This window comes from Marinitoga sp. 1137, assembly GCF_001941525.1.
GTDB classification, from domain to species: Bacteria; Thermotogota; Thermotogae; order Petrotogales; family Petrotogaceae; genus Marinitoga; species Marinitoga piezophila.
The window spans coordinates 1-57671 of sequence record NZ_CP009471.1 but is presented as its reverse complement, the minus strand read 5'-3'; the positions used below and the strand labels follow the sequence as shown (position 1 = coordinate 57671).

At 28.9% G+C, this 57671-nt stretch carries 62 protein-coding genes, 2 tRNA genes and 1 pseudogene (1 of these 65 running past the window's edge); 21 read left to right on the top strand and 44 right to left on the bottom strand.

The window, feature by feature from the left end:
• The 9 genes from LN42_RS00325 to LN42_RS00285 form a co-directional block, all read right to left on the bottom strand.
• On the bottom strand, positions 1-1020 hold the 5' portion of the coding sequence (locus LN42_RS00325) for a CHASE2 domain-containing protein (RefSeq protein ID WP_014295595.1). Its footprint begins 990 nt before the window's first position; only the first 1020 of its 2010 coding nucleotides appear in the window; the start codon lies at positions 1018-1020; its stop codon lies beyond the left edge, outside the window.
• Between the two features lie 147 nt (positions 1021-1167).
• Complete coding sequence (locus LN42_RS00320) at positions 1168-1812, bottom strand: TIGR00153 family protein (RefSeq protein ID WP_014295594.1); 645 nt, start codon at positions 1810-1812, stop codon at positions 1168-1170.
• A gap of 47 nt (positions 1813-1859) precedes the next feature.
• Positions 1860-2798, bottom strand: coding sequence for an inorganic phosphate transporter (locus tag LN42_RS00315; protein WP_014295593.1), 939 nt, complete (start codon positions 2796-2798; stop codon positions 1860-1862).
• 171 nt (positions 2799-2969) lie between these two features.
• Positions 2970-3542 carry a TetR/AcrR family transcriptional regulator gene (locus LN42_RS00310; RefSeq protein ID WP_014295592.1) on the bottom strand — a complete coding sequence of 191 codons (573 nt, stop codon included), beginning with the start codon at positions 3540-3542 and terminating at the stop codon, positions 2970-2972.
• 158 nt (positions 3543-3700) lie between these two features.
• The gene (locus LN42_RS00305) at positions 3701-4996 is read right to left on the bottom strand and encodes an ABC transporter substrate-binding protein (RefSeq protein ID WP_014295591.1); all 1296 of its coding nucleotides are present in this window, start codon (positions 4994-4996) and stop codon (positions 3701-3703) included.
• 75 nt (positions 4997-5071) lie between these two features.
• Positions 5072-5644, bottom strand: coding sequence for a dephospho-CoA kinase (gene coaE, locus LN42_RS00300; RefSeq protein ID WP_014295590.1), 573 nt, complete (start codon positions 5642-5644; stop codon positions 5072-5074).
• Positions 5641-7008, bottom strand: a complete 1368-nt coding sequence (locus tag LN42_RS00295) for a glucose-6-phosphate isomerase (RefSeq protein WP_014295589.1) — start codon at positions 7006-7008, stop codon at positions 5641-5643. The genes coaE and LN42_RS00295 overlap by 4 nt, the downstream gene beginning before the upstream one ends.
• Positions 7009-7041: 33 nt before the next feature.
• A complete protein-coding gene (locus LN42_RS00290; RefSeq protein WP_014295588.1) occupies positions 7042-7554 on the bottom strand; it encodes an adenine phosphoribosyltransferase in 513 nt (170 codons plus the stop codon).
• 116 nt (positions 7555-7670) lie between these two features.
• Positions 7671-7880, bottom strand: a complete 210-nt coding sequence (locus LN42_RS00285) for a hypothetical protein (RefSeq protein WP_014295587.1) — start codon at positions 7878-7880, stop codon at positions 7671-7673.
• Between the two features lie 78 nt (positions 7881-7958).
• Here LN42_RS00285 and LN42_RS00280 point away from each other — a divergent pair.
• Positions 7959-8035, top strand: a tRNA-Ile gene (locus LN42_RS00280).
• A 268-nt stretch (positions 8036-8303) separates the two neighbouring features.
• Positions 8304-10103 carry a PQQ-binding-like beta-propeller repeat protein gene (locus tag LN42_RS00275; protein ID WP_014295586.1) on the top strand — a complete coding sequence of 600 codons (1800 nt, stop codon included), beginning with the start codon at positions 8304-8306 and terminating at the stop codon, positions 10101-10103.
• A gap of 31 nt (positions 10104-10134) precedes the next feature.
• Here the strand turns inward: LN42_RS00275 and LN42_RS00270 are convergent, their stop codons facing one another.
• The 13 genes from LN42_RS00270 to LN42_RS00210 form a co-directional block, all read right to left on the bottom strand.
• Complete coding sequence (locus LN42_RS00270) at positions 10135-12933, bottom strand: AAA family ATPase (protein ID WP_014295585.1); 2799 nt, start codon at positions 12931-12933, stop codon at positions 10135-10137.
• Complete coding sequence (locus LN42_RS00265) at positions 12920-14077, bottom strand: exonuclease SbcCD subunit D (protein WP_014295584.1); 1158 nt, start codon at positions 14075-14077, stop codon at positions 12920-12922. The genes LN42_RS00270 and LN42_RS00265 overlap by 14 nt, the downstream gene beginning before the upstream one ends.
• Positions 14078-14089: 12 nt before the next feature.
• Positions 14090-15358, bottom strand: coding sequence for a 3-phosphoshikimate 1-carboxyvinyltransferase (aroA, locus tag LN42_RS00260; RefSeq protein WP_014295583.1), 1269 nt, complete (start codon positions 15356-15358; stop codon positions 14090-14092).
• Positions 15355-16176, bottom strand: coding sequence for a 3-deoxy-7-phosphoheptulonate synthase (gene aroF / locus LN42_RS00255; RefSeq protein WP_014295582.1), 822 nt, complete (start codon positions 16174-16176; stop codon positions 15355-15357). The genes aroA and aroF overlap by 4 nt, the downstream gene beginning before the upstream one ends.
• A 139-nt stretch (positions 16177-16315) precedes the next feature.
• The gene (locus LN42_RS00250; RefSeq protein ID WP_014295581.1) at positions 16316-17386 is read right to left on the bottom strand and encodes an Rpn family recombination-promoting nuclease/putative transposase; all 1071 of its coding nucleotides are present in this window, start codon (positions 17384-17386) and stop codon (positions 16316-16318) included.
• Between the two features lie 65 nt (positions 17387-17451).
• Complete coding sequence (pcp, locus tag LN42_RS00245; protein ID WP_014295580.1) at positions 17452-18069, bottom strand: pyroglutamyl-peptidase I; 618 nt, start codon at positions 18067-18069, stop codon at positions 17452-17454.
• A gap of 113 nt (positions 18070-18182) precedes the next feature.
• Positions 18183-19073, bottom strand: coding sequence for an ACP S-malonyltransferase (fabD, locus tag LN42_RS00240; RefSeq protein WP_014295579.1), 891 nt, complete (start codon positions 19071-19073; stop codon positions 18183-18185).
• Positions 19070-19999 (bottom strand): nitronate monooxygenase, encoded by a 930-nt coding sequence (locus LN42_RS00235; RefSeq protein ID WP_014295578.1) that lies wholly within the window; start codon positions 19997-19999, stop codon positions 19070-19072. Before LN42_RS00235 ends, fabD begins: the two co-directional genes overlap by 4 nt.
• The gene (locus LN42_RS00230; RefSeq protein ID WP_014295577.1) at positions 19992-20873 is read right to left on the bottom strand and encodes a 3-oxoacyl-ACP synthase III family protein; all 882 of its coding nucleotides are present in this window, start codon (positions 20871-20873) and stop codon (positions 19992-19994) included. Before LN42_RS00230 ends, LN42_RS00235 begins: the two co-directional genes overlap by 8 nt.
• A 1-nt stretch (position 20874) precedes the next feature.
• A complete protein-coding gene (fabZ, locus tag LN42_RS00225; protein WP_041638659.1) occupies positions 20875-21294 on the bottom strand; it encodes a 3-hydroxyacyl-ACP dehydratase FabZ in 420 nt (139 codons plus the stop codon).
• Positions 21294-22139 carry a DegV family protein gene (locus LN42_RS00220; protein ID WP_075780039.1) on the bottom strand — a complete coding sequence of 282 codons (846 nt, stop codon included), beginning with the start codon at positions 22137-22139 and terminating at the stop codon, positions 21294-21296. Before LN42_RS00220 ends, fabZ begins: the two co-directional genes overlap by 1 nt.
• Before the next feature lie 15 nt (positions 22140-22154).
• Positions 22155-23384 carry a beta-ketoacyl-ACP synthase II gene (gene fabF, locus LN42_RS00215; protein WP_014295574.1) on the bottom strand — a complete coding sequence of 410 codons (1230 nt, stop codon included), beginning with the start codon at positions 23382-23384 and terminating at the stop codon, positions 22155-22157.
• 192 nt (positions 23385-23576) lie between these two features.
• Positions 23577-25526, bottom strand: coding sequence for an IGHMBP2 family helicase (locus LN42_RS00210; protein WP_075780038.1), 1950 nt, complete (start codon positions 25524-25526; stop codon positions 23577-23579).
• A 76-nt stretch (positions 25527-25602) separates the two neighbouring features.
• On the opposite strand from LN42_RS00210, the gene LN42_RS00205 reads away from it, so the two are divergent.
• The 10 genes from LN42_RS00205 (at position 25603) to LN42_RS00160 (ending at position 34398) form a co-directional block, all read left to right on the top strand.
• Positions 25603-26541 carry a PD-(D/E)XK nuclease family protein gene (locus LN42_RS00205; protein WP_014295572.1) on the top strand — a complete coding sequence of 313 codons (939 nt, stop codon included), beginning with the start codon at positions 25603-25605 and terminating at the stop codon, positions 26539-26541.
• 51 nt (positions 26542-26592) lie between these two features.
• A tRNA-Ala gene (locus LN42_RS00200) sits at positions 26593-26668 on the top strand.
• Positions 26669-26740: 72 nt separating this feature from the next.
• Complete coding sequence (locus LN42_RS00195) at positions 26741-27568, top strand: Cof-type HAD-IIB family hydrolase (protein ID WP_014295571.1); 828 nt, start codon at positions 26741-26743, stop codon at positions 27566-27568.
• A complete protein-coding gene (locus tag LN42_RS00190; RefSeq protein WP_014295570.1) occupies positions 27525-28343 on the top strand; it encodes a hypothetical protein in 819 nt (272 codons plus the stop codon). Before LN42_RS00195 ends, LN42_RS00190 begins: the two co-directional genes overlap by 44 nt.
• 20 nt (positions 28344-28363) lie before the next feature.
• On the top strand, positions 28364-28954 hold the full coding sequence (locus LN42_RS00185; protein ID WP_014295569.1) for a diguanylate cyclase domain-containing protein: 591 nt from the start codon (positions 28364-28366) through the stop codon (positions 28952-28954).
• 28 nt (positions 28955-28982) lie between these two features.
• Positions 28983-30281, top strand: coding sequence for a UDP-N-acetylglucosamine 1-carboxyvinyltransferase (gene murA, locus LN42_RS00180; protein WP_156865342.1), 1299 nt, complete (start codon positions 28983-28985; stop codon positions 30279-30281).
• A 176-nt stretch (positions 30282-30457) separates the two neighbouring features.
• Positions 30458-31603 carry an aspartate aminotransferase gene (gene aspC / locus LN42_RS00175; RefSeq protein ID WP_014295567.1) on the top strand — a complete coding sequence of 382 codons (1146 nt, stop codon included), beginning with the start codon at positions 30458-30460 and terminating at the stop codon, positions 31601-31603.
• A complete protein-coding gene (locus tag LN42_RS00170; RefSeq protein WP_075780037.1) occupies positions 31603-32970 on the top strand; it encodes a GlmL-related ornithine degradation protein in 1368 nt (455 codons plus the stop codon). Before aspC ends, LN42_RS00170 begins: the two co-directional genes overlap by 1 nt.
• Before the next feature lie 61 nt (positions 32971-33031).
• The gene (locus tag LN42_RS00165) at positions 33032-33787 is read left to right on the top strand and encodes a hypothetical protein (RefSeq protein ID WP_075780036.1); all 756 of its coding nucleotides are present in this window, start codon (positions 33032-33034) and stop codon (positions 33785-33787) included.
• 59 nt (positions 33788-33846) lie between these two features.
• Entirely contained in the window at positions 33847-34398 is a 552-nt protein-coding gene (locus LN42_RS00160; RefSeq protein WP_014295564.1) for an NUDIX domain-containing protein, read from the top strand.
• Between the two features lie 21 nt (positions 34399-34419).
• On the opposite strand, the gene LN42_RS00155 is transcribed toward LN42_RS00160, so the two are convergent.
• Genes LN42_RS00155 through ltaE form a run of 3 tightly spaced genes read right to left on the bottom strand, consistent with a single transcriptional unit; the run spans position 34420 to position 36441 of the window.
• On the bottom strand, positions 34420-34920 hold the full coding sequence (locus tag LN42_RS00155) for a hypothetical protein (RefSeq protein WP_075780035.1): 501 nt from the start codon (positions 34918-34920) through the stop codon (positions 34420-34422).
• Complete coding sequence (locus LN42_RS00150; RefSeq protein ID WP_014295562.1) at positions 34917-35408, bottom strand: permease; 492 nt, start codon at positions 35406-35408, stop codon at positions 34917-34919. The genes LN42_RS00155 and LN42_RS00150 overlap by 4 nt, the downstream gene beginning before the upstream one ends.
• Positions 35409-35412: 4 nt before the next feature.
• Positions 35413-36441, bottom strand: a complete 1029-nt coding sequence (gene ltaE / locus LN42_RS00145; RefSeq protein WP_014295561.1) for a low-specificity L-threonine aldolase — start codon at positions 36439-36441, stop codon at positions 35413-35415.
• 85 nt (positions 36442-36526) lie between these two features.
• On the opposite strand from ltaE, the gene LN42_RS00140 reads away from it, so the two are divergent.
• Complete coding sequence (locus LN42_RS00140) at positions 36527-36970, top strand: SRPBCC domain-containing protein (protein WP_075780034.1); 444 nt, start codon at positions 36527-36529, stop codon at positions 36968-36970.
• A 31-nt stretch (positions 36971-37001) separates the two neighbouring features.
• Here the strand turns inward: LN42_RS00140 and LN42_RS00135 are convergent, their stop codons facing one another.
• Both LN42_RS00135 and sfsA read right to left on the bottom strand, forming a co-directional pair.
• Positions 37002-37577: an HD domain-containing protein gene (locus LN42_RS00135; RefSeq protein ID WP_014295559.1), complete on the bottom strand. Its 576-nt coding sequence runs from the start codon at positions 37575-37577 to the stop codon at positions 37002-37004.
• Entirely contained in the window at positions 37565-38245 is a 681-nt protein-coding gene (gene sfsA / locus LN42_RS00130) for a DNA/RNA nuclease SfsA (protein ID WP_075780033.1), read from the bottom strand. The genes LN42_RS00135 and sfsA overlap by 13 nt, the downstream gene beginning before the upstream one ends.
• 172 nt (positions 38246-38417) lie before the next feature.
• Between sfsA and LN42_RS00125 the strand changes: the two genes are divergently transcribed.
• Positions 38418-38990, top strand: a complete 573-nt coding sequence (locus LN42_RS00125; protein WP_014295557.1) for a sulfurtransferase TusA family protein — start codon at positions 38418-38420, stop codon at positions 38988-38990.
• 43 nt (positions 38991-39033) lie between these two features.
• Here the strand turns inward: LN42_RS00125 and lpdA are convergent, their stop codons facing one another.
• The 7 genes from lpdA to LN42_RS00090 form a co-directional block, all read right to left on the bottom strand.
• Positions 39034-40395 carry a dihydrolipoyl dehydrogenase gene (lpdA, locus tag LN42_RS00120; RefSeq protein WP_014295556.1) on the bottom strand — a complete coding sequence of 454 codons (1362 nt, stop codon included), beginning with the start codon at positions 40393-40395 and terminating at the stop codon, positions 39034-39036.
• A gap of 135 nt (positions 40396-40530) precedes the next feature.
• Positions 40531-40800: a sulfurtransferase complex subunit TusB gene (gene tusB, locus LN42_RS00115; protein WP_014295555.1), complete on the bottom strand. Its 270-nt coding sequence runs from the start codon at positions 40798-40800 to the stop codon at positions 40531-40533.
• Positions 40801-40810: 10 nt separating this feature from the next.
• Positions 40811-41167 carry an intracellular sulfur oxidation protein gene (locus LN42_RS00110; RefSeq protein ID WP_075780032.1) on the bottom strand — a complete coding sequence of 119 codons (357 nt, stop codon included), beginning with the start codon at positions 41165-41167 and terminating at the stop codon, positions 40811-40813.
• A gap of 10 nt (positions 41168-41177) precedes the next feature.
• Complete coding sequence (locus LN42_RS00105) at positions 41178-41531, bottom strand: DsrE/DsrF/TusD sulfur relay family protein (RefSeq protein WP_041638396.1); 354 nt, start codon at positions 41529-41531, stop codon at positions 41178-41180.
• A 31-nt stretch (positions 41532-41562) separates the two neighbouring features.
• Complete coding sequence (locus tag LN42_RS00100) at positions 41563-42033, bottom strand: rhodanese-like domain-containing protein (RefSeq protein ID WP_014295552.1); 471 nt, start codon at positions 42031-42033, stop codon at positions 41563-41565.
• Between the two features lie 40 nt (positions 42034-42073).
• Positions 42074-43093: a YeeE/YedE family protein gene (locus LN42_RS00095; RefSeq protein ID WP_014295551.1), complete on the bottom strand. Its 1020-nt coding sequence runs from the start codon at positions 43091-43093 to the stop codon at positions 42074-42076.
• Between the two features lie 24 nt (positions 43094-43117).
• Positions 43118-43357 (bottom strand): sulfurtransferase TusA family protein, encoded by a 240-nt coding sequence (locus LN42_RS00090; protein WP_014295550.1) that lies wholly within the window; start codon positions 43355-43357, stop codon positions 43118-43120.
• A 281-nt stretch (positions 43358-43638) separates the two neighbouring features.
• Between LN42_RS00090 and LN42_RS00085 the strand changes: the two genes are divergently transcribed.
• Positions 43639-43968, top strand: coding sequence for a helix-turn-helix transcriptional regulator (locus tag LN42_RS00085; RefSeq protein WP_075780031.1), 330 nt, complete (start codon positions 43639-43641; stop codon positions 43966-43968).
• A gap of 20 nt (positions 43969-43988) precedes the next feature.
• A complete protein-coding gene (gene tdt, locus LN42_RS00080; protein ID WP_075780030.1) occupies positions 43989-44993 on the top strand; it encodes a tellurite-resistance/dicarboxylate transporter in 1005 nt (334 codons plus the stop codon).
• 20 nt (positions 44994-45013) lie between these two features.
• Here tdt and LN42_RS00075 read toward each other — a convergent pair whose 3' ends face one another.
• The 8 genes from LN42_RS00075 to LN42_RS00040 all read right to left on the bottom strand — a co-directional run bounded on the left by LN42_RS00075 (position 45014) and on the right by LN42_RS00040 (position 51958).
• Entirely contained in the window at positions 45014-46258 is a 1245-nt protein-coding gene (locus LN42_RS00075) for a DUF1015 domain-containing protein (RefSeq protein ID WP_075780029.1), read from the bottom strand.
• 164 nt (positions 46259-46422) lie between these two features.
• Complete coding sequence (gene ybeY / locus LN42_RS00070; protein ID WP_014295546.1) at positions 46423-46854, bottom strand: rRNA maturation RNase YbeY; 432 nt, start codon at positions 46852-46854, stop codon at positions 46423-46425.
• Positions 46844-48211 carry an HDIG domain-containing metalloprotein gene (locus tag LN42_RS00065; protein ID WP_075780028.1) on the bottom strand — a complete coding sequence of 456 codons (1368 nt, stop codon included), beginning with the start codon at positions 48209-48211 and terminating at the stop codon, positions 46844-46846. The genes ybeY and LN42_RS00065 overlap by 11 nt, the downstream gene beginning before the upstream one ends.
• A complete protein-coding gene (locus LN42_RS00060) occupies positions 48198-49184 on the bottom strand; it encodes a PhoH family protein (protein ID WP_075780027.1) in 987 nt (328 codons plus the stop codon). The genes LN42_RS00065 and LN42_RS00060 overlap by 14 nt, the downstream gene beginning before the upstream one ends.
• Before the next feature lie 22 nt (positions 49185-49206).
• Positions 49207-50187, bottom strand: a complete 981-nt coding sequence (locus tag LN42_RS00055) for a 2-hydroxyacid dehydrogenase (protein WP_075780026.1) — start codon at positions 50185-50187, stop codon at positions 49207-49209.
• A 16-nt stretch (positions 50188-50203) separates the two neighbouring features.
• Positions 50204-50650 carry an LPP20 family lipoprotein gene (locus LN42_RS00050; RefSeq protein WP_014295542.1) on the bottom strand — a complete coding sequence of 149 codons (447 nt, stop codon included), beginning with the start codon at positions 50648-50650 and terminating at the stop codon, positions 50204-50206.
• A gap of 92 nt (positions 50651-50742) precedes the next feature.
• Complete coding sequence (locus LN42_RS00045; RefSeq protein ID WP_014295541.1) at positions 50743-51048, bottom strand: ferritin family protein; 306 nt, start codon at positions 51046-51048, stop codon at positions 50743-50745.
• Positions 51049-51094: 46 nt separating this feature from the next.
• Entirely contained in the window at positions 51095-51958 is an 864-nt protein-coding gene (locus LN42_RS00040) for a glycerophosphodiester phosphodiesterase family protein (RefSeq protein ID WP_083635604.1), read from the bottom strand.
• Between the two features lie 127 nt (positions 51959-52085).
• On the opposite strand from LN42_RS00040, the gene dnaN reads away from it, so the two are divergent.
• The 4 genes from dnaN to LN42_RS00020 are packed head-to-tail and all read left to right on the top strand — an operon-like array spanning position 52086 to position 54771.
• A complete protein-coding gene (gene dnaN, locus LN42_RS00035) occupies positions 52086-53354 on the top strand; it encodes a DNA polymerase III subunit beta (RefSeq protein ID WP_014295539.1) in 1269 nt (422 codons plus the stop codon).
• The gene (gene ispF / locus LN42_RS00030; RefSeq protein ID WP_075780025.1) at positions 53354-53824 is read left to right on the top strand and encodes a 2-C-methyl-D-erythritol 2,4-cyclodiphosphate synthase; all 471 of its coding nucleotides are present in this window, start codon (positions 53354-53356) and stop codon (positions 53822-53824) included. The genes dnaN and ispF overlap by 1 nt, the downstream gene beginning before the upstream one ends.
• 1 nt (position 53825) lies before the next feature.
• Positions 53826-54527, top strand: a complete 702-nt coding sequence (gene nfi / locus LN42_RS00025; protein ID WP_041638394.1) for an endonuclease V — start codon at positions 53826-53828, stop codon at positions 54525-54527.
• Positions 54514-54771 carry a hypothetical protein gene (locus LN42_RS00020; RefSeq protein ID WP_014295536.1) on the top strand — a complete coding sequence of 86 codons (258 nt, stop codon included), beginning with the start codon at positions 54514-54516 and terminating at the stop codon, positions 54769-54771. Before nfi ends, LN42_RS00020 begins: the two co-directional genes overlap by 14 nt.
• Positions 54772-54796: 25 nt before the next feature.
• Here LN42_RS00020 and LN42_RS00015 read toward each other — a convergent pair whose 3' ends face one another.
• Positions 54797-55528, bottom strand: a complete 732-nt coding sequence (locus LN42_RS00015; RefSeq protein ID WP_014295535.1) for a SagB/ThcOx family dehydrogenase — start codon at positions 55526-55528, stop codon at positions 54797-54799.
• Between the two features lie 142 nt (positions 55529-55670).
• Between LN42_RS00015 and msrA the strand changes: the two are divergent.
• A pseudogene (msrA, locus tag LN42_RS00010) lies at positions 55671-56159 on the top strand (peptide-methionine (S)-S-oxide reductase MsrA); the annotation flags it as partial.
• Positions 56160-56193: 34 nt separating this feature from the next.
• On the opposite strand, the gene dnaA reads toward msrA, so the two are convergent.
• Positions 56194-57558, bottom strand: a complete 1365-nt coding sequence (dnaA, locus tag LN42_RS00005) for a chromosomal replication initiator protein DnaA (protein WP_014295533.1) — start codon at positions 57556-57558, stop codon at positions 56194-56196.
• Positions 57559-57671 lie beyond the last annotated feature (113 nt).

Genomic DNA, 57671 nt, shown 5'->3' with positions numbered 1-57671 from the left:
TGGTTCATCGTTGGAAAATGGTGTAACTCGCAAATCATATAATCCTTTTGCAGTGGCTGAATAACCTAAAATGGCAACCTTATCTTTAAAATCATAATTGTCATATTTATTGGTATACACTAAATCATAAAAAGAAATAGTATCAAAAACTTGAGGACCTTTTCCATAAAAACTTAAAAGAAAAAAACCATTTTTATCTGTTTTAATCTTTTCATTTTCAATTTCAATTGTATAATTTTTTGGATCATAAATAAAATTTTGAAGATTATAACCTTTATAATTTGCGTACAACATTAGATCCATATGCGGAAATAATCCTGTATTAAACCCATTATCTGCAGCCCATTCTTCTTTAAATAATAATGGAAGACTTCTTGCAACTCCGTCAGGATCGAGCTGCCCAATTTCATATGTTGAAGCAGGTACCAATGAAGAAAATTCTGGAATAGGAGGTATTATCTTATATGCAGTTAACGGAAAAAACAATGATAAATACTCTGGATTTTTTAATTTAAATGAATATTTTAAATAAAATTTATTTTCTTCTAATTGCTTTTTAAATTCAGGATTATATTCATCAAAATTGCTTTTTTCTACCGTTAAATACGTTCCTAAAACAACTTTATTGTATCTTCTTAAGATTGCTGCAAGCAACATATCGTCCTTAGATTTTCCATTACTCATTATATTACTTTCTGAAGGAGTAGTAAAAGACACATCAAATCCTATAGTTTTTATTCCAAGTTTAAAAAGTTTAGCTATCATTCTTGCATAATGTTCTCTATTCCAGGGCCATTCATCATTAAATCTTGTAGACATATTTACAAGAGAATTTTCATCTATAGCTATTACAACAACCTTTGGAGTTGTTTTTTCAATTCCTCTTATTCTATATCTTAAATCTAATGTTTTTAGTTCAAAAATTTCTATCCAGGGATTGTTTAAACTGTATGTAATAAAATATATCGCCAGAAAAAACAGTACTAATAAAAAGGTAATTCTTATTTTTATTTTTTTCATTGTATTAATCACCTTCATAAAAATAGTTTATTTATAGTTTAATTATAACATATTTTCATCATTTTTTACAACCAAATTAATAATAAACAAACAACTATGTTAATAAAAACTCCCTTCAAGAATTGAAGGGAGTTTTATGTTTGATGACTATACCCGTCTTTTATATATAATTATTTGTATTCTATCGGAAACATCTTCGGATGTATCGGATATATCAGCTATTCTGTGAACTAATTTTTTTAACTGCATTTTATGCGCTAGGCTAATATCAAGATCATAAATCTTCCTTATTGTATCTCTTTCTATTTCATCAGTTTCATGCTCAAAATGCTCTGTTTGAATTATTAAATCATTGGCCTTTTCAAAATTTTCAAACATTTCTTTTGCTGCACCTTTTACAGCAAGATAGGTATTATATGCCTTTTCACATAATCTAACAAGATTTTCTCTTATTTCTTCTGGCACTTCAAGACGCTGCAATTCAATTTCATCAGCTACACTTTCCGCTTTGTTTGCTATTCTATCCATAGCTTCTACCGTTCCCAATAAATCACCTCTAAAATTTGGTAAAAAAGCTCCTGAATACATTTCGGATTCAACATTTCTTCTTATGTTGTCTGCATAAGATTCTGAATTTCTTACATCATCTGCCAATTTTAAAACAATTGATGTATCTTTATCAAGATTTTTTATTAATTCTTTTAGTTTCTGGATAGTTGTATCCACAGCATCCAGATGTTGATTAAATAATTCTATTATTTTCTTTTCTTTTCTTCCAAAAAAAAGACCCATATTTTCACCCCCATTATATTAATTATACTATAAAATTATTATTATTTTTAAAGATTTATTTTAAATATCCCCTTTAAAATAAAATATATTAAAGCTGTTATTATTCCTGAGGAAACAGGGGTGTTTACCCATGCGCCAACTATTTTAAATAAAATTTTTTTATTAGTTAATCTTGAGCCTCTTGCATATCCTGCCCCTATAACCGCTCCAACTATAGCCTGAGATGTAGAAACAGGAATTCCTAATATTGCATAAATCCATACTGTTATAGATTCACCTAAAACAGCAATTGCAGCTGAAAAATAATCTAATTCCATTATTTGAGTACCAACAGTCATCATAACCTTATAACTATATGTTAATACACCAAATGATATGGCCAATCCTCCAACCAATGCCGCTGTATTTACTCCTATTGTACTTGCAAATACTCCTGTAATATTTGCAACATTATTTGCTCCTAATGAATAAGCTCCATAAGCTCCAATTAAAAGCGTTGCAATTTGGACCGTTCTTTCTTTTGCATAAATAGAATTAATTTTATTAAAAGGTATTGCTAACAATTTATAAGATAAAAAGCCAAATATTGCACCGCCAATAGGCGTTCCAACCCATGCTAAAACTAATTTTAAAATTATTGCCCAATTAACTCCCCCTTCTATTAATCCCACAGCCATAATTGAACCAACTATGGCCTGCGAAGAAGATACCGGAACTCCTAAATATGTCATAACAGTCATTGTTAAAGCCGCTGAAAAAACGGAAATAGAACCTGAAATTAAACTTTGCGCAGTTACGCTACTTATAGTCTCAATTCCTTTTGCTCCACCAGTTAAAGCACCTATTAAAATGAAAATAGCTGAAATAATTGTCGCGGTTCTGTATTTTACTATCCTATTTGAAACAGCAGTACCAAAAATATTAGCAGCATCATTTGCACCAAGAGACCACCCAAAGAATATAGCTGGCAACAAGTATATAAACATATAACCCCTCCACTACTATAATATAATAAAAAAGACGTATCATTGATTGTACTACAAAATACGTCTTTTTTAAAATTCAATAATATGTAATCTAAAATAATTAAATTGTAATAGATTTAATTACTTTCTATTATTGCTTTAAATTAAAAAAAAGAGGATTTAAATCCTCTTTTAAAAACCTTTTATATCCGGAAGATCTTCTTTTCTATTGAAAAATTCTTTTAAATTTCTTAATTCGCTGTCTATAACATCGGGATTTGCAGCAACTTTAAAACTTAATCCTATTAAGAATGTTTTCATTAATTCTGCAGTGTTATCAATATTATTCATTCCAATTTCGTGCAATTTAAGAAATTCTTTTATAGTATTGGTAAACTGCATATCCAAAAATCTAGCTTTTTTTGATACCTCTTTTTGTCTATACGGATATGTCAAAATCTGTGAAAAGGCTATCATATATTTTGGAGGTGTAAAAATTTTTCTTATTTTTTCTTCTGCAGTCATTGTTTTCTTTTTAAATATTTCATTTATCCATTCTTCCAATATCCCTTCGCCTGTAGCAACAAGCGCTTCATCTTTAGATCCAAAGTAATAATGCAAAGAAGCAATAGTTAAATTTGACATTTCACATATATGTCTTGTTGTTGCTTCAGAAATAGATTCTTCATTAATTATTTTTATTATAGAATCCATTAAATTTTCTTTTCTTTTTGCTCTTAAGGTTGGATTCGGTCTTCTTGCCATAAAATTTAACCTCCTTTTTATCAACTCATACTTGAATTATATCATCATTTTACCTTATTGTCAAATCATTGATATAATAAAAAGGTTAATTTTTTGTAAAGCACATTTGTGTATAAAAAAGGTGGGCGATTTTAAATCACCCACCCTTAAAATTTTAATTATTTTGAATATTCTTCATTTTCCATTAAGAGATTTTTCATTTCATTAACCATTCTATTATATGCTTCTTCTGCTGTTATTTTATCGTATAAGAAATCAGCTGTTATAGTTCCTAATGCTTTTCTTATATCATACCATGCTGCTGGTTTTGGATCAGGAACAGCTGTTTTTAATGAATCTAATGCAATTGCCGGTTTATCATCATTTGCAACATATGCTTTCCATTGTGCTGTTTCAACTACGTCTTTTCTAACAGGTACATATCCTGTATTTACTGCCCAATATGCCTGATTTACTTTTGTTAATAAGAAGTTCATGAACATCCATGCTGCCTGCTTTTGTGCTGGTGATGCCCAAGCAAACATAATTAAATCAGTACCAGCAATTGGTGAATGTGGAACACCATCTACTGAAGGTAATGGAGCCCATGACCATTCATATTTTCCTTTAATTGATTTTTCTACATATGGTTTTCCTGCAATTGTTCCCATATACATTGCAATTTGTCCATTTCCAAATGGATCATTTAAGTATCCACCCTGAACAAATGCAACTTCATCTGATTTTAATTTATGCATATATTCTAAAGTTTTTATTGTTAAATCTTTGTCGAGAACAATTTTCCATTTTCCATTTCCAGCATAATCAAGAATTTTACCATTCATTGCATATAAGAATACCTGGAAATCATCTACTGTAGTTCTATAACCCAATCCATACTGATCAATCTGACCGTCACCATCAATATCATCTGTTAATTCTTTTGCTACTTCTGATAATTCATCTAATGTTTTTGGTGGTTCTACACCGTATAAATCAAATATATCTACATTGTAATATGTTGTATATACACTTTTGTTGAAAGGAATTGAGTAAATTTTATCTCCCCATGTACATAATTTCTTGAAAACATCATATATTTGATTATCCCAAACATTTTTAAATTCTGGATCACCGTAGATAAATTTGTTTAAAGGTTCAACTATTCCCTCACTCTGTAAGTACTTTGATGTCCAGTTTGAGTATGCCTGTGCTAATACAGGAAGATTATCTCTTGTACCTTCGTTGTATGCAACAACTGTACTCAATAATTTTCTTGATAATGCACCATAATTACCTACATATACAGGAACTACTTCAATTTCGGGATTTTCCCTGTTAAATGCAGCTACTAATTCTTCTAATGCCTTTCCATGGCCCCCACCCATAGCATGCCAGAATTCAACTTTGATCTTTTCACCAAAAGAAAAAACCATAAGTGATAATACCAATAATACTAATAAAAGCTTTTTCACAAAAGACACCTCCCATTAAGATTATTAAAAAACTTCAGCATTACATTATACTATAATTCACTTAGAAAAATCAAATTAAAAAATTTTAAGTATTTGAAATAATTCGTCTTTAATTGCATTTAGTTCCTTTTCTGTGTTGATTTTGTAATGATAATTTAATTTTAAACTTTTTTGAGCATTAATAATATTTTTAGCTTTTTCTGGATCCATTTTTCGAAATTCAGTTAATCTTTTAAAGCGTTCTTTATCAGAAGCTTCTACTAATAAAATTATATCACATATTTCATTTAAACCTATTTGATCAATTAAAGCACCATCTATTATTACATATTCATACTTATCCTTTTTATATTTCTCTATTAATTCTGAAACAAATTCTTTAATTTTTGGATGAACCACAGAATTTAAATAATCTAAATTTTTTTTATTTGTAAAAACTATTTGAGCTAATTTGCTCCTTTGAATTTCATTATTTTCTAAAATTTTATCACCAAATTTTTTTACCAGTTTTTCTTTTATATCTTTTTCAAACAACGCTTTATGACCAAGCTTGTCAAGATCAATTATTGGATATCCCTTTTCCTTTAAAAGACTGGCAATGGTACTTTTACCACTGCCAGCCAATCCTGTAATTCCTATTATTTTCATAATTCGAATTTTTCCTTTTTTGAAACTTTTTCATTTACTTCTTTTGCAAATTCTTCATATCCTTCTCTACCCATTAATGCGTATGTAACCTTCTTACCAAGTTCAACCCCTGGTTGATCATATGCGTTTATTTCAAGTAATTTTGCCATAATTGCTGTTTGGAATTCATAAAGGAAGAAGAATTCACCAACATTAAATGAATTTATTTCAGGGAATATAACCTTCATATTTGGTTTTCCATGTTCTGTTAACGCATATTCAGTTCCAAATAATTCTGTATTCAACAATTCTGATAATGTTTTCCCACCTAAATAGGATAATGCGGAATATTCTTCATGCACTTTTGGTATTTTTATATCTCTTTCAAACTTTTCAAGTTTTAAGAATGTTACTACTTTATCATCTGGGCCTTCATTATATAATTGAACCTGTGAATGCTGATCAGTTGCTCCCAATGCCTTTACAGGAGTTTGACCAACATTTACAATTTCCCCATTTATATTATATTTCTTTCCCAAACTTTCTGCCCAGAGCTGTCTATACCAATCAGCAAGTAATAGTAGTTTATTTGAATATGGCATCATAACAGAAATATTATATCCTTTTTTATAATATAAGAAGTGTAAAAGTGCATTTAACGCTGCTGGATTTTCTTTTAAATTTTTATTTATCACTTTATCCAGCATGGATTTTGCACCATTTAATAAATCTATAATATCAATACCACCCGCTAATGCTGAAAGCAATCCAACTGGTGTTAATACACTAAATCTTCCGCCAACTTCCGGTGGAATTTCCAATGTTTTTATACCTTCTTCTTTGGAAATTTTTCTTAAAATTCCATTTTCAGGATCTGTTGTAAATATTATATGTTCTTTAGGATCAAGCCCATAACTCTCTATTATTCCTCTTGCTATAAGATAATTTGACATTGCTTCAGCTGTTGTTCCGGATTTTGATATAACATTAAATAATGTTGTATGAGGATCTATTTGATCTAAAATAGATGCAACAAAATCGGGATCTACATTATCAATAATAAATATTTTTGGTGTTTTTCTATTTTTCATATAATTATAATTTAATGGATTTAATGTTGTTTGTAAAGCAATATTTCCTAATGCTGAACCACCTATCCCAAGAACCACAAAACTTTCAAATGATTGTATCCAATCCTGTAAATCAAGAATTTTATCAAGAAATTTGGTATCCTGAGGAAGTTTTACAAACCCTGGCTTTTCATTTAATATCTCATCTATGATTTCAGCTATTTTTCCCTCATATTCAATCAACTCTTCTTGTTTTATACCTTTTTCAATATTAGGAAAAAACATATTTGTAAAATCAAATTTTAATCCTTTCATTTTACCCCTCCCATAATAAAATTTATAAAGATTTTAATATTTCAAAATACTTTCTACTCTAACATTATCTAACTTTTCTCTTGGATTTAAAAATTCTAATTCAATTAAACAAATAATCCCTGAAACTTCAGCTTCTAATTTTTCTACCAATGTTTGAATTGCTTTTATTGTTCCGCCAGTTGCTAAAACATCATCAACAATTAAAACCTTTTCTCCTTTTTCAAGTGCATCTTTATGCATTTGAATCTTAGCTTCACCATATTCTAACGCATATGAAACTTCAACTACTTCATAAGGTAATTTCCCAGGTTTTCTAACAGGAACTAATTTTTTTCCTAATTTATATGCTAATGCTGAACCAAATAAAAATCCTCTTGCTTCTGGAACAAGAATTGCATCAAATTCTATATCTTTAACTTTTTCAGCCATTTCATCTATTACACCTTTAAAAGCTTCTGGGTCTGCCAATAATGGTGTAATATCTTTAAAAATTATCCCCGGCTTTGGAAAATCTGGAATGTCTCTAATAAATTTTTCAAAGTTCATAATCAATTCCTCCTTAATTAATATAAAATATTGACAGCATTATTTTACCATATTTTTTTTAAAATACAACATCATTTTTTATATAAAATTAATCATGCCCCTTTTATGGGGCATGATTATTGTTTATACCTACTATTATATTTATATGAATAATTTAATAATATTGATATTTTCTTTTCTAATTCTATCAAAGTAACTTTATTTCCTTCTTTTAGAGTTTCAAACGCCGCTTTTATTACAAGAATTCTTGGATATTTATCTAAAGTGACCTTAATCGGGTCAACAATTTTAAAGTTTTTTTTACTTTCAACATCTAATGTTTTCATTTTTTTATCACTCCCTTCAAAAAAAATACTTGACAAAAATAATTTTAGATGTTATAATCTAAACGCATTAAGTGAGAAGGGCTCGTAGCTCAGTTGGTGAGAGCTTCCGGCTCATAACCGGGAGGTCGGTGGTTCGAATCCACCCGAGCCCACCAGATGCGAGGTTTTTAACCTCGCTTTTTTTTATACCTATATTAATTTTAATATATTTTATTTTTTTTGTCAAGTTTTTTTGTTTTTCAGGTTAATTTTTTAATCTTCCAATTTTCTTTTATATACATCGTTCCAGAACGTTACTTTTTGTTAATGAATTCTTATCATTTTCTTTTCACTTTTTTGATATTTTTTATTTTTTGTAATGAGTACTTTTATGATATAATAATTAATGTATCACTTGATATATTAATAGAATGAGGTGTTTTTATGAAAAAAATGTTAACTTTTTTATTTCTTATGTTTTATTCCCTGATATTTTCCATTACAATTGATACACTTGATAATCAAAATTATACAGGTACATTTCTTTCTATGAATCGGGCTCTTGTTTTTATAAAAGATCATAATAATAAGATTCAAAAAATTTCATTATCCATGATTAAAGATATGAATTTCACACGCGAAGAAAAAGAAAATATGTATTTTTCCCTTAATAACACCTATACTTTTAAGGGTGCTTTTGAAAGAATCGATGGGGATTATTTTATTTTTAAAAATGATAATGCTATTTTTTATATAAAGAACAGCGATTTAAAAATCGTCGTCGTTAAAAAAAGAGTTTTATCTTCTTATGTTGCCACGATATTCGGTGAATTTAGATTTAATTCTATAAAGATCATTTCTGATAAATTATGGAAGGTTTCTACAAATTATGGAATTATTGAAATTCCTTCAAATTATATTCTTTCTTATTTCAGACCCAATTTAAGTAGCAAAAATAAAAATATTGTATATTTTAAAAACGGGGATTTTCTTTTTTATGAAAATATAGAAATAAAAAATGGTCTTTTCATTTTTAAAGCTCTTGATTTTTCTTTTTATGCCTCTGCAGAAGATATTATTTTTCTAAAATCTAAGAATTACATTCCTCAAATTGATTCTTTTAAAGAGATGTATAAATTAACTATTAATGAAAAAGAGTTTTACACAAAAAGCTTTAAGATAGTGAATAATTCTCTGGTTTTTGATAATTATTCTTTTAAAAATCCAAAGATTGATTTTATTTCCAGGTCTATAGTTAATTTATTTGTTTCAGAAGATTCTTTTATTGGTGGTATTTCAGTAAACAATAACAGGATTTATGTTTCTGCACAATCAGGTTTATTTTATATTTTCGATTTTTATGGTAATTTAATTAAGAAATTTTCTTTAAAATCCTTTGCAGTTGATCCTCCAGTAATCTATAAAAATAAGGTTTTTGTTTCAACAATTAGAAAAAGTTTGTATGTTATATCCAATGATTCAACCATAACTAAATTTGATTTTGATACAATTAGTGCAGGAGTATCTATAAAATCTCAAAATACATTATTATTACCAACGTGGTACAGAGGTTTTTTTATATTGGATCAAAATCTCAAAGTGTTAAAATCTTTTGATACTAAAATGTCAAAATTTTCATCTATTATTGATCATGAAGGAAATATTATTTTTCTTGATGCTTATTCTAATATTATGAAATTGGATAAAGGTTTTAATATCCTTTTTTCAAAACAATTTGGCGACGAAGCATTAACAACATATTTTAATATTGATAAAGATAATAATATTTATGTTAACGGTCCATATGTCACTTTTACTGTATTTGACAAAAACGGCAATATTTTATGGAAAGTTGATTTGGATGATTTACCTTATTCATATCCATTAATTGATAAAGATAAAACCGTTTATGTTTCAAGTAAAGGAAAATATTTATATGCTTTAAAAAATGGAAAAATTTTATGGAAGAAATATATTGGTTATATTCCCGGAACAGGAATTCTAACAAAAAATATGATTATTCTAAATGCTCTTGATCATAATGTATATTTTATTGACAAAAAAACAGGAAATATTATTAAAAAATATCATTTAGGGTATTCAAAAATGCTATGTTCTGATGATAATAATAATATTTTCTTTGCCGGTTCAAATGGAGTTATTGCAATTTTATATTTAAATGAAGATATAATTTCACAATACAAGTTTTCTTGCAAACATACTAATAATCCTTATATAAAATAATTAAAAGCCCTGATTTTCAGGGCTTTTGTATTTACAAATTAATAATATTTTCTGCCATTTCAGAAAAAGTGCCATCATGTGTAACTATAAAAGCTTGCTCAATATTTTTTAACATTTTCTTCAAATTCTCTGCTAATAGATTTTTTCTTTCCTCATCTAAATTACTTGTAGGTTCGTCTAATATATAGAAATTTGCATTTGACAAAAAGGTTGCCAATGCTATCCTGATTGAAATAGCTACACTTACCTGTTCTCCGCCTGATAATATTGAAAAATCTCTATCTCCTTTTATCTCGTCACGTAATATGACTAAATAATCCCTCGATGAATCCCAGATTATTACTTCATTTTTTCCAGTAATTTCTCTATAGTTATTAGTTGCATATGTAGAGATAATATTTGTAACCCTCTCACTAACATACTTTCCCATAGCTTTTATATTTTCTCTAAATTCCTTTGTTAATTTTAATTTTTTCTTAAAATACTGAACTTTATCTATATATTCCTTTCTTTCTTTTTCTTTTTTATTCAACTCGTTTAAAATATTTATTAGATTTTCTCTTTCATTTCTTTTTCCACCAAGTATTTTATTCATTTCCGATATATCAGTATATAATATTTTTATTTTTTGATTTAACTCTTTTAATTCCGCTTCTAACTTCTCATCTTTTTCAAAAGATAGTATTTTTTCTTTTACTTCTTGTATTGTATTTTTTAAATTTTCTAAATTTTCTTCTTCTATTTGTTTTGCTACTTTTAATTCTTCAATTTTATTTGATAATTCTTTATTCTTCAAATAATTATCATAATCTATTTTGTATCTTTTTCTCTCTGTTTTTAATCTCTCTATTATTTCCCTAATTTCTTCTATTTCTATTTCAATATCACCATATGCTTTCAATTCGTCTATCAATGAAATCCTTTTTGATTTTATATTTAATATTTTACTTTTATACTCTTCTGTTTTTCTAGTTATTTCCAGTATAAAATTCTGTTTTTCATTAATTTCATTTCTATATTTTTTTATATTTTTAAAAATGTTATTGAGTTCATTTTTTAATTCCGCATTTTTAGCTGAAATTTCATTTATTTCAGCAGTAATTTTTCCTCTTTTTTCACGTATATCGCCATATTTTTCCTTTATTTCATTTATCTGATTTTCTATTGTTTTGTTTTCTAATTCAATATTTTCAATATTTTCAATCTCTTTTTTTATTGCAGAAATATTCGATTTTATTTCTATTACATTACCATCATTTTCAGCTATTTCATTTTCTATATTTTTATGTAATTCTAATTGTTTAACATATTCATTCACTGTTTTATTTAATCTTTCAATTTCAACATCAAAATAATTATTACCTTCTTTTTTTTGTTCCAAATTTAGACACTTTTCATTTAATATTGGACAAATTCCATCTTTCAATTCTTCTTTTGAATTTTTTAGATTTTCAATTTTTATTTGAATTTCCCTAATTTTATTTTTTAGTTCTTCCTTTTCTTTTAGCTTATTTGACAGATATTCTTTATTTTTTTCATATTCTAATAATTTTACTTTTAACTCTTCTAATTTTTGTAATTTCTTTTCCTTCTCAGTAATAATTTCTAAATTATTCTTTCTTTTTTCCAATAATATATTGTAACTATCATATTCATTATCTATTTTTTCCTTTATGTTCATTTGTTCCTTTAATTGTTTCTCTGTTTCTACCAACTCAACATTTATCTTTTGATATATTTCATTTAATTTTTCTAATTCATCTTTTTTATTATTAATGATCTCTTTTTCTTCTCCAACTCTTTTTTCTGCAGTTTTTAATTTTTCAGATAACAGCTCTTCAGAACTTTCCAACCTTTTTATTTTCTCTTGAATTTCTCTTTTTTTCTTTTCTCTCAGTATTAACTCTTTTTCCTTTTGTGAGTTATTTTCTATTTCATATTCTAATTCTTTATACTTCCTATAGCCTTCTTCACTTTTCATTACTATTTCCTTTGCTTTTAAAGATTGATCAATATCTTTTTCCAACTTTAAAATTTTTTCTTGCAAAACTTCTTCTTTTAATTTTAATGAATCTAACTTATGTTCATATTCTTTCAGTCTGTTGATTTTTTCTTCAAGAGATTTCTTTTTTTCGTCATATCGAGCCGCTTTTTCTTTCAATTTTGATAATTCATTTTCCAAATTTTCTATTTCCTTTTTTACTTTTTCCAATTCCAAATCTTTTCCTGCATATTCTTCTATTTGCTTTTCCAATATTTCTACTTTACTTTCAAAAGACAATATTTGTTCATTATATTTTTTTTCTGAAAGCTGCAAAATCGAATACAATTGCTCATAAACTTCCGTATCAAAGATTTTATTAAACAACTCCTTTCTCGATGATGGTGTTTCATTAAAAACTCCTATAATATCATTTTGATTTGCACTAATTACATTTCTGAATATCTCTTTTATATTTTTACCTTTTATTCCTGCAAGAACACCTATTTTTCTAATTACATCATCTTTTCTTTCCGAAAGAACCGTCCCATTTTTCTCTTTCAAAATCACTTTGCTTTGTCCGCCTATCTTGCGTTCTACAATATATTCATTATCATCATTACCAATAAATTCAACTGTAATTGTAGCTGTTTTAGCCCCTTTATTTACCGCATTTTTAAGACTTTTATCCCTCGGTTCTATATCAAACATAGCTATTCCCAATGCTTCAAATATTGAACTTTTTCCCGTTCCATTTTTACCCAACAATAGATTTATTCCTTCCCTGAACTCAACGATTTTTTCTCTATGATTTCTATAATTTTTTAATTGTATTCTATTTATTTTCATTATTTTCACCTTCTAAAATACCACTTAAAAAATTATCAAATATTTCGTTTATAAATTCCGGATTACCTAAATTTTCTTTCATTAAACCTATATTTTTAATCACCTTATCGCTATTTGAAGAAAAAATATTCCCCCAGGATTCTATAACCCTTTTTTCTATTTCCTCTTTGTTTATATTTTTTATATTATTTACTCCACTGATATAAGATGTATATTCAACATTTATAAATACCTTTAAAACGCCCTTGTTTTCAAGTATTTTCTCTATTTTTTCGGTATCCACTATTTTATTGTTCAAATTCTTGATCTTTAATTTTACAATATCTCCCTCATTTATTTGAATATTTTCTAATTCATCATATATTTCATCTGACATATCAAATGCATATGTTTTAACTTCACGCTTATTGGAAGGAAAAAATTCATATTTATTTGTTTCAGTATCAAATATAATAAATCCTTTTTCATCTCCTTCTCCAAAATCCCAGTATTCTGGTGAACCAGGAACAAAGAAATATGGATTTTCTTTTGGAAACTTTCTATATGTATGCAAATGCCCACCAGCCATATACAATACTTTTCCTTTAAACTTTTCTATTGTTTCAGCTTTTACACAACCAGGAAGTATCTCTCCACCTATTCCAGTATGAACAATCACTATATTTTTTTTGTTGCTATCAAGCTTTTGGGCTAAATCATCTAAAATTTCATCTATTATAACTCCTTGATATGGAATACCATAAAAATTAATATCTTCAATTGTTATGGGATTACATATACATTCTCCATCTTTTCTTTCAAATTCCGGAATTTTTACCAATTTTCTCTTTTCAAAATATTTTATCCATGAATCATTATCGGAATATATCCTGTCGTGATTACCCTCTATTAAAAAAGTAACTATATTATTTTCTTTCAATTTTTCTAATAACTTTTCAGTTCTATATAAAATATCCGGTAATAAAGAACTTCTATCAAAAATATCTCCAGCTATTATAAATACATCAACATTTTTTTCTATTCCCTGTTCTATTATATATTCTGCTGCTTTAAAATAATCATCATACCTAACCTTTGAAAAATTTCCAATTCCTCCTGCCGGTCTTCTTCCAAGATGCCAATCAGCTGTGTGTAATATTTTCATATTCCATTCCCCCTAAAACTCTTTGCTTAATTGATTTATAAGTTGAAAAAATTCTGGAAAAGATATTTCAACATCTTTTTCATTTTCAATGTATATACCCTCTTCGCTAATTAATCCCGCTATACCAAACATCATAGCTATTCTGTGGTCGCCAAATGTTTCAATCTTTCCACCTTTTATTCTCTGTTTTCCAGATATTTCAAAACCGTCAGGATATTCTTTAATTCTAATTCCTAAATTCTTGAAATTATCAACTATTGATTTTATCCTATCGCTTTCTTTTACCCTCAACTCTGTTGCATTTCTTAAAATTATTTTCCCATCAACATTTGTTCCAACTAAAGCTAAAAGTGGCAATTCATCTATTGCCGCAGGAATTAGATTCTCAGGAATCTCAATTCCATGTAAATCTTTTGATGTTTCAACATAAATATTTCCATATGGTTCCGGTTCATTTTCAATAATTTCATATTCAATATTAGCCCCCATTGATTTTAATATTTCAATATATCCCATTCTTGTATTATTTAATCCAACATTTTCTATTGTGATTTTAGCATTTTCATGCAATATTCCAAGGGTTATAAAAAATGCTGCTGAAGATATATCACCAGGAATATAAAAATTTTTTAATGGATATAATTCCGATTTTTGAATTTCTACATAATTCTTACTAACCTTTATATTAGCTCCCATATATTCTAACATTCTTTCAGTATGATCCCTTGAACTCTTATCTCCTCTAATTATTGTTTTTCCTTCCGCATCTAATCCTGCTATTATTATCGCTGATTTAACCTGAGCGCTTGAAATAGGTAAAGTATAATCTATCCCTTTTAATTTTCCTCCTATTATTTTTAATGGCAATTTATTATTCCGAGTCTCAATATTCGCTCCCATTTGTCTTAATGGTTCTACAACTCGTTTCATAGGCCTTTTGGAAAGGGATTGATCCCCAGTTAACAAAAACAGCCCGTTTTTTGACGTAAAGTATCCACTCAGCAAACGGGCTGTTGTTCCTGAATTACCACAATATAATTCATATTTATCTTCTTTTATTTTTTGAGGTATTATCTTAAGTTTATTAAAATCTCCTGAAAAACGCATTCCTATTTTCTTCAATATTTCAAATGTCCTTTTTGTATCCTCTGATAATAATAAATTATTGATAATACTTTCATCTTTTGCCAGTGAAGATAATATCAACGCTCTATGTGTAATGGACTTATCAGCTGGCATACTCAATTTAGCCCTTATCTTTTTTATTGGCATTATCCTCATATAATTTCAACTCCGAAAGCCTTTGATAATTCTCTTAATTCTTTCACAACCTCTTCAAATTCTTTGAAAGTTAAACTTTGCTTCCCATCGGAAAGGGCTTTTTCTGGTTTAGGATGTACTTCAACCATTATTCCCATTGCTCCAACAGCAAGTGAAGCTCTTATGAGATCAGGAATTATATCCCTTCTTCCAGCCGCATGGCTTGGATCAATTATAATTGGTAAAAAAGTTTCGTTTTTCAATACTGGCACAGCAGATATATCCAGAGTATTTCTTGTCTGTGTTTCAAAGGTTCTAATACCTCTTTCGCACAATATTATATTTTTATTTCCTTCAAGGGCTATATATTCCGCAGAATATAGAAACTCTTTAATTGTCATCATAAAACCACGTTTTAACAACACCGGCTTAGACATTTGACCAACTTTTTTTAAAAGTCCATAATTCTGAGAATTTCTTGAGCCTATTTGAATTATATCTGCGCATTTATTTACAATTTCAAGACTCTCTTCCTCAAGAGCTTCTGTTATTATTTTCAAATTATATTTTTCAGAGGCAGACTTTAAATATTCCAATCCTTTTTTGCCAAGCCCCTGAAAAGAATATGGAGAAGTCCTTGGTTTGAAAACTCCTCCACGCATTATTTTTATTTCCAGTTCTGAAAGGAAATGCGCAGTTTCTTCAACAATCTCCTTGCTTTCTACAGAACATGGTCCAGCAATTATTGTAAAATAACCTTTTCCAAAAAATACATCTTCTGATATATTTACTTTATAATCATCCAAGATATTCTCTTTTGAAATTATTTTTATGTCCATATCTTCCTCCTGGAATCTATTTAATACTGCTTATAATTAATTATAACATTTTTTGTTGAATTTTCTGATATATTGCGTATTAAAAATCTTTCATAATACTTAATATATTAATTTAAAAAAGGGCATATTTAAATGCCCTTTACTTATTTTTGAGAATATCAATTACTTCATCTAATGTTATATCAAATATATTTTCAGCCAGATTATTTAATTCATCTAGATTCATGTTTTCAAGTTTATCCAGATAAATTTTTATATCTTCTCCAAATTTTTTTAACAATTGAACCCGTAATAGCGTTATCGCTTTTCTTCTTTCACCTTCTAATATTCCCTGTTGAATTCCCTGTTGAATTCCTTCTTGAATTCCTTCTTGAATTCCTTGTTGAAATCCATCTTTTTTACCTTTTTCCATTCCTTCTTTATATCCCTTTTCTAGAGCATCATGAATCGCTTCATTTACCGCTTTTACAAAATTCTCAAACATATTTTCCACCTCCTCTTCAAAAACTTCTTCAGGAAGTTCCAATTCCCCATTCCTTTTGACGAGAGTTTTTATCACTCCGTTCACATAATTTCTAAATTTTTCCTTTTCTTTATCAGGCAATTTTTCCAACTCTTCTTTTATTTCATATATTATTTTCTGAATTTTATTTCGTTCTGCTTTATTTAAAGCTAATAATAAACCTAATGCATTTTTTATATTTATTAATTGTTCCTCAGAAATTTGGCTTAAATCAATTACTTCATATTTAAATTTTGGTGTATATTCATCAAACATTTCCCAATTTTCTACTTTTTTCATAAACCAATTTTCAGCCGTCCATTTTCTTTTTCCTGTATAAAATACTATCGGCATTATTGGTATTAATTTAAACCCTTTTGTTCTCGATTCTTTTTTATGTTCATTTATATAATTTTTCCATATTCGTACCATATATTCGAGTATTCTAAATTGCATTAAATAATCTACAGTTGATTGATGTTCTATCAATAAATATAGATATACTTCATTTTCAAAATATTTTACTTTAAATAGTAAATCACTTTCCTTATCTCCATATTTTATATCTGTAAATTTTGTATGTTCTATTGTTATATCTTCTGCTGAAATCCCATAACTTTTTAATTTAGGAATAAACATATTTATAAATTCAAGTACCATTTCTTTATCGGAAAATATTTCCTTGAATAATTGATCGTATATTCCCATCTTTCCTTTTCCCCCTTATTCTTTCATATATATTATATCATAATCAGATTTTTGGATTAAATTTATTATGTTATAGATTCCTTAATGCTTGTTTTTATAATTTGTTCAAGTGCCTTTACTATATTTTCCAATGACATACTTGGAAGATTTCCTTTTTTATCAATAATTTGTTCAGGAAGATAAGGAACATGAATAAATCCACCTAAAGTTTTTTTAAAATCCCTTTCAATATAATACATCAATCCATACAATAAATGGTTGCAAACAAAGGTTCCTGCGCTGTTTGATATCTCTGCTGGAATACCTATACCTTCCAACTCCTTTTTTATCTTTTTTATAGGAAGATTGGAAAAATATGCATTTTCACCATCAAAGAATATAGGCTTATCCTCTGGTTTTTGCCCTTCATTATCCGGAATTTTGGCATCATCGATATTTATTGCCACTCTTTCTATTGATATTCTTGCCCTTCCACCAGCTTGACCAACACATATTACTATATCCGGTTGCTCCTCACACATTTTACTTCTTAATGTTTCTATGGATTTATAAAATACCGTTGGGATTTCTAACCTTATTATCTCACCACCATAAATACTGCTTGATAATCGCTTTACCGCTTCAAAAGATGGATTAATCTTTTCACCATCAAATGGTTCAAAACCTGTCACTAATACTTTCATTATTTCACCCTTCCTTTAAATTATTCATTAAATTATATCATAACAATATCCCCTTCCAGAAAAACGGAAGGGGATATTAACTAAAAATGGCTGTCTTGTGGTATTTTAAATATTTATTTTACCTTTAATATACTTTGAGGTTGTAATGTTTTGTCTATTCTTTTTACAAGGCCTGTCAAAACCTTTCCAGGTCCAACTTCATATACTTTTTCAACACCTATTTCCTTCATCTTCTTTATTGATTCAACCCATCTTACAGTACCGGTTATCTGTTTTATGAGATTCTCCTTTATTTTTTCCGGATCTTCCTCAACCTCTGCGGAATAATTCTGAATCACCTTATACTTTGGTGTTTTGAACTCTATTTTTGCCAATTCATCTGCCATTTTTTCCTGGGCTGGTGCAACTAATTTTGAATGGAAAGGGCCACTAACATTTAATTCAACTACCTTTTTCGCACCTTTTTCTTTCATTACTTCTAAAGCCTTTTGTACTTCCTTTTTATCTCCGCTTATTACTATCTGTTCAGGAGAATTATGATTTGCTACATTTATATTTTCAAATTCCTTTAAAACTTCATTTATTTTTTCTATATCAAGTCCTATTATTGCCCCCATACCTCCTACACCTGGAGGACATGCTTCACTCATGTATTTTCCTCTCAACCTAACCAATTTTACTGCATCTTCAAAAGATAATACTCCAGCTCCTGCTAACGCTGTCCATTCCCCTAACGAATGTCCAGCTACTACATCTGGAACAATATTTAATTTTTCAATTGCATATAAATACATTATATAAGATATAGTTAATAATGAAGGTTGAGTATTTTCTGTCAAAGTTAATAATTGTTCATCATCACCAAATATTATCCCTTTTAAATCAACACTTATGCTTTCTGATGCTATATCTAAATATTTCTCATATTCAGGATATTTTTCAAGTATTTCTTTTCCCATTCCAAGTGTTTGTGAACCCTGGCCAGGAAATACAAATGCTATCATTTTTCAGCACCTCTCTCTTTTAAAATTTTCTCAAATTCCATACCAAATTCTTCTACAATTTCTTTTACACTTCTTATTTCATTTATTAATCCAGCACTTTGCCCAGCCATGAAAGAACCATTTTCTAAATCACCATCAACAAATGCTTTTCTTAAACTACCAACCATCAATTCTTCTGCTTCCTCCGGTGATGCAACTTCAAGTTTCTTTATTTTCTTTGCAAACTTTGTTTTTAAAACTCTTGCTGGATGTCCCATTGTCGCACCTGTTACAATAGCATCTCTAATTCCAGCTTTTAAAATAAGATTTTTGTAATTTTCATGTGCCTCACATTCATGAGTAGCGACAAAACGTGTCCCCATTTGTATTCCTTCGGCACCAAGTTCTATTACGGCCTTCATTCCCCTAATATCCGCTATTCCGCCAGCTGCAACTACAGGAATATCAAGAACTTCAACTAATTTTGGTATAAGAACCATCGTAGTAACATCACCTATATGGCCACCACATTCCATTCCTTCTCCAATTATTATGTCCACACCAGCTTTTTGAAGTCTCAAAGCGAGGTTTTCAGAAGAAACTACAGCCATAACCTTTATATTGTTTTCTTTTAATTCTGGAATATATTTCCCTGGATTTCCAGCACCGAAAACCAATACAGGTACTTTCTTTTTTATTGCTATTTCAACTAATTGATCAGCATATGGATTAACGAGAATTATATTAACCGCATATGTTTTATCGGTTAATGTATTTATTTCATCTATTGCTTTTTCCAATATTTCCGGTGTCATACTTCCTGCACCAATAGTTCCCAAACCACCTGCATTTGATACAGCTGCTGCAAGTTTTGGCGTTCCTACCCAGGCCATACCGCCTTCAAAAATTGGATATTTTATATTTAGTATTTCTGTAACTCTATTCATTACCACACCTCCATGCAATTCCTGATGCCGTCATCCCACCACCAACCGATATAAATAAATAATCCTTTAACGATATTTCATTATTGCCATATTTTACAAATAAAGATACCGGTATACTGGCTGCTCCCGTATTTCCATAACCTTCTATTATATCTATAAATTCAGTGTTTTTATAATATTTTTTTACACTTTCCAGTATCCTTTTGTTTGCCTGATGAGGAACTACTATCTTTTCTCCATATTCCTTAAAATACGCATCTATCATTTTTCTCATATTATTGACTGCAAATTTATATACCCTTTTACCATCCATTTTTATCTTTTTATTTTCATTTATATTTAATGCATCAAGATATTCTGGATCATAATGAACCCTATGATCACATACACAATTGTCATGATTTTCCAAAATCATGGCTACAGCCGCATCAGAAAATAAGATGGCAGTATTTATATCATCAGGTTCAACAAGATCCGACAATTTTTCCGATATAATCATCAATATTTTATTGGCTATATTTTCTCTAAACATTGAATTTGCAATATGCAAAGAAGTAATGAAACCAACAAATCCGTTTGATATATCTATTCCGTATCTTGGCGTTGCTATTTTCAATTCTTCAAATGCTCTTACATAATAAGGAACATAATGTGCTCCTACTGAAGATACAAATAATACAGTATCAACACCATTTAAATTTAAACCTTCTGTTGCCTTCATTCCCATTTGAAATATATCCAGTTCGGATACAAACCTTTTTTTTATTCCTGTTCTTTTATATATCCATTCTTCAGAAACATTAAACCTTTCTGCAAGTTCTTTATTATCCAACACTCTTTCAGGAATATATGCATTAATTTCTTTAATTTTCATGTTATCCCTTCTTTATTCCAACAAGTATTTCAGCACTTGTTACTACTTTTCCATTCACCTTTCCTTTTCCACTTAATTTATACATACCCATTTTCTCCTGAATCAATTCAACTTCATATACAAGCTTATCTCCAGGACGAACCTCTTTTTTAAATCTTGCCTTGTCTATACCTAAAAACAATGGTATTGCATCATCTTTTAAATCCTTCATCAATAATAATCCGGCAGTTTGTGCGAGGCCTTCTATAATAAGTACCCCCGGCATTATTGGATATTGTGGAAAATGCCCCTGAAAAAACGGTTCATTTACCGACACATTTTTATATGCAATTATTTTATTTTCTGAAACTTCTTCCACACCATCAACCAACAAAAAAGGATATCTATGTGGTAATATTTTCATTATTTCATCAATATTCATTACTCCCATTGTGTTATCACCCCTACCGCTTCAGGTCCTAAATGAGTTCCTATTACTGTATCCAACATTGAATAAACTATATCTTCATCTTTTATTCCCCTGTTTCTTAATTCTTCTAACAATTGGCCACCATATTTTAAATTGCCAGTATGAATCACTGCCAATCTCTTTAATCTCATGGAATCAATTCTTTCAAGTCCTAAATTTGCCAATTCCTTTACCATCTTACCAATACCTCTCACATTTTTTACAGGTATAATTTCCCCTTCAGTCAATGAAAGGACTGGCTTCATATTAAGCAATCCACCCATTAATGCCTTTGCTTTACCAATTCTACCACCCTTGTATAAATAATCTAAATTGGTAACGCTAAAATATATTCTTGTAGACTTGTAAAATTCCCTTGCATATTCAACAAGTTGTTCGACGCTATACATTCCACTTTTTATTCTTTCCATTAATTCCAAAACAAGAAAACCTAAACCGTAACTGGTTAATTTTGAATCCAGTAAAAATATTCTTTTTTCATCAACCATAGAAGCTGCTAATCTTGCAGAATTTAATGTCCCACTTAATTTTTCAGAAATTGTAACTGTAATAAGATAATCATATCTTTTTAACATATCCCTGTATACCTCTTCAAAATCCTTTACAGAAGGTTGAGAGGTTAAAGGTACGTATGATCCAACTTTTAAGTCCTCATAAAAAGTTGTCTGGCATAAATCAATTGCTTTTACATGATTTCCGTTTCTTAAAATATATAATGAAGCATATCCAATATCGTTTTTTTCCATAAATTCCTGTGTTAAATTACACGTATTATCGGTAACTATACCTATTTTCATATAAAATCACTCCTCTTACAAACTTTTATACACTATCGATGCATTATGTCCTCCAAATCCAAATGAATTCTTTATGGCATATTCTACCTTTTCTTCTATAGTTTCTTTTGGGAAATTCAAATCTTTTAATTCATCATTGGGTTCAAATAAACTTGGCATTCCATGAATAAATCCTTCTTTCATCTGCAATACCATACCTATAAATTCTATTGCTGCTGCTGCACCTAATCCATGTCCTACCAATGATTTTGTTCCCTGGATATATATTTTTTTAGCATGTTCTCCAAATGCACTTCTTAGAGCTCGTGTTTCAGCAATATCTCCAGCAGGTGTTGAAGTAGCATGACAATTTGCAAGTTTTACCTTTTCTGGATCAACCTTTGCATCTTCAAGAGCTAATTCCACAGCTTTAGCTGCACCAGTCCCATTTTCATCAGGAGCACTTATATGATAAGCATCACCTGTCATACCAAATCCTTCTACATATCCATAAATATTTGCATTTCTCTTTTTAGCGTGTTCTTCAGATTCAAGCACAATAACCCCTGCACCTTCAGCCATTACAAAACCATCTCTATCTTTATCAAATGGTCTTGATGCAGTCTTAGGATCATCATTTCTTGTTGATAATGCCATCATATTAGCAAATGCAGCTATTGGCATTGGATCTATTGTTGCTTCAGTTCCTCCAACTATTGCAACATCTACATAACCATGTCTTATTAACATACTTCCCATAATTATTGCATGTAATGATGATGCACAGGCACTTACTGTATTAAAATTAGGACCTTTTAATCCAAATTCTATTGAAACAACACCTGAAGCCATATCAGAAATCATCATTGGTATCAAGAAAGGACTAACAACTCTTGGACCTTTCTTTTCCATTTTCAAAAATTCCTTATATAATGTTTTAAATCCACCTATTCCTGATGCAACAATTACTGCTGCATTTTCCTTCCAATCTTCTCCTTCAAGATTACTATCTTCCAATGCTTCTTTTGTTGCTGCAATTGCAAACTGTAAAAATCTGTCATATCTTCTTGCAAGCTTTTTATCCATATATAACGTTGGTTCAAAATCTTTAACCTCTGCTGCAATCTTTACCTTATGATCTGTTGTGTCAAATTGAGTTATGTGATCAATACCTATAGTCATCTTTTTTAATTCTTCCTTAAATTCCTTTGTGTTTTTTGCTATTGAATTAATAGTTCCTAATCCTGTTACTGCTACTTTTCTCATTTTCATACCTCCCACTGTATTTTTTATTCCATTATTATTATTAGCAACACCGTGCCAACTTATTTTTATACGAACATTTGTTTGCAGTTTTAAAAATTTTTATACCCTGAATACATAAACTATATAAAACATATACAAATCTTATACCCTTTTATAAAAAAATCCCTTCCGAAAAATTCGGAAGGGATTTGTTCATATACTAATTATTTTCCCATGTAAGGAAATGTAGTTTATAAGTTCATCAAATAGTGGATAATTTTTCAGTGTTGAGATATCACCTATTATTATCAGTTTTTTACGGGCTCTGGTTATTGCTACATTTAATCTTCTTTCGTCTTTTAAGAATCCTATTGTTCCTTCATCGTTGCTTCTGGTTAACGAAAGGATTATTACGTCATTTTCTCTTCCCTGAAAACCATCGACGGTATTGACATAAAAATCTGTCTTTTCTTTTAAATATTTCATCTGGTCTTTGTAAGGTGTGATTATTCCAAAATCGACATTTTGTTCTTTTAATATGGTTGCCAGTTCAATTACTATTTTTGCTTCCAATGGATTGTATTTTGATTTTGAACCTTTTTTATATATTTCAAACCTTTCTGGATTTGAGGAGGTATCTACAAAAACAATTGGTGTTGTATCAAGAATTTCCTTTGTTTTTTCATCATTTACTTCTGAAAGATCAAGAGTTAAGGTTTGATTATAGACATTATCTGCACTTCTTAATATTCCGTTATAGAACTTTTGATTTGAGAATTGCATTATTTTGTCATTCATCCTATATTGAACCTTTAATATCGCGGAATGCGATGGATATTTGTTAATCATTCTTTCAAAAAGCGTTTTTGAAAGAATATTTTCTACATCTTTATTTAATATTGTTGGTGGCAATTGTCTGTGGTCTCCGCCCATAATTACTTTTTTACCATGTGTAATTGCTATATAACATGAAGGTTCTGTTGATTGGGATGCTTCATCTATTACCACAACATCAAAGGTTATATTTTCTAACTCATCTATTCCTGATGTACTGTTTGTGCTTACTATAATTTGATATTCTTCAATTATTTTTTTTATTAACTCTTCTTCCATTTCCCTGGCTTTGTCAAAGAGTTTTTGAACTTCATTGTTTATTTTTATCCATTCGTACATTTTTTTCATTACATCTGGAAATATTCCTCTTGTTCCTCTGTCTTTTAAAGCATATTTTTCAATTTGTTCATCTGTTAACCCCCTTCTGTTTTGTGGAGTTGGTTTTATTCCTGTTTTGTCTCTTTTTTCAGATAATTGCATAGCTTCATCTCTGATTTTTACAATTTCTTTGTATTCTTCATGGTTTTCTGCTATGTAATATAATGAATGTTTTTTTAAGTCTTCGTCTACACGCCCTGGATGTCCAAGCCGGCAGATTTTAAAGGTTTCATATTTTATTAGATTTCCAAGTATATTATCTGTTGCAGCGTTTGAGTCAGCAGTTACAAGCACTTTCTTTTCTTTTTTAGCTTCCTGGACTATAATTTCTGTTAATGTTCTTGTTTTTCCTGTTCCAGGTGGTCCATGAATTAAAAATATTTCTTTGCTTCCAATTGCTTTTTCTACTGCTTCTTTCTGAGATTTGTTCAATGAGTTATCAAAAAACTTTATTTTTTCTTTTTTAATGGGTGTTGGTTTATATTTCCCGGTAAATATGTTTTTTAATATTTTTAATTCATTTTCAGCATAATTCATTTTTAAAATGGCTTTTTGCATTCTTTTAAAGGTTATTTCATTTAAGAATAAATCAAGTCTTATGTTTTTGCTTTTATATACCCAAACAGGAATTTTTTCAGAAAAGGATACGATAATATACTTTTTCCCAACTTCTGTAACCGTCGCTGTTAAATCACTTTTTAATGGATCGCCTTTACTTACCAATACAATATCTCCAGAAGAAATCTCTGTTTTTATATCCTTTTTTCTGCCAAATTTTACTATGTATAAGTTACCTATTTCCCTTCCAAGATATTTTCCAGAAAGGCCTGTTATAGCCCTTCCCATTTTTTCCCTTTCTTTTTTGTACAATTTTATTTCATTTTTCATAGCCTGTATTTCTGCTTCTTTTTCCAGTTCTATTGCTTCATACAGTTTTTCAAAAAAGTTCATCGCATCACCTCATAATTGATTATATATTTAAATTTTATGTTATAATATTTCTGAAAAAAATAAAGGAGTTGAAATTTTGATTGGTGAATATCCTGAAAAGTCATGGTCTCTTTCAAAACATAAAATTTTGAATAAATGCCCTCGTGAATTCTATTTCACAAAGTTTTATAAATGGCGTGGTTGGGAAGATACTGTTGAGTACAGAAAAAAACTTGCGTATAGGCTGGATAAAATCACTACAATTGAAAAATATCTTGGTAATGTAGTTCATGATTTTATCACAATAAATATTACTACATCTTCTTTAAATAACAAAAGAGATGCTGTTAATTTCATAGGAAATAAATTTAATATTGCCATAAAAGATTCGTATAAACATAAAAAGCAATGGTTTGAAAGACCTAAGGATTATGTTATGTTCCATTCTGTTTATTATAACACGAGAAAATTATTTGATGATAATTTTGGAAGAAATTTAAAAGAAAAAACTGAAAAAATAATTAATAATTACTTTTCTTCTGATACTTATCAGCGATTAAAAGAGGAACATATTAAATATGAAGTTGATGAAACTAATTTCCCTCATTTTTTTATAAATGATTATAAGATTTACAGCATTATCGATTTAATGTTCGAACAAAATGGAAAGATTTATATTGTTGATTGGAAAACAGGAAAGCCTTCTAAAGATGATGAATTTCAATTAAGGTTATATGCATTATATGCTTCTTTAAAGTATGGATTCCCACTTGAGGACATTATCTTGATTAATGAATATCTTCTTTATGGTTATGCAGAAGAAAGAGTATTTAAAAATGAGGATATTATAGAAGTTGAAGAGTTTATAAAAGAACAGATAAAGGTTTTAGAAGGTTATCTTAAGGATTCATATTTAAATATTCCAAAAGATGAAGAATATTTTGTAGCAAATCCATCTATAAATAATTGTAAATGGTGTAATTTCAAAGAAATATGTCCTGCATATAAGGAAATGAGGGAAAAGAACAAAATTTAAAATGGATTTCTTGACAATTTAAACTTTATATTATATAATAATTTGTGATGTGGGGTCGTGGCGCAGCTGGGAGCGCGCTACCATGGCACGGTAGAGGTCGTGGGTTCAAGTCCCATCGACTCCACCAGAAAATGGGGAATTTATCCCCATTTTTTTGTTTTTTTGTTAAATGTATGATATAATTTAAGGGGTGAGAAACTTGCATAATAAAACATTTATCTTCGATCTTGATGGAACATTATTAAATTCAAATGAGTCCATTTCCCAAAGAACTGTTGAAAGTATTAAAAAAATATTTGAAATGGGAAGTTTTATAATTATTGCAAGTGGTCGAATGTATAAATCTACAAGATTAATTGTAGAAAAATATATGCCTTTTTTACATAATAACATCCCTATTGTTTCATATAATGGTGCATATGTTGTAAGTCATACAGGGGAAGTTGTTTTTGAATCTGATATTTTAAAGGATTTAGCTATTAAGGTTATTGAGGATTTAAAAAAACACGATACACATGTGCAAATATATTTAAATGATGATTTAATTACCGATAAAGACAATGATGAAATAAAACAATATGCCAAACATTCAGGTGTTGAATATAAGATTGTAAAAGATATTGTTGAGCATATAAAACAACATGGAGAACCAACAAAAATTCTCGCTATAAATCAACCAGAGAAACTTGATATTATTCAAAAATCCATGACAGAAAAATATGGAAATACCTTAAATATAGTTAGATCATTTAGTATTTATCTTGATTTTTTAAATAAGGATTCATCCAAAGGTCTTGCTTTAAAGAAATTAAAGGAAATTTACAGATTTAATCTGGAAGAAGCATATATATTCGGAGATAGTGAAAATGATATATCTATGCTTTCTCTGTCAAAGAATTCTTATGCAATGGCCAATGCAAATGAACATGTTAAAGAATCTGCAAGAAATATAACCCTATCAAATGATGAAGAGGGTGTTGCTATTGTCCTTGAAAAGATTATTTCTAATTTTAGTAATAGTAATTAATTTTATTTATGTTTTTTCTGAAAAAATACCAATTGAAAAAGAAAAAGTAATAATAGGTTATTTAAATACCTCTTTAGAAGATTCAGTCAATAAAGAGGCTTTTTATGGTTATTTGCTAAATTTACATGAATTAGATAAAGAATTGGATTATTTTGTTTTAGGCACATTAAACTCTTATGACTTGATATTTGAATTTTCAAAAAGTATAGGCTCTTTTTTAAAAAGAAAAGGATATGATTTTGTTGTATTTGGTAATTTAGCCACATTAAAAAAAGGAACAGAAAATTTTTTAGAATATATTGCAAGCTCCCCATATATAGTATCCCAGGTTCTTTATACTATGATACGCGGGTTTGAAACATCAGGCATTTTTCCTGTTATCTACCTCAGACAGGATTTTGATTCAGATGTAAAGAATTCCTTAGAACAAAAGGCTGGAAAAGTTTTTTATTATTCTAATACATATGATAAAACCTTTATGTTTTATGATAAAATAGAAAAAAAGGTATTTTTAAATAATGATATTTATCCAGAATTAAACTGGGAAATTTTTAATTCTGAAAATTATAAAGAAATAATAAAAGAAATATATGAAAATTCTATTATTGTTACAGGCTGGATAGGAAAAAACTATAAAAAATACTATAGAAAACTTCCTGAAAACAGTAAAGAAAAAAGTATAGTTTATTTTTCAAAAAGCGTTGAAAATCTTATAAACGATTTTATCAACAATAAAACTCCTATATATTCTGCAAAGAAAAATTGGAGTTGGTAAAAAAATAAGGGGGGAATAAAATGGATTTTGAAAATAAGGTAAATCAATTAGAAAAAGAGAATAATCAATTGAAGGAAAAAGTTGATCAACTTGAAAGTACAATTGATAATATGAATAAACTTATTGAAGAATATAATACTTTTACTAAAGAAGAGATAGATGCATATAGTGATTTTGTAGATGATATTATCACACGTGATTTTATTGATCCATCAACAAGGGTATATTCAAGAAAATTTTTTGATAAGATTTTTTACCTGTTACTTGAAAAGGCTTTCGAAAGCCAGAAAAATTATGGTCTTATTATTCTAAAATTACCGGAATTAGCTGAAATAAAATACGAAGGTGAATTGTATAAAGGTCCTGAAATGGAAATAGGAAAAATATTAAGAAGCAATGTAAGATTGCCGTTGGACTTAGTGTTGAGATATTCAAAAACAACATTTGCCATAATTATACCAGACATTACAGAAGATGTACTGTTTAAAGTTTCCGACAGAATAAAAAGTCAAATTGAAAAACTTGATTTTATAAACAATTTAGAGATATACAAATTTTATTTACCTCAAGATTTAACATCTACGGGAGATTTAATAAAATATTTTGAATAGCGCTATTCATATGAATGGAGGAAATAGAATGAAACATAGATTGGAGATTGAAACCATGGGTAAAATGAAAGTTGCCGGACCTCAATATGCAAACGGTGAAATCACCATATCCGGTTCAAAAAATTCGGCATTACCTATATTAGCTGCAACAATTCTAACCGATGAAAAGGTTATATTGCATAATATACCAAATCTTGCTGACGTTAATACAATGATTGAAATATTAGAAAACACAGGTAAAAAGGTTATGTGGGAAAACTCAACATTAGTTATAGAAAAAGGCGAAGAAAAAATCAATTCTATTTTACCCTATGGTCCTGTAAGAAAAATGCGAGCTTCATTTAACGTACTTGGCCCACTTACCATAAGAAATGGTTATGCGAAAGTTGCATTACCTGGAGGTTGTTCAATAGGTGTAAGACCTGTTAATTTTCATTTAGAAGGTTTAAAAAAATTAGGAATTGAATCAAAAATCGAACATGGTTATACAAATTCAAAATTTACAGAAAATAATCATCAGAAAAAAATACATATTTCATTACCTTTCCCAAGTGTTGGTGCAACTGAACATTTAATTACAACAGCAGTAATGTTAAAAGATACTGAAACAATATTGACCAATTGTGCCCAAGAACCCGAAATTGTAGATTTATGTAATTTCCTAATTTCAATGGGAGCTAGAATCGAAGGTCAGGGATCATCTAATATCAAAATTTATGGCACCGATAGATTATACGGAACAGAATATACTATTATTCCAGATAGAATTGAAGCTGGAACTTATGCTATATTAGGAGCTATACTCGGTGGAAAAGTTACTTTAAACAATGTAATAGAAGATCATCTTTTCTCCTTACTTGATATTTTTGAAAAACTCGGAATTCATTATGAATTTAAAAATAATACGTTAATTGTTAGCGGTATTTCAAAAATGGAATTAACTCCTGTTGATGTTGAAACCTCGACATTCCCTGGATTTCCAACAGATTTACAACCTCAACTAATGGTATTGCTTAGCTTAATTCCTGGAAGATCATCTATAACAGAAAATGTTTTTAAAACAAGATTTAATCATGTTGATGAACTTAACAGAATGGGTGCAAAAATTTTTGTTGAAAGTAATACGGCAATTATTACAGGAGTAACAAAGTTATCAGGCGCTCCACTTGAAGCAACAGATTTAAGAGCATCAGCAGCATTATTAATTGCTGCGTTAGCAGCTGAAGGGGAAACTGTAATTAATAATGTTGATCATATATTTAGAGGATATGAAAAATTATTTGACAAATTAGAAAAACTAAATTTAAGTGTTGAATACTTTGAATAAGGCAGTTCTTTTAAAGAACTGCCTTATTTTTAATTTATAAGATTAATGGAAAATAAATGAGTATAATTATCATCTTGCCATTTTCTTAACATAAATACAGCATAATTGATATTGAAATTTTTTTCATAAAGCGTTAGAATACAAATGACACAATATTTTATTTTGGAGGGATTATTTTGATATCAAAAATTATAAAAAGTATTCAACCATCTATTACTCTAGAATTAAATGCAAAAGCTATAGAGCTTGAAAAAAGTGGAGAAGATGTAGTTAAATTAACTGCTGGAGAACCGGATTTTATAACTCCTAAAGAAATTATTGAAAGTGCTTATAAAGCTATGCTTGAAGGAAAAACAAAATATACTGACTCAGCTGGTATTTTGGAATTGAGAGAAAAAATTGCTGATTTTATTAATAGTAGAAGAAACACAACATATACTCCAGATAATATTGTTGTATCCAATGGCGGAAAACAGGCATTGTACAATACGTTATTGGCATTATTAAACCCTGCAGATGAAGTTATAATGCTTGATCCTGCATGGGTAAGTTATGAAGCTCAAATAAAAATGGCCCGTGGAATTCCTGTTCATGTTCCATTAAAATTCAAAAATAATTTTATTCCAAAAGCTTCTGATATAGAACCTTATTTAAGCGAAAGAACAAAAGCTATAATTATTAATTCTCCAAATAATCCAACTGGTGCCGTATATCCCGAAGAAACATTTAAAGAAATTTATGAATTAATAAAAGATAGAGAAATTTATATTATAAGTGATGAAGTATATGAAAAATTAGTATTTGAAGGTGATTTTTTCTCACCTACACAATTAGAAGAATTAAGAGAAAGAACTATAATAATTAATGCTTTTTCAAAAACATGGTCAATGACAGGGTGGAGAGTTGGTTACTCAGTAGCTCCAAAAGAAATTTCAAAAGAAATTAAGAAAATACAGAGTCATCTTTCTTCAAATATCAATACTCCTGCTCAATATGGTGCATTATCAGCATTTGATGTAGATATTGATTATTATATAGAAAAATTTGATGAAAGAAGAAAATTTGTTTTGAACAAATTCAATCAAACAGATTTACCTTATGTTTATCCAAAAGGAGCATTTTATCTATTTATAGATGTTTCAAAATACGATACTAATGACTTAAATTTCTGTAATCAACTATTAAAAACAAAAAAATTAGCTGTTATACCTGGTAGTGGTTTTGGAGCTAAAGGGTTCATAAGAATTTCTTATGCAAACTCTATAGAAAATCTTGAAAAAGGAATCAATAGACTTATTGAATATATCAATGAGGTGAGATAATGAAAATTGATTTAGTTACTGCAGAAATTGGCAGTACAACAACTATAGTAACCTTATTTGATAAAATAGATACTAAAAAGCCTATTATTCTTTCTCAAGGAGAACATTACACAACTATTAATGAAGGGGATATAACAATAGGTATAGAACGAGCATTGAAAATTGCCGAGGAGCGTTTAGGAGAAAAGGTTGAATGGAATAAATTCCTTGCAACGTCCTCAGCCGCCGGCGGTTTGAAGATGACTGTTCATGGACTTGTATATGATATGACTGTAAAAGCTTCAAGAGAAGCTGCTCTTGGCGCTGGTGGTGTAATAAAATATATCACCGCTGGCAAAATGAGAAAATCTCATTTAAAAAAGATTCTTGAAATAAAACCAAATGTAATTTTTCTTGCTGGTGGTGTTGATTATGGTGAAGAAGAAACTGTATTACATAATGCCGAATTATTAAGGAATTTACCTATAAATGTTCCTGTAATTTACGCAGGAAATGTTGCTGTTGTTGATGAAATTAGAGAAATTTTCGAAGGTAGCGGAAAAAAATTATATATTACCGAAAACGTATATCCAAAGGTTGATCAATTAAATGTTGAACCGGCAAGAAAGGTAATTCAAGAGGTTTTTTCTGAACATATTATCCACGCGCCAGGAATGGAAAAAATAGAGAAATATGTAGATGAAAAAATTATTCCTACACCTGCAGCTGTAATGAGAACTACACAACTATTAAGTGAATTATATAAAGATGTTTTAACAGTAGATATTGGAGGAGCAACTACAGACGTTGACTCTGTTACTGAAGGCGATCCAGAAATTCAAAGTATTATGATTAATCCTGAACCAGTTGCCAAAAGAACCGTAGAAGGGGATATGGGAGTATTTGTGAATGCACATACAGTAATAGAACTTATTGGCGAAAAAGAATTAAGAAAAAGATTTGAAAATTTTGATAAACTTGTTGAAGAAATTTCTCCATACCCCAAAACCATTGAAAATGAAAAGTTTATGGCAGCATTAGCTGAATATTGTTTTGTTGAAGGAATAAGAAGACACGCTGGAAGGAAAAAACATATCTATACACCTTTAGGGAGAAAAACTATTGCTCAGGGAAAGGATTTAACAGCTATAAAATATATTTTTGGAACTGGTGGTGTTCTTACAAGATCAAAATTCAATAAAACTATAATAAAATCAATTATCGGCCAACATAAACATCATCCTGATGAATTGTTGCCAAAAGAAATCAAAAAAATTGGTTATGATAAAAATTATATTTTCGCTCCTATTGGAGTAATTTCAACTATTGACAAAGAAATTGCTATTAATATATTAAAAGAAGATATAGAATTTTTTAATATTGATTGAAAAAACGCAAATACCCTGATATAATATAAATATAATAAAAATTCTATCAGGGGGCGAAATTATGAAGAAATTTCTTTTCTTATTTTTTGTTTTTGTATTATCGTTATTAGTATTTTCCGAAAAATTCTATCTTTTAAATGGTAAAGTTATTGAAGGTAAATTAGTACACTATTACAATGGTATATACGATGTGCAATTGAAAGATTCTTTAATTCAACTTAATGAAAAAGATATCGTAAAAATTATAATTCCAAAGCACATTGAAAAATATGTTTATCCTTTTATTGAAAAATCAAATGAATGGAAAATAGGAGGAAGAAGACAGGGCGGTAGCTTAATATATGTAGATACTGTGGATGGTAAAAAATGGTTAAGAATACATAAAGACGGTTTTTCTGAAAACAATTTATATAAAGATTTCAAACTTCCATATGGAAATAGAACACATGTTAATTTATCTGTTGATATGATGGGATTCACTTCAAGTACAAAAAGTACTGATGAAAAAGAATATTCTTTAGCAGGATTATTAATTGTTTTTATGGATAAAGATGGATATGAAGTTGGAAAAACATCATATGTATGGGGAAATAATTCCTATCCTTTTGAAAAACATAAATGGATTAATCGATTATATGCTACAATGTATACGCCATTTGAATTAAACTTTGATGTATCTAAATTTGCAAATGAAAAAGCTGATAAAATGAGAATTGTATTCTGGACATATTGTAGTAGTAATAAAAAGGATTTGGTTGCCGATTTATGGATTAAAAATTTCAACTTGATTTTATCGTATCCAACATTTGAAAAATAATCTCAAGTCTCCCTAACGGGAGGCTTTATTTTTAGAATATTATATTGAAGGGGGATAATATGAAAAATATCGAAAAATTTTTTAACACCATAAAAATTAACTTTGACATTAATAGATTACTTAAAAATGAAAATCAAAAAATAGCTGTAATGTGTTATGCTGAAAATGAATATGGTGAAGTTTTAATGCTTGAAAGATATAAAGAACCATTTGCAGGAAAATTAGTTCCGCCTGGTGGAAAAGTAAAGGATAATGAAGAGATTATTGAAGCAATGAAAAGAGAGTATATGGAAGAAACAGGTTTTAATTTAGAAAATATTGAACTAAAAGCATTTACTTCCGAAGAAGGTCCAGAACATTATAACTGGATATTATTTATATTTTTAGCGAAAATAAAGAAAGAACCTCTGCCAGAATGTAATGAAGGTATTTTAAAATGGATAAATAAAAAGCATTTTCAAAAAGAAAACTTAACGGATATAGATAAAAAGATTATTCCATATCTTTATGATGAAAAAGACTTTATTTATTTCTTTGAAATCAATTATGATGAAAATAAAAAAGCTCAAATAATAAATATTCAGGAAATAAAAAAGCCTTATTCTCCTTAGCTCTGGAATAAGGCTTTTTTTTTATTTTCCATATTTTTTAAATAAATAATTCATTATTATCCCGCTAAAAAACGCAAATAATATTATAAAGAAGTTTAACAACAATACATATTTTACATCTAATAAGCTCAATGCAAGCGGCATCCATTGAATCTTAACTGACCATGCAGCAATTGTTGCTGCAACTACCCCAACACTTGCTCCTTCTTTTATTAGTTCAGCAAAGAAAGGATAAAATGCAAATGCTGGTCCAACCATCATTGTTCCAAAAACTACTCCTAATGACATTCCTTTTAATCCACTTTCATGGCCAATAAACTTTGATATAGTTTTCTTGGTTACTACTTCTGAAATGTATCCAGTTAAAAATGCAACACCAATTATTACCAATGAAAGATTTAATAATGTTTTTAACGCATAAATAACTCCATTTATCGCTTTATCTGGATTAATTATTATAAGAACAATTGCAATTATTAAAAGAATAAATTCCATCATGAAATTTTTTATAAATTGCTTCATATTATCATCTCCATAATAATGGAAATTATAATAATAGAAATAACTGCAAGAGTATTTCTAATCAATGTAAATTTTTTACCCAAATATTGAAATTCATAAGTTATAAACATTATCCCAAGCATAACCCAGGATAATAAAAACGCTGTTACAAGAGATACAGTTGCATTATTCTGGAAAAGATATTGGGCTATTGGATAGCCGCTGGCAGGTGGCCCCATCATAATTGAACCTGTAATTAATCCTGCTACTACTCCTTTTATACCTGAAAAATTCAATAAAAATTGTCCAACTTTGTCTGGAGCAAGAAAATTCTGCAACATTCCTATAATCAAAAATATTATGAATAACCTTAAAACATTTTGAATTAAGTTCTTCTTACCTTTCTTCAATGCCTTTTTAAACTTTTGTTTTTCATTTTTCCTCAATAAAGAAATATATAACCCCATAACAAATAAAACAAAAATTCCACCACTAATTATTGTACTCATACTATCATAACCCCTTAAAATATTTATTTATTATATCTATAGTTTTATCTATATCCTCTTTTTTAATCCAATAATGGGTTACAAACCTCCATATTCCCTCTTCTGGAGGATTAATTTTTATACCGTTTTTTCTCATATAATCAATAAAATCTATATTTTCAAAATCCCTGTTAATTTTAAAAAAGACCATGTTAATATGAACCTCTTCAACTATATTGATAAAATCAAATTCTTCAAGCTTTGATTTTAAATATTTGGCATTTTCATGATCTTCATCCAGTCTTAATCGCATTTTTTCAAGTGCAACAATTCCTGCTGCAGCAAGAATCCCCGCCTGTCTTAATCCACCACCCATAATTTTTCTTCTTTTTTTAGCTTTTTCAATAAAATCTTTGCTTCCAACTACTACAGATCCAACTGGAGCACATAATCCTTTAGAAAGGCAAAAGCTAACAGAATCGGCATATTTGGCAATTTCTGACGCTTCGACTTTTAAATAGGTCGCTGCATTAAAAATCCTTGCACCATCAAGATGAATGGGAATACTATATTCATCAGCTATTTTCCTTATTTCTTTAAAATTTTCCAGAAGTATTACTCTTCCATTGGAATGTGCATTCTCAAGACATATTAAACCCGTTTTTGGATAATGTATATCTTCTTCTTTTCTAATCTTTCTTAAAACCTCTTCAGGTGGTAAAGCACCTTTATCAGAATTCACAGTTCTTAACTGAACTCCTGCTATTATAGATGCTGCACCTGCTTCGTGCTGAACAATATGACAATCATCACCAACAATTACTTCATTACCGCGTTCACAATGTGTAAATAAAGAAAGTTGATTTCCAAAAGTACCGCTTGGCACAAAAAGCCCTGCTTCTTTTCCTAATATATGCGCTGCCATTTCTTCTAATTTTTTTATTGTAGGATCTTCTTCGTAAACATCGTCACCAACCTCAGCTTTACACATTGCTTCTCTCATTTCTTCTGTTGGTTCAGTTACTGTATCGCTCCTTAAATCTATAAACTTCACAAAAATTCCCCCTCAAAGTTATAAATGATTAACTAAATTATACTATAATTCTTATTGAAATGTCAAAAAATGGAGGTAATGGATTATGGTCGAAACACCGCCAATTGAAATAATTGAATATTTTAATGCTCCAATAGAAAAAGTATGGAATGTTTTTGTTAATGAAAATGGTTGGAGTCCATGGTTTACTGATAAAATGTATATGGAATTAAGAAATGAAGGTAAAATCACATTTTTATGGAAGCAATTAACCCTTGGTGAAATTGTGGAAGATGAAGGATATATTGAAGAAATAATAGATAAGCGGTTAATAATATTCTGGTGGTATAAAGAAGAAAGAGGATATCGTTCAAAGGTTGAAATGTCTTTTTCTAAAGACGAAAATAACGGAACCTGGCTTAAAATAATTGATTATACACAGGTATATACTCTCGATGAATTACAAATAAAATATGGTTGTGCATTAGGTTGGGGGCAAATGCTAACCCTTGCAAAATTATGGATAGAAAAAGGAATTACAATTATATAAGAAATTCCAGCTGAATTCTCAGCCAGAATTATTAAATTTTAAATATTAAGTTTAATTCCCTTTCCAGTCCTTCCACAAAATTTTTAATAATTTTATTTTTTTCTTCTGCCATTTTTTTAGCGGTTTTCGTATGCATTAAATCTCCTAATTTCAGTATTTTTTCATAAAAATGGTTTAGTCTTTCTTTTATATCACCACCATTTTTATGCATAAATACCCTTGCTATTCCAATATTTCCTAAAGCGTCAAGCCTATCTGCATCCTGTAAAATCTTTGCTTCAAGTGTTTCAGGAATTAAACCCTTGCTAAATCTGTGAACTTCTATACAATATTTCACTTCATTAACATATGGATAATTTATTTCTTTTAAAAATCTTTCTGCCCTCAATGCCCCTTCTATTGCATGATCTTCAATTAATCCTTTTAATTCATCTGCTCTTGCAATATCATGTAAAAGAGCAGAAATTATCACAATTTCTTTATTGGCATTTTCATTTTCTGCTATAATTTCAGCATTTTTCGTTACCCTTAATATATGCCCAAAATCATGCGAATGTTCGTGCTCTAAGTTTAATACATATTCATATATCTTTTTTATATAATCCATTTATCTTCCTCCATAATATCTAACTCTTTTTTATAGATTATCCATTCATCTTGAAATTCAAACAATAACGGATGAACTTTTACCCCTTTATTAATTGCTTTATAGAATGTTTTAGCAAATAATTTATCGGTTTTAAAATTTGGAGAAAAAACTTCTGCTTTTGAAAATACTAAAATATAAACTTCTGTTTCATAGCCTTTTTCTTTTAATTCAATTAATTCATTTAGATGTTTAGTTCCTCTTTTTGTTGGAGCATCTGGGAATAATGCAATTCCATTTATAGATAAAGTACATCCTTTTACTTCAATCCATGTTTTCTCATTACCTAAAAAATCTATTCTGCTATTATTGTACTTTACTTCTGCCTGTAATTTCTCAAACCTTTTTTCAAGCATTTTTTGAGCAATATATCTATGATACATTGAATTAACAAGTACATATTTATTATCTTTTTTAGCAGCAATTAAATCCCACTTTGTTTTTCTTTTTTTATTTGAGACAGATTTTATCAAAACCTCATTTCCAGAATATAATAACTCCTTTAATCTTCCTGGATCATGAACGTGAACTTCATGAATTTCATTGTTAATTTCAATTTTTGCAAGATACCTATTTGGTCTGTCAATAAAAGTTCCTGTTTGAAGATTTTCTATTTTTATTACTTTCATAAATTCCTCCTAACCGCTTTTTATAATATTATATCAAGAAAATATTTTTGTCCAAAATTAATATATTCATATTAATAAAAAAACACTATTTTATTAATAATCAAGAAAAGAAATTTTTTTATTATTATTGTAGAATGAATATGAAAACATATAGAAAGTGAGATGATTAAAAATGTCTAAAAAATTAACTCTTCACGAACTCTTTAAAACTATTTCAAATCAAACAAGAATTGAAATATTAATATCTATCCTTGATAATCATTTAACTACTTCAGATATAGCCAATAGGTTAGGCTATGATATTTCGACAGTGTATAGACATCTCACACATATGAAAAAAATTGGAATTCTAACTTCTTCAAGAAAAAAAGGTATTGAATATTTTGATTTTGCATCAACTAAAATATTTCGTATTTTAGAGTATGCCATTGAATTTGTTTCCGAAATAAATGGAACGGGAATAATTGATTGTTCTGATTCTACAATATGTCCATTTGATCAAAATAAATTAAATATAAAACCTGATATTATTCTTGATATGCGTGGAGAAATATGCCCTATCCCTGACATAAAAACAAGAAAAGTGCTTGAAAATATGGATAAAGATAAAATCTTATTGGTAATTGTAGATTATCCATTATCTGCAGAAAGGATTCCTATTTCGGTAACTAAAGAGGGCAATACTGTTTTGGGAAAAATTAGTGAATTTCCTGGTGAAATAAAGATATATATAAAAAAGTCCTGACAACCTTTAAATATATGTCAGGACTTTTTATTATTGGATATCTTTAAATATGTAAAGCCATTCCTTCAGCGTCTTCAAATGCTCCAAGTATTGTTTCTGTCAAAGTTGGATGTGGATGTATATCATTTGCAATTTCTTCAACAGTCAATCCATGTTTAACAGCAAGTACTCCTTCCATTATCATATCGGTTGCCGATGGTGATACTACTGCAAAACCAAGTACTTTACCTGTTTCTTTATCAGCAATAACCTTTGCAAATCCTTCCCTTTCTTCCATTGTTCTTGCTCTTCCATTTGCAGAAACAGGAAATTTCCCTATAACGATTTTTTCTGGATCGAGATCTTTTTCTTTTAAACCTGTTGAGGCTACTTCTGGTGATGAGAAAATTATTGATGGAACTGCTGAATAATCCATTTTCATTTCTTCGCCAGCTATATTATGAGCAGCAACAATTCCTTCAAACATTGCAACATGTGCAAGCATTATCTGTGCTCTTATATCTCCAATTGCATATACATTTTCTATATTTGTTCTCATTCTTTTGTCTGTAACAACACCTTTTTCTATTTTAACTCCAAGTGCTTTTACATCTTCTGGAATATATGGTCTTCTTCCAACTGCAAGTAATACTTTTTCACCTTCGATGATTTCCTCGCCTTTTTCTGATTCTATTGTTACTTTATATATTTCTTCTTTTGAAACTCCCTTTACCTTTGTCTTTTCAAGAACTTTTACACCTTTTTTGGTTAAAGCTTTTTTTACTTCCTGTGCAATATCTGCATCTTCAAATGGCAATATATGGTCTGCAAGTTCAACAATATATACCTTTTTTCCAAGCGAAGAGAAGAATGTAGCAAATTCAACACCAATAACTCCTCCACCAACAATAACTATACTTTCTGGCAATTCTTTCATATTATTAAATACATCATCACTTGTCCATATTCCTTCAACTTCGCTAAATGGTGGAAATATAGCTGGTACTGAACCATGGGCTAATACTAAATTTTTTCCTTCAATAACTTCTCCACTTTCTTCGATTTCTACATGATTTTTATCTTTTATAATAGCATTTCCTTTCATTACATCTATATTATTCTTTTTCATAAGATATTCTATACCTTTTCTTGACATTGTAATGGATTTATTCATGTGTTTTAGAATTCCTGCAAGATCATAAGACACATTATCTACTTTTATACCAAACTTTTTTGATTTACCTATAATATCTGAATAAAGATGTGCAGCAGTCAATATAGCTTTTGTAGGAATACACCCCTGATTTGTACATGTTCCCCCAAGATTATTTTTCTCAATAAGGGCAACCTTTTTCTCAAGTTGTGCCAATCTAATTGCTGCAACATATCCTCCTGGTCCTCCACCTATTACAATTGCATCATACATCCTTACCCCTCCTAACCTTTTATATTCAGATATAATTTTATCCTTTTAAAAAAAATACTTATTAACCTTTAGATTAACAAAAAATAAACTCTTAAAAAAATAGGGGAGTTATTAGCTCCCCAAAAATTACTTTACTTATCCAATAAACTTTTCCTGTTTTTCTATAACTTCAATCAAACCGTTATAATCTACCAGCTTTACATTTGCATCTTCATCAGAATATCCTCTCGCATTAAAATCTTCTTTTAATAATACTACTTCTGCATCTGTTAATTTTTTTAAATTTTCAAAATTCCAGTATATTCCGTTTTGTATTAAAACTATTGTATCATCGTTTTTTGCACTTTGAATCTTAAGTCTTTCTACAGGATGATCTATACCATATTTAACCATAATTAAGGCCACAATAACCACCTCACATAAATATTACGTAATCAAAATCATGAAGGAAATCAGATAAATCTTTTTCTGATATCATTTGAACCTGATAATTTTCATCTATATTTTTCACATGATATCTTTCAACATCTTCTTTTAATGCATATACAGGTGTTTCATATCTTTTTATAAATCGTTGAACAATTTTTATTGGCAATAACCCCAGTGATTCTGGTTTAGTGTCGGCAGATATACCTGTTACTGCTTCTTTCATAACCATTACAGCTGGTTCTATATCTTCACCATACATACCAAATGCTGTTCTAAATGCTTCGTTTATCCATATACTTCCTACAGGAGATTGATAGACTACAAACAATACTTTTTTATCCATTATTTTCACCTCACGCCATAAAGCTTATGAATCTATCGCTTTCATATATTAATTCAGCAAGTTCTGGCAATCCACTTGGATTAGAACCTTCAACAATCATATCCTTTGTAATGCCTCTATAATCCATACAAATTCCACAAATTTCAACTCTTCCACCCATATCTACAACTTCTTTTAATAATGAAGGTATTTTCCTATCACTTCTAACGGGTTTTATTTTATCGTTTGAAGCTATTGCAGAATCACAGAATAAGAAAATTGTCACCTCATGCCCTTTATTCAAAGCAGCTTTTGCTATATTTATAGCAGAATCTATATCCTGATAAGTATATGGTTGAACCATAACCTGTATAGCTATTTTCATATTATTGCCTCCTATATCTATATTCTTATAATCAAGAGCAGCCTCCACCAGTTGTTCCAGGTAATCCTCTTCTAATTGGATATCTTTTGTTTTTCCATGCAGTAAATCCACCTGAAACGCTTAATACATTGTATCCCATTTCTTTCAATGTTTTAGCTGCTAAAATTGACCTTCCTCCGGATTTACAATATACAACTATAATCTTATCTTCTGTATTTTTCACAAGCGATGCAATTTTAAATTCCAATAATCCTCTAGGTATCCAATGTGCATTTGGAATATGTCCAGCTTCAACTTCATTTGCTTCTCTAACATCAAGGAATATATATTTTGAATCTTTTGATTTATATATCTTAAATGCTTCTTCAACACTTATTTCCTTTACAACAGCTTTTGCATCAGCAATAAAATCTTTAGCTGTTTTTACCTTAATTTCTGCTGTTAATGTTGTTATCAATAATATCAATACCAATAATGCCAATAAACCCTTTCTTAATTTCATAATTCCACCTCCATAGATTTATAATAATTTATAAAAATAATTAATCCCTTTCATAAAGCCAGTAATAACCAGCCCAGTTTCCAAGAAAAAAGAATATTGTTGTTAAAATAGAACCTATAGCAAGGTGTGAAAATCCTGTAAGGAAATGTCCAATATTACAGCCACCTGCCAAAACAGCTCCAAATCCCATTAAAATTCCACCAAGAGCTACCTGTCCAAACACTTTTGGATCTCTTGGTGCTCTAAATTTGAATTCTTTGCGAATTAATGCGCTTACTAAAGAACCAAAAATAATTCCAAGAATAAACATTCCAGACCAGCCTATATATTTACCGCCTATAAGATAATTCATTAAACTTACCCAGCCACCAGTAATTCCAAGACCATATGTTTGTTTTGTTAAATATCCTAATGCAGAAACAATTACTGTAAGGATACCCAACAATTTCCAGTTCCATGCTGAATCTGGCCTTTCAGTAGTTTTTGTTTTCCAGAGAATATACCATACAATTACCGCAAAAATTATTGCTGGTATCCATGGATTTACCTTTAAAACAGTTGCAATTGTTGGTCCAACAGCGTCATATGCATAATATTTCCCATCACCTTCAACAGTATATACCGGACCTTTTAATAACGAAATTAAAGGTTTTAAAAAGCTTGCTTTAGATGCTGATGCAAATATTGCATAAAATAATGCAGCAATCCACGCGCTTATCATTCCTTCTCCGGTTCTATATGTAACACCACTTGCACATCCACCTGCTAAAACCATTCCAAACCCAAAAATTAAACCTCCAAGTATATTTCCAAGTGGTGCAAATGCGAGCGGATGTAATTGTATTAAACCAAATTGAGCCATTGCAACAAACACAAGTGAATTAATAGAAATTGCCAAAAAAATAGCTTTCATCAAATAATTGTCACCAAAAAACTTAACATCTCTAATTGCTGAGTTAAAACATAAACGCCCTCTTTGTAAAATATAACCAAATAAAAGTCCTACTCCCAATCCAAAATAAATTTCATATTGATAAAGAATATCAAGGAATCCGTCCATTTTTAATCATCCTCCTATAAGGAATTATTTCACTTTTATGTAAATTTTCCATTCGCTATTACCAGCTTCTTTAACCTCTAATACTTCATGCCCTAGTTTTTTCACAGTTTCCGGAATCCTTTCAACTGACATTGCATAATCAATTAAAACCTCTAAAATTTCACCTGATTTCATTTTTTTTAATGCCCTTTTTGTTTCTACATCTGGCACCGGACAAACTTCTCCTCTTACATCAATTGTTTTTGTTACTTCATAATTTGCCATAGTAACTCCCTCCTTATTTTTAGTGATTTTATTCACTTTATATATAAAATACACTTTCTTTTTTTACCAAATTTTAAAATTACTTTTTTCACATTTATTATATCTATTTATTGTTAAATAAAAATTTCTATTTTTTTACAAGTTGGTAATAATGAAAAATATTATTTAGATATCTTATTTGTCCTTCCTAATTTTTTATTTTTATTTTTCCTTCATTTTACATTAACATTATTAATTTATAATATATCCGGATATCCGGATATTTAGAAAGAGGTGTTTTAATGTTAGAAGAGTTAATGAAAATTCTTGCCGATAAAACCCGTTTACGTATTTTAAATCTTTTATTTTATAGGCCACATTGCGTTTGTGAATTAACTAAAATTCTTGATTTACCTCAATCTACTGTTTCAAGGCATATTTCAAAGATGCGACTAATTGGAATTATTATGCCAGAAAAAATGGGAACTCTTACAAAGTATTCTATTAATGATAAAATAGCAAATAAATTCATTTTTTTTAATTACTTAAAACATGATCTTTTTAACGAATACTCTGAAGATATAGAAAGAAGTAAAGAATATGTTGTCTTAGATAATAATTGCAATCTTTAATATTTCAAGGAGGTAGTTATATGAAAGCTAAAGAATTTCAACCATCATGGTTTGCTGGCATTATGGGAACAGGTATTTTTTCTATCACTTCTTTGATTTTTTCACAATACTTTTCCTTTCTAAGATCGTTTTCTTATTTCCTTTTCTATCTCAATATTCTCTTGTTTATCATTTTTTTATCTTTATGGATTGTGAAATTTTTTATTTTTAAAAAGGATTTTTTAAAAGATTTTTATCATCCGCTTGTTTCCAACTTTTTCTCAGCTTTTGGTGCTGCAATGCTTGTTATATCAGCAAATATACAAATGTTGTTTAATAATTCTTTTTCATTTTCGTTTGGATTCTGGATTGCAGGTACATTTTTTACTATTTTATTCGGCATCATAACTCCATTTATTATGTTTAAAGAAAACCATATAAAACTTGATCACATTTGTCCAGCGTTTTTTATTCCGCCAGTTGCTTTTATTGTTATTCCAATTCCAGGAAGTTTTTTTATTAATCATTTTCAGGGTTGGGTAAATGATTTTATTATTTTTATCAATTACTTTAGCTGGGGAACAGGCTTTTTTCTATTTTTAATAATGTCTGCAATTTCAATGTACAGATTTATTTTACATCATCCATTACCAAATATTATGGCACCAACTATATGGGTTAATCTTGGTCCTATCGGTGCTGGAACAACAGCGTTAATTAAACTAACAAAAGCATCTAATTTTATTATTTCAAAAGATGTTTTTTATGGATTTTCATTTTTATTGTGGGGTTACGGTATCTGGTGGTTGCTAATGGCTATTTCTTTAACTATATATTATTCTAAAAAAATGAAGATACCTTTTACTTTATCCTGGTTTGCTTTTATCTTCCCTACTGGGGCTTACATAACAGCAACTCATACAATATCATTAATATTTAAATTTAAATTTATAGATTATTTTGGATTTATTATTTATTTCCTTTTAGTATTTTTCTGGTTTGCAACTTTCTTTAATTTATTGAACAAAAAAACGGGCAATTCATAACGAATTGCCCGTTTTTTTTATTATATTTCGTGAATTAATAATCCTGATCTTAGTTTTGGTTCAAACCATGTTGATTTGGGTGGCATTGTTTTATTATCATCAGCAACAGCCATTAATTCTTCTATTGATGTTGGATACATGGAGAATGCAACTTTCCAATTTTTACCGTCAATCCAATCTTCTAAAGCTTTTACTCCTCTAATTCCACCAAGGAAGTGAATTCTTGGATCTTTTCTTGGATTTTCAATTCCAAGTATTGGATCTAATAAATAATTTTGAAGAATATAAACATCTAACTGTTCCACAGGATCATTTTCATTAACTATTTCTGGTTTTGCTTTTAATACATACCATTTTTTATTAATATACATTCCAAATTCGTGTCTTGATTTTGGTTTATATGGTGATTCTGGTGCTTCTGAAATTTCGAATTTTTCTTCTACTTTTTTCATAAATTCTTCGTCATTTAATCCGTTCAAATCTTTAACTACTCTATTATAATCAAGGATTTTTAATTCGTCATGCGGGAATACAACAGCCATAAAGAAGTTGTATTCTTCATTTCCTGTATGCGCAGGATTTTTTGATTTTAATATTTCCTTTGTTCTTGAAGCTGCAGCTGCTCTGTGATGACCATCAGCAATATATAATGCTTCAACGCTTTTAAATGCTTTTTGTAATTTTTCTATTAATTCTTCATCTGTTAATACCCATAATTCATGATGAACTTCCTTTTCATCTGTAAAGTCATATATTTTTCTTGCTGCTTCAATCCCTTTGTTTATTAAATCCTTTATTTCTTCTTTTGATTTAAATGTAAGGAATACTGGACCTGTTTGTGCTTCTAAAATCATTATGTGCTTTGTTCTATCGTCTTCTTTATCCTGTCTTGTTAATTCATGCTTTTTAATTAAACCTTTTTGATATTCATCAACAGAAAATGTTGCAAAAATTCCTGTTTGAGAATGCCCCTGCCATGTTTCTCTGTATAAATATAATGCAGGTTTTTCTTCTTCCATTAAAACTCCTGTTTCTTTAAATTTATCAAGATTTTCTTTTGCTTTTTTATACACAACTTCACTGTGTGGATCTATATCTTCATTGAATTCTACTTCTGCCCTTGTAACTCTTAAAAAACTGTTTGGATGTTTTGAAACTATTTCTTTTACTTCTTCTTCTTCTAAAACATCATATGGGGGACAGGAAAATTCCTCTACCATATTTTCTACAGGTCTTAAACCTTTAAATGGTCTAATCACTGACATTTTGACTCCTCCTTTAATAAATTTTGTTTTAAAATCGTCTTTATTATAACAATTCTAATGATTATAAACAACCTGATTATTTTAAAAAACGCTATTTTAAAGAAGGAATATGGGGAATTATTAACTAAAATCTTTCAGTTGCATAAGTATGAAAAATTTTTCAATTAGATAATTCCTTTTTCTTTCAACTCTTGAAAATATTTATCCTGTTTTGGAAACATTATTTTTTTATCTTCTTCATTTATATGATCATATCCACATATGTGTAATATTCCATGAACTAAAATATAAAAAAATTCTTCTTCAAAGGTATTATTAAAGTCTGGAGCCTGTTCTTCAATCCTTTCAACAGATATCATTATATCTCCAATTATTTCTTCATCTAATCCATATTCAAAGGATAATACATCTGTTGGTCCTTTCTTGTTTCTATATTCTTCATTATACTTAGCAATTTCATTATTATCTGTAATTACTATATTTAATTCATAATCTCCTTCGCCTATTTCCTTTAATAATACATATTTTGACACTTCTTCAACTTTTTTTTCATCAATTTTTTTTAAATCTTGATTGTTAATTACATTAATTTTCATTTTTATTCCCTTCCTTCAATAATTCCTGCGGAATTTCCGGATAACTAATTCTGGAATGATTCATATTCAGTATTGTTTCTATCATTGAGTCCTTTATTTTGTTTATTTCAGACAAGGTTAAACCGCAATCATCAAGTTGCCCTTCAAAAAAGAGGTCCTGTATCAGTTTATCAAACCTTTCCGATAAAGTCTTTTTATTTAACTCTTTCATGCTTCTTGTAATTGCTTCTATATTATCCGCAATCATTAAAATAGCAGATTCTTTAAATTGTGGAATTGGTCCTGGATATCTGAACTCCTCTGCTGGAATATTCAATTCCTGTTCAAGATTCTTATGGAAGAAATATCTTTTTATTCTTGTTCCGTGATGTTGTGCTATTAAATCTTCAATGAGTATAGGTAATCTATATTTTCTTGCCAGTTCAATTCCATCTGTAACATGTTTATTCAAGATAATAGCACTAAGTTTCGGATTTATTTTATCATGCGGGTTTATACCTTTTTGATTTTCGGTAAAAAACAATGGTCTTAAAGATTTACCTATATCGTGAAAATATGATCCAACTCTTAACAAAACAGGATTTGCATTTATCGATTCAGAAGCACTTTCAACAAGATTTGCAATAATCAAACTATGATAATATGTTCCTGACGCATTAAATGATAATTTTCTTAATAATGGATGATTCAAATTCCCCAATTCCAACAATCCAATATCGGAATATATTCTTGTTATATATTCAAGATATGGCAACACTCCAAGAATTAATAACATTTGTATAAAATTAGAAAAACTTATTACAGGAATAGCCTCATAGTCAAATTGATAATATAACAGATAAGAAATGATCTGGACTATTATAGCCGAAAAAGCGGGAATTATAATCCTTACCCTCGAATAAAGATTTTTGCTAAAATATGCTGCTACATTCCCTGTAATAAATAGAATAATAAATAACTTAAACGATGAACCAAGTAAAAGTGCAAAATAAAAAGAAAAACCTAAAGATATTAATAATCCCATATAAAAATCCATCATCAAGGTTATCATTACAGTAACAAAAACAGGTGAAATTGCCGGATCCGAATAATATTTTAAAGCTATTATATTTAACACTATACCTATATCAAGTACAGTTAAAAATGTTGCCCAATAATTTTTAGGATGTAATTTGAATTTTTTATTTTTATTCATAAAAAACTCTATTATCCCAAACCAGAAAGGGATAAGTATCAAAAGGGAATTATACAAAAATTCTATGGATACATTTTTCCATAAAAATATTTCAGAAAATATAGATAATATTGAAAAATTAAGTACTATTATCACTATTTTTAACTTATTAAATTTTTTCATTTTTCTTCACCTTGATTTTCTCAAAATTATCATAGGCTTTTATAATTTCTTTAACCAATGGATTTCTAACAACATCATTTTCAGTTAATTCTATAAATGAAATCCCATTTATATTTTTTAATATTTTTTGAACAGCTAAAAGTCCTGAATCCTTTTTGTTTTCAAGATCTATTTGTGTAATATCTCCTGTAATAACAGCTTTTGAATTAAATCCTATCCTGGTCAAAAACATTTTCATTTGATAATATGTAGTATTCTGCGCTTCATCAAGAATAATATATGCATTATTCAAAGTTCTTCCTCTCATATATGCCAATGGTACCACTTCTATAATTCCTTTTTCTTTATATTCAACTATTCTATCTGCTGGCATAAAATCCATTAACGAATCATAAAGCGGCCTTAAATAAGGATCAACTTTTTCGTATAACGTTCCTGGCAAAAAACCTAATTTTTCACCTGCTTCAACTGCAGGTCTTGTTAATATAATTCTCTGTATTTGACCTGTTTTTAAAAATTCAACCGCCATAGCTACTGCAAGATATGTTTTCCCCGTTCCGGCTGGTCCTATACAAAAGACTATATCATTTTTTTTCATTGTGTTTATATATAACGACTGTCCGTGTGTTTTTGCCTGAACTCTCATTCCACTTACTGTAGTATTTACAACACTTTTATATGATTTAGATTCATTTTTTTGAATTGTATTTTTATTATTTTCATATAATGAAGTTATATATTGAAATTCTGTCCAATCAAGCAAATGTCCATTTGAGGTTATATCTATTATTTCCTTTAAAATGCTTTTTACCCTTTCAATATTGTTTTTTTTATTTCCTACTATAACAATTCGATTATTTAAATAGCTAATCTCAACATCAAATTTGTTCTTTAAATATTTTACCCTATTATTATAAGTACCGAAAAGTTCTATAATTTCTATGTCATCCGGTATATTAATAAACTCTTTAATAAAATATCACCTCACAATTAGCTTAATATTTATGTTCATAATCAACTATTGACAATGGTTTTCCTGTTTTCAAATATGATTTAATACTTTCAATAGTATAATCTATACCTGCTGTTGTTGCATGAAATGAATAGCCACCTACATGCGGAGATAAAACAACATTATCAAATTCCCATATAGGATATTTTGAAGGATACACATTTTTATTTTCTTTTGTTGGATAATTAAACCATACATCCAAAGCTACACCTTTTAAAATTCCTTCTTTAAGAGATAAATATAACCCTTCTTCATCAATTAATTTCCCTCTTCCAATATTTATTATATACTTATCTTTCATTTTCATAATCCGTTCCTTGCTCAAAATATTAAATGTTTTTTCAGTTAACGGAAGAGTTAAAAACAACATTTCGCTTTGTTCAATTATTTCATCAACATCATAATAAACTTTATCAACATTTTCTGGAATATAATCAATCTTTTTGTTTTTTAATATATGAATTTCAGTATCAAAAGGTTTTAAAAACCTGGCTATATTTTTACCAATTTCTCCAAATCCAAGTATTCCTATTTTCATTCCTTGAATTGAGTGCCATGATTCAAAAATCGATTCTCCAACTGTAAAACCATGCCATACTCCATTTTTTAAATCTTCATGAAATGGAATAACTTTTCCAAGAAGAGCTAAAGCTAAGGCTACAGCTCTTTCAGCGACATATTTCCCATTCCCATGAGCATTTGAAACAATAATATTCTTTTCTTTTAATATTTCCAAAGGTAATTGTTCAACACCAGCAAAAGGAACAAAAATTATTTTAAGCTTTTCTGCTATTTCTAATTCTGTTTCATTTATAAATCCACCTATTATTGCTTCAGCATTTTTTAATAATATTTCTTTATTTTTTTGAGGAAATATTATTTCTATTTCCGGGAATTCCTTTTTTAATTCTTTCAATTTTTCATCCCAGTAACTATTAAATTGATGCAAAAACAGGATTTTCAAAAGAATTCCTCCTTTTTTAGAAGTACTTTATTCTTTTTCCAATAATATTTTCTATATCCTTTTTATATATTCTTATAACAACCCATGCCATTCCTTCATTCATATCAAATCCCTGATTTATTTCCTGGGCACCTTTTATTAAACCATATAATTTTGATTCAATTTCTTTGTTTTGCATAACGAAATCTTTTACAGTTGTACTGGAATCAATATATGTCCCATAAACATATTCCACTGCTTTTGTATATGCATCCTGCCTTGCAGCCTCAAGAGCTGCAAGTTTTGCCTGTGCTTCATGAGGAAAAGTTTTGTAATCAATAATTCCAAATCCTTTAAAATCATGATATGAAGTATTCTTTTCCATATCAGGTTGAGCAAATATACCACTATTCGTAGCTCCACATGAATTAAATGTAATTACTATAATAAATAATGCCAGAATAAAATATAATCTTCTTTTCATACCAACACCTCCCATTTTCCATATACAGTACATATTATACCATATATTTTTCATATAAAAATGGCTAATCTCAGACGAGATTAGCCATTTTATTATTCTTTTAACTTTTCAATTTCCTCTTCAACCTCTTTGGCACCCTCTTCATAATACTTTTCTTCATCAGGTGCAAGTTCTTTCAATAACCTTAAAAATTCTCCTGCGTGTACTCTTTCTTCATTGGCAATATCAATAAGAACTTCTTTTGCCAATTTGTTATCCGTAGATTCTGCAAGTTGCATATACATTTGAACTGCCTCATATTCTGCTGCAACCATGAATCTAATAGCCCTTACCAATTCTTCATGAGATAATTTCTTATCCTTTTTTAATCCAGAAAATGGATTTGCAAATTCAGGCATATTATCCCCCCCATCATGTAATAACCCATAGATTTTTCTATAAAAATCATTTATAATAATTCACTATTTTTTCAATATCATCTGTAATTACAGCATCTATATAACCATCTAAATTTTCTAATGTTTTAATATCATTTAATGTCCATATTACAATATGCAACCCAATCTCAGAATATTTTGATATTAATGTTTTAAAATTATCTAACCCCAACATTTCAATTCCTTCAACTGGAAGGTTTAAAGAATAAAAATTAAGCTCTTTGTGTAAGTCCATTATTTTTTCTATTCTCTCTTTATCTTCAATTAATAGTCCAAGATCTATATCTTTATCAAGATTTCTTAAACGTCTCAAACTTTCAATTTCAAATGAAGAAAATAGAACTCTATCAAACGCATTAAAACTTTTAACAACATTATATGCAAGCTCAGAGGCATCTGGATCTTTTATTTCAACATTAATATATGCATATTCTGGTAATTTTACAAAAACCTCTTCAAGCGTAGGAACTGGCTCTCCGTCTATTTTTATTTTCATTATTTCTTTCGAAGTCATTTCTCTAATTTTTCTTTTATCACCTGTGATCTTTTCAAAGTTATCATCATGATGAATTATTAAAACATTATCTGAAGAAAGGTGAACATCAAGCTCCACACCATCTCCACCATATTCTATAGCTTTTAAATAAGCTAAAATTGTGTTTTCTGGATATTTACTCCTATATCCTCTATGACCAAGTATTACAGGTCTATCTTTCATCTTTCTTCCTCCTTTAATTTTATGTGTTGCTTTATATTTTTCAATATCTGAAAATATTTTATTATAATTAATTTCATCGTTAAATTTATCATATACCATTGATAATGAAATAATTATAGAAAAAACAATAGTTATGATCTTTAAAAATCTCACAATTTCACATCCTCATATATATTATACTATATATTACTTGATTTTTAATGAAGATTTATTGTAAAATAGAATATATAAATATTTTTATATGAAATAATCAAATAAAATAGATTGAGGAGGAATAAAAATGATTTATAAGCTAGAAGTTACAAGAAACAAGCTCTTAAACCTTATGGATATGGCATCAAAAGCTGTGGCTAAAAAAACAACAAACCCTGTATTATCTGGATTTAAGTTTTCTGTTAAGGATAACAATTTACACCTTTACGCAACAGATTTACAAACTTCTTTTCATGGTGTTTTAAGTAACATATTATTTGAAGAGGTTGAAAAAATAGACAATGAATTATTCGGAGAAGAAAGCGTTTCAGCTGATGCTGTTGAAAATGAAAATTTTGAAGTTATTGAAACCGAAGAAGAAAACAACACATTATTTTCCCCTGAAGAAATAAAGACTGATTCAACTTCTTTAAAACCTGAATTTGTAGTTGATGCTACAAACTTTGTAGATATTATAAGAAATTTAAATTATGAAAATATTAATATCTATATTGAAGGAAAAAACATTAAAATTATTGCTGGAAAATCTGAATTTGTAGTTCCAACAATGGATCCTGAAGATTTTCCGGAAATAGTACCAAATAAAGTTGAAGAAGGAATATTTACATTTGAAAAAACTAAATTATTAGCTATGATTGAAAAGGTTATTTTTTGTGCATTAAAAAGCTCTGAAAATATTTCAAAAAATTTAAATGGTGTTTATTGGGACTTTAGAGAAGGTGGTTATTTAACTCTTGTTGCTGCAGATGGTTATAGATTAGCACTTGCTGAACTTTCATTAGATACAGTAAATATGCCACCATCATTTTTATTATCTCTAAAAAGTATGGAAGAACTCGTAAATGTTTTAAAGAGCTCAAAAACCGAAAACATAGAACTTTTCTTTGATGGTTCCAGGGTTCTAATATTCCTAGAAGACGATAAGGTAGAAATAATCTTAAATGTCGTTGATGCACCTTTCCCGGATTATATAAATATAATTCCTCAGGCATTTAAAACAAAAGTTATTGCGTCAACAGATTTATTCCTTAATGTTTTAAAAAGAGTTTCAATTGCTGCAAAAAATGATCAGGTAAAAATAGAAATAAAAGATAGTATTATGGAATTATCAGCGAAATCACCTGATGTAGGTCTTGCTGTTGAAGAATTAGAAGTTGATAAAGAAGGTGAAGATATATTAATAGCTTATTCTCCAAAATATCTAAGAGAGGCTATTGACCATATTGCAACCGCTGAGGTTGAATTTAATATTACAAGTGAAAGCTCACAAACAATGATAAAACCTGTTGGCGATGATTCATACATGTATATAGTTATGCCAGTGAGGTTACAATAATGTTCAGAGTTGGTTTTGGATATGATGTACATCCTTTTGAAAAAGGCAAAAAATTATATCTTGGCGGCATTGAGATAAATTCTGATTTAGGATTAAAAGGGCATTCCGATGGGGATGTCCTTATTCATTCTATAATTGATGCATTACTTGGTGCATGTGGATATGAAAATATAGGAGAGCTTTTCCCTGAAACTGAAGAATATAAAAATATAGACAGCAAAATTCTATTAAAAAAAACTATGGAAAAACTTTCAAATATCAAAATAATCAATATAGATACCACCGTTGTTACTTCTTATGTAAAGATAAACAAATATAAAACGGAAATGAAAGAGCTTTTATCAAAATTAATGAGAATTTCACCTTCCCAAGTTAATATAAAAGGAAAATCAGGAAATTCGCTTGGAATCGGCGGCAAAAATGAAGGTATAGAAGCTTATTGTGTTGTATTAATTGAGTGTGGTGAATAAATTGGATTATAATCATATTCATGATTTTATAGATTTAGATTATAAAAAGTGCATAAATATACAAAAATCTTTAATAAATCAAATTTCACTAATTCCTTTGTCAAAGGAAGTTAATGTGGTTGCAGGAGTCGATCTTTCGTTTTATAAAGAATTTGGATTGGCAATTATAGTAATAATAGATAAAAATTTCAATGAGTTAGAAGTAAAATATCATTATCAGGAAATTGAATTTCCATATATACCTGGATTATTGGCTTTTAGAGAATTACCTGTCTTTTTAAACGCATGGAAAAAAGTCACTATAAGACCTGATATTGTTTTTTTTGACGGTCATGGAATTGCTCATCCAAGAAAAATGGGAATTGCTACTCACGCTTCATTTTTTATAGAAATTCCGACTATTGGTATAGCAAAATCAAAATTATATGGTAACTTTGATGAACCTGGAAATAATAAAGGTGATTATTCATATATTTATGATAAAAAAGACAAAAAAATTGGCTGTGTTATTAGAACGCGTGAAAAAACAAAACCTGTTTTTGTTTCACCGGGGAATTTCATTACAATAGATGAAGCCAGATATTTTGCTTTAAAATTTTCTACAAGGTATAAACTCCCTGAACCAACAAGATTAGCACATTATTACTCTCAAAAAATTAAAAATGAAATCTTTCCAAGGAGGAATGCAAATGGAAAAATTTGAACTTGAAGTGCTTGAAGTAAAAGGTGAAAAAATTGAAACATGGAAATTCAAAGTTAATACTGACGATAAAGAGTCAATTTCTGCTTTAAAAGAAATTGTGAATTATATAAATGGAACTGATAAAAAAATGGTTATAGACCCTATTGATACAGTATGGACTTATATCTATTTATATCCAACCAATGTATTTACCGAAGAAGATAAAGACTTCTTTAAAGAAAAAATAAATGTAATAGTAAAATAGCAGCCATTTCAGGCTGCTATTTTTATTAAATTTTACCTATTGGTGCAAGATAAACCACAAACTCATCTTTACCATCTACTTCAATTAATTTATCCATTAAATCCTGATCATACGCAGCAACTGCACATGTCCCACAATTTATTGATTCAGCAAGTAAATATAAATTTTGACATACATGTCCTGCATCAATAGAAATTGTCTTATGAGCCTCGTTTTTGTACTTCCATTCTGTTCTATAAGGGATTGCACTCCAAACAAATACAACAGCACTCTCTCCTATAAACCTTTGGCCTAATGTAGCTTCTATAATCTCTTCTCTTAAGTTTTCAAATTTTATTGGGAGTAATTTATGTTCTGTGGATATATATCTATAAATTCCTTTTTCCAATCCTTTAACATTAAACACAACAATATATGTTTCAAGAGGATGTGTAGCTCCTGCAGATGGAACAGTTCTAAAGGTTACTTTATCCTTTACCACTTTTTTTACACCTTGCGTATAAAACAACATATAGGATAATTCTTCCAGACTAATAGGTTTATCTTTATATCTTCTGCGACTCTGCCTATTAAACAATAAAGAAATGAAATCATTATTTATCGGTTTAAAACCTTTTATGTCTGGTAAATTTATTAATTCCGTATCCTGAGGATATGGTTTTATATATGGAGGATTTTTAATTCCCTTTTTTCTATCTGGCAAATCCACTTCAAGATTCTTCCAATTCGATTTTAAAACCTCTCTTCCGCATTTCATCTTTCTTCCCTCCCTTAACAAATTCATTGTTGTTATTTATATTATATCAGATTATTATAATATAAAAAAGTTGTTTGTTTTCCTAATTTTATGGTAAAATAATATATATACATTTTCTGGAGGTGAAAATATGAAAAAAACAATTTATCTTGCTGCTGGTTGCTTTTGGGGAGTAGAAGATTTATTTAAAAAATTAGATGGTGTAATGGATACTGAGGTTGGATATATGGGTGGAAAAACAGAAAATCCCACATATGAAGAAGTATGTACAGGAAGAACAGGACATGCAGAAACTGTAAAAGTTATATATGATAATGAAATTATCTCAACAGAAGAATTATTAAAATATTTTTTTGAAATACATGATTTCACTGAAATAAATAGACAGGGACCTGACATCGGAACACAATATAGAAGTGTTATATTTTACACCGAAGATGAGCAAAGGGAATTGGCTGAAAAAATTATATCTATTTTACAGTCAAAATATGATGTAGCTACAAAAATAGAACAGGCGAAAGAATTTTATTCTGCTGAAGATTATCATCAGGACTATTATGAAAAAACAGGAAAAAAACCTTACTGCCATTACAGAAGAGAAGAAATTACAAAATTTTTTATTTCTTTATAATAAAAAACTGTACCCTGAAATATAAGGGTACAGTTTAACTTGCTGTTTGATCATGAATCTTTTCTGCTTCTTCAAAAACTCTTCTTATATCATCAATTCTTCTTTTTAAGACAAGATTCCCTGTAGTTAATTCCTTTTCTATTTTCTTTATAGCCTGACTTACAGTGGAATGATTCTTACCAACAAAAGACGAAATTTCCTTTACTTTCATCTTTCCATAATTTTTTAATAAAAAGGTTAAAACCTGACGCGCTTCAGAAATTTCCTTCTTTCTGGTAGTGCTAAACAATTGATCTCTTGTAAGATTATATTCTTTTAATACAGACTCCAAAATAAGATTTTTCTTTAATACAGCTAAACTCTCTTTATTTTCCATAGCAATTTTCTTATGTCTTTTTAATGAGCTATACAATTTCTTCACAGTTTCAACATTTATAGGCTCCCCAGTAACCTTGCTATGGAAAAAGAGATTTAAAATTAAACCTCTTAATTTTCTTAAATTATTATCTATGTTATCTACCAAATATGTAACAACATCATCGGAAATATATAAAGAACTCATCTCTGCCATTTTCTTAGCAATTCTTAACTTTGTTTTTTTATCAGGCTCATTTACATTAACAACCAATCCCATTTCAAATCTACTTATTAACCTTGGATGAAAGGTTGCCAATTCTTCAGGCGTTCTATCAGAACAGATAATAATTTGTTTTCCAAGATTAAATAATGTATTAAATGTATGGAAGAGTTCTCCCTGAGCCATGTCCTTTCCTATTAAAAATTGAACATCATCAATTAATAAGATATCAACCTTTTTTCTATAACGTTCTCTAAAATCATCCATCTGTTCTTCTCTTAAAGAACGCATCATATCATTCATAAACTCTTCTGCTGTTACATACATAACCTTTAAATTTGGAGATGTTTCCATAACTTTATTACCAATAGCATGTAATAAATGCGTTTTTCCTAAGGCAACATCGCCATATATAAACAATGGATTGTATTTCCCTGGATTATTCGCTACCTCTAACGCAGAATAATATGCCACTCTGTTAGATTCTCCAACAACAAAATTTTCAAATGTATATTCAGGATTAAAGTCGGATAATTTTAAAGGTCTTTCCTTGATTAATTTTCCAGCTGGTTTATTCTTATTTTGGTCAGCTGGTATAAATGTAAATTCAACCTTTACTTTTTTAGAAAGAATTTCAGAAAGCGTATCCGACACAAGATTACCATATTTCTTTGCTACGAAATCTTTTATAAAAAGATTTCCCATTCCTATTATTACCCTATCTCCCTGTATATCGAGAATCTTGGCAGAGGTAAACCATTGATCCCAGGTAAGTCTATTTATTTTCGATTTCAATTGCTCCAACAGTTCTTCCTTCGACACAACAATTACCCCCTGACCAAAAAATAAAAATAATAAAACGAGGTGCACTATATAGGATATCAGATTTAACATACTTAATCAAGAAAAAATTTCATGAACTTTGTTGAGATTTA

Excerpts from the sequence above, each read along its gene's own strand:
- LN42_RS00210 (WP_075780038.1), bottom strand. The coding sequence starts at position 25,526 with ATGAACTTTTTTGAAAAACTGTATGAAGCAATAGAACTGGAAAAAGAA.
- LN42_RS00150 (WP_014295562.1), bottom strand. The coding sequence starts at position 35,408 with ATGAGTACAATAATTAGTGGTGGAATTTTTGTTTTATTTGTTATGGGG.
- LN42_RS00090 (WP_014295550.1), bottom strand. The coding sequence starts at position 43,357 with ATGGCAAATTATGAAGTAACAAAAACAATTGATGTAAGAGGAGAAGTT.
- LN42_RS00290 (WP_014295588.1), bottom strand. The coding sequence starts at position 7,554 with ATGAACTTTGAAAAATTTATTAGAGACATTCCAGATTTTCCAAAGCCG.
- LN42_RS00315 (WP_014295593.1), bottom strand. The coding sequence starts at position 2,798 with ATGTTTATATACTTGTTGCCAGCTATATTCTTTGGGTGGTCTCTTGGT.
- LN42_RS00275 (WP_014295586.1), top strand. The coding sequence starts at position 8,304 with ATGAAAAAAATGTTAACTTTTTTATTTCTTATGTTTTATTCCCTGATA.
- murA (WP_156865342.1), top strand. The coding sequence starts at position 28,983 with ATGAAACATAGATTGGAGATTGAAACCATGGGTAAAATGAAAGTTGCC.
- LN42_RS00050 (WP_014295542.1), bottom strand. The coding sequence starts at position 50,650 with ATGAAAAGAAGATTATATTTTATTCTGGCATTATTTATTATAGTAATT.
- coaE (WP_014295590.1), bottom strand. The coding sequence starts at position 5,644 with ATGAAAATAATAGGAATTACAGGATTGGCTGGCAGTGGTAAAAGTACC.
- LN42_RS00065 (WP_075780028.1), bottom strand. The coding sequence starts at position 48,211 with ATGAAAAAATTTAATAAGTTAAAAATAGTGATAATAGTACTTAATTTT.
- pcp (WP_014295580.1), bottom strand. The coding sequence starts at position 18,069 with ATGAAAGTATTAGTGACAGGTTTTGAACCATTTGATGGTGAAAAGATT.
- dnaN (WP_014295539.1), top strand. The coding sequence starts at position 52,086 with ATGATTTATAAGCTAGAAGTTACAAGAAACAAGCTCTTAAACCTTATG.
- LN42_RS00285 (WP_014295587.1), bottom strand. The coding sequence starts at position 7,880 with ATGAAAACATTAGATGTTGAAAGTAAAAAAAACTTTAAAATTGTTGAC.
- LN42_RS00320 (WP_014295594.1), bottom strand. The coding sequence starts at position 1,812 with ATGGGTCTTTTTTTTGGAAGAAAAGAAAAGAAAATAATAGAATTATTT.
- LN42_RS00015 (WP_014295535.1), bottom strand. The coding sequence starts at position 55,528 with ATGAAATGCGGAAGAGAGGTTTTAAAATCGAATTGGAAGAATCTTGAA.
- aroF (WP_014295582.1), bottom strand. The coding sequence starts at position 16,176 with ATGGACATAAAAATAATTTCAAAAGAGAATATCTTGGATGATTATAAA.
- LN42_RS00155 (WP_075780035.1), bottom strand. The coding sequence starts at position 34,920 with ATGAAGCAATTTATAAAAAATTTCATGATGGAATTTATTCTTTTAATA.
- LN42_RS00185 (WP_014295569.1), top strand. The coding sequence starts at position 28,364 with ATGGATTTTGAAAATAAGGTAAATCAATTAGAAAAAGAGAATAATCAA.
- LN42_RS00020 (WP_014295536.1), top strand. The coding sequence starts at position 54,514 with ATGGAAAAATTTGAACTTGAAGTGCTTGAAGTAAAAGGTGAAAAAATT.
- LN42_RS00095 (WP_014295551.1), bottom strand. The coding sequence starts at position 43,093 with ATGGACGGATTCCTTGATATTCTTTATCAATATGAAATTTATTTTGGA.
- LN42_RS00045 (WP_014295541.1), bottom strand. The coding sequence starts at position 51,048 with ATGCCTGAATTTGCAAATCCATTTTCTGGATTAAAAAAGGATAAGAAA.
- ybeY (WP_014295546.1), bottom strand. The coding sequence starts at position 46,854 with ATGAAAATTAATGTAATTAACAATCAAGATTTAAAAAAAATTGATGAA.
- LN42_RS00110 (WP_075780032.1), bottom strand. The coding sequence starts at position 41,167 with ATGGATAAAAAAGTATTGTTTGTAGTCTATCAATCTCCTGTAGGAAGT.
- fabZ (WP_041638659.1), bottom strand. The coding sequence starts at position 21,294 with ATGAATATTGATGAAATAATGAAAATATTACCACATAGATATCCTTTT.
- LN42_RS00100 (WP_014295552.1), bottom strand. The coding sequence starts at position 42,033 with ATGAAATTAAGAAAGGGTTTATTGGCATTATTGGTATTGATATTATTG.
- LN42_RS00265 (WP_014295584.1), bottom strand. The coding sequence starts at position 14,077 with ATGAAAATATTACACACAGCTGATTGGCATCTTGGAAGAAGACCGGCA.
- fabF (WP_014295574.1), bottom strand. The coding sequence starts at position 23,384 with ATGAGAAAAGTAGCAGTAACAGGATTAGGAACTATTAATTCAATAGCA.
- LN42_RS00160 (WP_014295564.1), top strand. The coding sequence starts at position 33,847 with ATGAAAAATATCGAAAAATTTTTTAACACCATAAAAATTAACTTTGAC.
- LN42_RS00250 (WP_014295581.1), bottom strand. The coding sequence starts at position 17,386 with ATGGGAATATACGATCAATTATTCAAGGAAATATTTTCCGATAAAGAA.
- LN42_RS00235 (WP_014295578.1), bottom strand. The coding sequence starts at position 19,999 with ATGAATAGAGTTACAGAAATACTAAATATAAAATATCCAATTTTTGAA.
- LN42_RS00135 (WP_014295559.1), bottom strand. The coding sequence starts at position 37,577 with ATGGATTATATAAAAAAGATATATGAATATGTATTAAACTTAGAGCAC.
- aroA (WP_014295583.1), bottom strand. The coding sequence starts at position 15,358 with ATGAGGATAATGCCAATAAAAAAGATAAGGGCTAAATTGAGTATGCCA.
- LN42_RS00085 (WP_075780031.1), top strand. The coding sequence starts at position 43,639 with ATGTTAGAAGAGTTAATGAAAATTCTTGCCGATAAAACCCGTTTACGT.
- LN42_RS00105 (WP_041638396.1), bottom strand. The coding sequence starts at position 41,531 with ATGAAAATAGCTATACAGGTTATGGTTCAACCATATACTTATCAGGAT.
- LN42_RS00220 (WP_075780039.1), bottom strand. The coding sequence starts at position 22,139 with ATGAAAATAGGTATAGTTACCGATAATACGTGTAATTTAACACAGGAA.
- LN42_RS00125 (WP_014295557.1), top strand. The coding sequence starts at position 38,418 with ATGTCTAAAAAATTAACTCTTCACGAACTCTTTAAAACTATTTCAAAT.
- tdt (WP_075780030.1), top strand. The coding sequence starts at position 43,989 with ATGAAAGCTAAAGAATTTCAACCATCATGGTTTGCTGGCATTATGGGA.
- sfsA (WP_075780033.1), bottom strand. The coding sequence starts at position 38,245 with ATGAAAGTAATAAAAATAGAAAATCTTCAAACAGGAACTTTTATTGAC.
- LN42_RS00310 (WP_014295592.1), bottom strand. The coding sequence starts at position 3,542 with ATGGCAAGAAGACCGAATCCAACCTTAAGAGCAAAAAGAAAAGAAAAT.
- LN42_RS00140 (WP_075780034.1), top strand. The coding sequence starts at position 36,527 with ATGGTCGAAACACCGCCAATTGAAATAATTGAATATTTTAATGCTCCA.
- LN42_RS00295 (WP_014295589.1), bottom strand. The coding sequence starts at position 7,008 with ATGAAAGGATTAAAATTTGATTTTACAAATATGTTTTTTCCTAATATT.
- LN42_RS00270 (WP_014295585.1), bottom strand. The coding sequence starts at position 12,933 with ATGAAAATAAATAGAATACAATTAAAAAATTATAGAAATCATAGAGAA.
- LN42_RS00230 (WP_014295577.1), bottom strand. The coding sequence starts at position 20,873 with ATGAAAATTAAAGAAATTAATGCATATATTCCTGAAAGAGTGTTGGAT.
- fabD (WP_014295579.1), bottom strand. The coding sequence starts at position 19,073 with ATGATAGCATTTGTATTTCCTGGCCAGGGTTCACAAACACTTGGAATG.
- LN42_RS00075 (WP_075780029.1), bottom strand. The coding sequence starts at position 46,258 with ATGTCAGTGATTAGACCATTTAAAGGTTTAAGACCTGTAGAAAATATG.
- LN42_RS00165 (WP_075780036.1), top strand. The coding sequence starts at position 33,032 with ATGAAGAAATTTCTTTTCTTATTTTTTGTTTTTGTATTATCGTTATTA.
- ispF (WP_075780025.1), top strand. The coding sequence starts at position 53,354 with ATGTTCAGAGTTGGTTTTGGATATGATGTACATCCTTTTGAAAAAGGC.
- lpdA (WP_014295556.1), bottom strand. The coding sequence starts at position 40,395 with ATGTATGATGCAATTGTAATAGGTGGAGGACCAGGAGGATATGTTGCA.
- LN42_RS00170 (WP_075780037.1), top strand. The coding sequence starts at position 31,603 with ATGAAAATTGATTTAGTTACTGCAGAAATTGGCAGTACAACAACTATA.